Here is a 57,671-nt window from a genome sequence, read left to right on the forward strand (position 1 = left end):
TCATGACACCACCCTGGACCAGAAATCACCCCACATATGGGAGACATGCCCTAGCCGCTCAGGCTCGCATCCTCGAGGCTGAGGGATCGAACAGCGGCTCGTCAGTGACCCGGGCAGCCCAGCGCTGGCCGAAGTACTCCACGGACAGCCACGTTCCCGCCTCGGCGTACTCGATCGGGACCCAGGCATAGGCGATGGAGGCCCCGATGGTGTATCCCTGGTCTGCGCTGGTCACGTAGCCCAGCGGTCCACCGGAGGCTCCGTTCTCGGCGAAGACCGGCTCGTGGCCCATCAGTACCCGTGAGGGATCCTCCAGGGTCAGGCAGACCAGCCGACGTCGAGGAGCATCAGCGCCGAGGGCGGTGAGCCGTTCCGCCGCCGCACCGCGGACGGCGAACTCCAGACCGGCTTCGGCCGGCGTGTGTTCGCGCGTCATATCGGCACCCCAGAGTCGGAACCCCTTCTCCAGGCGCATACTCTCGAAGGCGCGCCGACCCACCGGGATGATTCCTTCGGCCTCCCCGGCGCTGAAGATCTCGTCCCAGAGGAAGCGGCCGAACTCAGCAGGCGCGTAGAGCTCCCATCCCAGTTCGCCCACGTAGTTCAGCCGCATCGCCAGCACGGGCACCCCGGAGATCTGAAGATTCCGTGCACGGTAGAATCGGAACGCCTCATGGGAGATGTCCTCATCGACCAGACGGCTGAGGATCTGCCGAGCCGCCGGGCCCCAGAGGCCTAGTCCGCAGGAGCCGGAACTGGCATCACGCAGGTGCAGCTCCACTCCGTGGGTCCGCATCTGAGCCTGTAGCCAGGCGGCGTCCTGAGGCCCGTTGACGCCGAGATGGTAGGTCTCCTCGCCGGTGCGCGCGATCGTGATGTCAGAGAGGATCCCGCCCTGAGTGCTCAGCAGCAGCGCATAGACGATGCTGCCCACCGACGCTCCGACCGGTCGGCTCAGCAAGCCCTCATCGCTCAGTGTGGAGAGGAAGCCTGTGGCCCCGGCTCCGGATAGTTCGTAGCGGGGGAGTGCTGACATATCCACCACCCCCGCCGATTCCCGCATCCTGCGCGCTTCCACTGCGACGACGGGATTCCAGTGCTGCGAGGTCCAGGTATCGCGTGCCGGAAGCCGCCGGTCACCGAGCCTCGGTACGGCGGGGCGTCCATCAGCCTCAGTGGCGTTGGACTGATACCACAGCGGCCGCTCCCAGCCGTTGGCGACGGCGAAGGCTGCACCCCGGCCCCGCTCACGCTCGTAGAAGGCCGAAGTGCGCAATCCGCGCATACGCAGAGTGGTGGCCTTCGGGTGGACGATGTCATAGACCTCGTCGTAGGACTCCTCGCCCTGCTCGCGGGTCCATCGTCGAGACGTCAGCTTCGGGTCGAATCGGCTGAGGTCGAGGCCGTGGGTATCGATCCCCGGATCTCCGTGGACCAGCCAATCCGCGACGACTTCACCCACGCCTGCTGACTGGGTGACCCACACGGCCTGTGCCATCCAGAGGCCGTCAGTGCCGGGCACCGGGCCGAGCAGGGGGCCGCCGTCGGGGGTGAAGGAGAAGATCCCGTTGAAGCTGGCCTGCTCATCCAGCGCCACCTCGCCCAGCGCAGGCAGAAGACGCTGGGTCTCCCGCCAGGTCGGGGCGTAATCCTGCGGAGTGAAGGGGTGGATCGCCGGCTGGATGCCGCTGCGCCGAGCCTCCTCAGCTGAGGCGATCTCCTCGGGGGCCACCGGCAACGGGCGGTGCTCATAAGCGCCGACGGCGATCCGATCGCCCCACTCACGCAGGTACATGGCGAAGTCCTGGTGGCGGAGCATGGGCCGGGCGACTTCCGTCGCTGCATCGAGACTGCTCACCGAGGGCACCGGTGCGCTGAAGCCGAATCCATGCTCGACGGGCAGCATCGGAATATCGATGCCCAGCATGTCTCGGGCCATTCCCGGACCCCACAGCCCGGCGCAGCAGACCACGACATCGGCTGTCAGCACCTCGGGGGCAGGATCATCCTGTCCGACGGCGACGATATCGACACCTGTGACCCGCCCCTGGTGCCGGCGGATCCCCGTCACACGGGTCTCGGGCAGGATCCGAGCCCCACCGGCCTGTGCCCGGCGTGCTTGGAACTCGACGGCGCGCACTCCCTTGACCACGGCGTCCGTGGGTGTGTGCAGCCCGCCCAGGACGACCTCCGGGTCGAGCTCGGGTCACAGCTCGATGACCTGCTCAGAGGTGAGAAGTTCCGCCGGAACACCCCAGGCCTGGGCGAAGCCGTGGCGTCGACGCAATTCACGCAGCCGTTCCGGGGTGGTGGCGAGCTCCAGTCCGCCGACGCGCTTCATCACCCAGCCGTCGTCGACCTCTGCGCCGTCGAGCTTGTCCAGAGTGCGTTGGGCGAGCTGGCACATGGCGCGGTTCGGCGAGATCTGAAAGACGAAGCCCGGGGCGTGAGAGCTGGAGCCGCCGGTCTCGAAGGCGGGACCTTGGTCCACGACGGTGACATCGGTCCAGCCGCGCAGCACCAGTTCATCGGCGAGGGCGGCGCCGACGACGCCGAGTCCGATGATGACGACGGACGGTGAGGTGGAGGGGGCATGGTGCGACATAGGTGCTCCCTAACGTTGCGCGATAAGCAACAAGATGTAGATGATGCAACTACTCTAGGGAACACGAGAATGGGCGCACAAGAGGTGTCAATCGGACGGAGAGAAATATCCCAGCCGTGCTTCCAGCTGTGCTGCCTCGGCGTGAAGCAGCTCGGCGATCTCGCCGAAGTGTGACTCCGGCAGTCGGAAGGAGGGGGCGGTCGCCGAGAGGGCGGCGATGACCTCGCCCTGAGGCCCCCTCACCGGCACGGCCAGGGCGTTGATGCCCTGCTCCCACTCGGCCACGGCCGAGGACCACCCGCGGCGCCGGACGGACTCCAGCTCTGAGCGCAGCAGGTCGGGGTCGGTCATCGTCATGCCCGTGAAGCTCTCCAGCCCTCGTTCGACGAGCCGGTTGAACTCCTGCTCTGACGCATAGGCCAGGAGGACTTTGCCGGTGGACGTGGCATGCAGCGGCCCACGCTGGCCGACGTACTGCTTCGTCAGTCCGACCATCTGATCCCCCTGGGCCTGAGTGATGGTCACCGCGCCGCCCTCGGCGAGAATGGCGGCGTTGACCGTCTCATTGAGCCGGGTCGCCAGCGCGGTGCAGCTGGTCTGAGCATCCCGGGTGAGGTCGATGCGGCCGGAGACGGAGCTGGCGAGCCGCAGCATCCCGAAGCTCAGACGGTAGGCCCCGCGTGCCGATTCCTGCTCGACGAGGTCGTAGGCCTCCAAGGTCCCCAGTAAGCGGAAGGCCGTGGAGCGGTGCACGCCGAACCGCCGGGAGATTTCACTGATCGAGCAGGAGGGCTCTGCGCTGAGGAGCTCGAGGATCTGCACGGCACGCTCGACGGACTGTACGGGGGAAGCGTTCGATGACTTCATCAGATTCTCAGGGTCCTCTCAGCGAGTTTCTCTTGACGTGATCTGTGACGCAGATGGGATACTTTTCGTACCTGGTGTTGCGTAGAACAGTCTATGTTGCGCTATACACGACATTACGAAGACCTGGTGGTGAATGCAAGTGACATTCAGGGCATGTTCCCTACAGGACCTGACACCGGGAGAGGGTCTGCGCATCGACTCCGTCTCCCCACCGATCGCCGTCTTCCTCACCGAAGAGGGCACCGTTCATGCCATCGACGACACCTGCACCCATCAGGACGCCTCCCTGGCGGTCGGCTGGGTCGAGGACTGCCGCGTCGAATGCCCGCTCCACGAGAGCACGTTCTCGCTGCTCACCGGTGAGGTGGACCAGCCCCCGGCCAAACGTCCGGTACGGGTCCACCAGGTCAGTGTGGACGGCGATGACGTCTTCGTCGAGCTCTCCCAGGACACCCCTCACCTGCCTCCGGGGGTGAGCCTGCCATGAGCACGCCACCGCTGGCTCCTGAGGGGCACCTGCTGATCGTCGGTGCCGGACTCGCCGGCTACCACACCGCCCGCGGAGTCCGTGCCCACGGGCACACCGGCCCGATCACCATCTTCGGGGAGGAACACCGCCCCGCCTACGACCGCCCGGCACTGAGCAAGGCCTATCTGACAGGGGCCGTCGCCGAAGAAGACCTGCTCCTCGATGACCCCGAGGACCCGCTGGACGTCATCTGGATCAGCGGCGTCGGCGTCGTCAGCCTCAGCACAGACCCCCTCGGCGTCATCACCCAGGACGGCGTCTTCCACCCCGGTGATGCCGTCGTCATCACGACCGGCGCCTCGGCACTCGGCCTTCCCTCCGCTACTGCGGAGGAGACACCGGAGGCGCTGCCCTATGTGCTCCGCAATATGGAGGATGCCCTGGCGCTGCGCGACACCGATCTCCGCGGCACCGACGTGGTCGTCGTCGGGGGTGGTTTCCTCGCCTTGGAAGCCGCCGCCACCTGCATGGACCGTGGTGCCGGATCGGTCACCGTCGCCGCCGGTGAGGCCTACCCCGGTTCCCGGCGCCTGGGTGAACCGGTCGGTGAGGCGATCCGCAGAGCCCATGAAGCCCGGGGTGTGGAGTTCGCCCCGCCCTCCCGTGCTCAAGCGATCCGCCGATGCGCTGGAGATCAGGGGCAGTCCCGCTACGAGGTGCTGTTGGCTGATGGCCAGGCGCTCGCCGCAGACATCGTGATCTGCGCCATCGGCGCCGAACCACGCACCGAATGGCTCTTGGATGCCCCGGTGCAGCTGTGCCCGCACAACGGCGCTGTACTCTGCGACGACACCGGAGCCACTGCCGTGCCGGGGGTCTACGCCGCCGGAGACTGCGCTCAATGGGCCTCACACTCCAGCGGGCTGCGCCCGGTGGGCCATTGGCAGGAAGCCTTCGAGGAGGCGGCCGTCGTCGCCGCTGCGCTCACCGGGGCCGCCCCGGTCGCACTGCAGGAACCCTATTTCTGGTCCGATCAGTTCAACCTGCGCATCCAAGGCGTCGGGCGGATCCACTTGGCCGATGAGGTCACCGTCGTCGACGGGACCCCAGAAGGTGCGGACCTGCTGGTCCACTACTCCAGGCAGGGGGAGAACGTCGGGATTCTAGGCATCAACCGTCTGCGTGATGTCACACGCTGGCGCCGCAGCAGCCGGATCCGCCCCGCAGCACGTGAGGTTCCCGCGCGCGAGACTGTCACCGTCTGAGCTCAGAGCTCTCGGAGGAGATACCTATGATCATCGACCATCTCGACCAGCCGCTGCCCGGCTCCTCGCTGCACCCCACGCCGAGCGGGCGAGCTTATACCGACCCCGAGATCTTCCGGGCAGAGCAGGCGGAGATCTTCGAGACGATGTGGAACTGCGTGCTGCGTGCCGACTCCCTCGATCAGCCGGGGCGTTGGAAGACGGTGACCGTCGGGCGCGAGGAGATCATCGTGGTGCGCACCCGCACGGCGTGGATCCAGGCGTACTACAACGTCTGCGCCCACCGTGGGATGCGCGTCTGCACCGCTCCGGAGGGTAAGAACCGGACTTTGCAGTGCGGGTACCACGCCTGGACCTATGCCCTGGAAGGTGAACTGGTCGCCGCGCCCAACCTGACCTCGATGCCGGATGTGAACCGTCAGCAGTACGGCCTCACGCCCGTCCACGTCCGCCAATGGCTCGGCTACGTCTGGGTGAGCTTGGCACAGGATCCCCCCTCCTTCGACGAGGAGGTGCTGGGCGAGGTGTCCACGCGGTTCGGAGAGGTCGAGTCCATCGACAACTACGGCATCGAGGACCTGCGGCTGGCAGAGTCCAAGACCTACGATGTCCGGGCGAACTGGAAGCTCATCATCGAGAACTTCATGGAGTGCTATCACTGCGCCACTATTCATCCCGAGCTGACCGAGGTGATTCCGGAGTGGGCCGATGGACTGGCTTCTCAGCGGGCAGGCGGGGAGGTCCACGGTTCCGGATTCGGTGAGGAGATCGCGGCGTTCACCGTCGACGGCTCAGAGTCCGGGCTGCCGGAGCTGCCGAGCATCGCCCCTGATCAGGAGCGCAAATACTATGCGATCACCGTCAAACCGCAGGTCTTCATCAACACTGTGCCGGACCATGTGATCTTCCATCGGATGTTCCCGGTCTCGGAATCGCGGACCATTGTGGTCTGTGACTGGCTCTTTCTGCCCGAGGTCGTCGAGCGTGTCGAAGCCGGTGAGCTCGACGTCTCCCGTTCGGTGGAACTCTTCGACCGGGTGAACCTGCAGGACTTCGAGGCCTGTGAGCTCACCCAGCCGTCGATGAGTTCCAAGGCCTACCGGCACGGCGGCGCGCTGGTGCCCAGCGAGCATCACATCGGAGAGTTTCATGCCTGGTGGTACCAGGTGTTGGGTGAACAGGCGGATACCTGAGCATCAGGTCCCCGCAGGGGAGGGTTGAGCGCGGATTCTGTCCCAGGTGCGGATGAGCTGACTGAACTCGCGGACCTGGACCAGCACATGATCCCGAGCCGCCTGTTCGGCCGCCTCTGACTCGCCGTCGGTGACGGCGTCGATGATGGCCCGGTGTTCGCTCAGGGAGCGCCGCATCCGGTCCGGGGCGCGCAGTTGCAGCCGCCGATAGGGCTGAAGCTGGCGTTTCAATGCCGCTGCCTGCTGGCGGAGATAGTCGTTCCCCGAGGCCTCATAGAGGAGCCCGTGGAATGTGGCGTTGGCGTAGTAGTAGCCGGCGGCATCGGCTGTTTCGGCGTAGCGGATGCACTCGCCGTGAGCCGATTCGAGCTGCTCCAGCTGAGCGGGCTCGATGCGGTGCGCGCAGAGCCGTGCCGCCATGCCCTCCAGTTCGGCCATGACTTCGAACCGTTCGGCGAGCCCGGAGAGGCTCAGCTCAGCGACATAGGTGCCGCGCTTCGGGCGGATCTCCACGAGGCCGGTACTTTCGAGCGCCTGGAGCGCCTCACGGACAGGGGTGCGTGAGCATCCGTAACGGGTGCTGAGCTCCGCGGGATCGAGGCGGTGCCCCGGGGCGTAACGGCCTTCGACGATGTCGTTCTCCAGGTCATCACGGATGCGCTGGGCTCCGGGAACTGAGGGCATGGCAACCTCCTGAGGTGTGACACCTGCATACAGAGTAGACCACCAATATATTGTGGCGTGAGTCACGTTCATGCGTTATGGTCTCTGTTATATACATCACAGCCTGAGCTGGATGTATGCGCAGGCGAATGGAGGACCTGACCATGGCAGGAACGGAACGATGGTTGCTCAGCGACCTTGTCCGTGTGTTGCGAGGCCGCGGAAAGGCCGTCGACGAGGCGGTCCCGGAGGTCGCTCCGCTGGAGCAGCTCATCGCCGGCTGTGAAGTGCTGATGAGCGGCATCGGCGAGCCGGCCATGCGGGCCGTAGCCGCCACGGCCTTGAACGCCTACGGAGCTCTCGAATCACCCCGCAACGACGACGTCAAGACCCAGTTCTTTCGTCATCTGCTGGACACCTACGGCGTCGAGGCCGAGCGCGTCCGTGAGGCCTACGCGGCGTGGGACCGTGCCAGTCACGGTGTCCAGGCCGGTGCCGCAGCTGATGCCGGAGGCGACGCCGGAGCCGATACCGCAGCTGATGCCGGAGCCAGTGCCGCCGAACTCGCCGAGCTCTTCTCCGTCGTCGAGCCCCGGCGTCAGGAGCTGCTGCGGCGGATGAACCACGCCCCCGGTGCCACCGTGCGGCTGGTGGAGATGCGCGCCGATCTGCGACGCCTGATGCGCATCCACCCCGATCTCATACCGCTGGACCGGGATTTCCGGCACGTGTTCGCCTCCTGGTTCAACCGCGGCTTCCTGCGGATGGAACAGGTGGGCTGGGACGCCCCCAGGGAACTGCTCGAGGCCCTGCTGAGGTTCGAGAAGGTCCACCCGATGTCCGGGCGCACTGAGCTGCGCCGCAGACTCCAACCCAAAGATCGCCGCTGCTATGCGTTCTTCCATCCGGCCACCGGGGACATCCCGCTGATCTTCGTGGAAGTGGCCCTGACCCGGGAGTGCCGGACAGCATCGGACCTCTGCTGGCCCCCGGGCCCGCGCTGAACCCGTCCCGGGCCGATACCGCCGTCCTCTACTCGATCAACAATGCCCTTGACGGGCTGGCGGGGATCTCCTTCGGCAGCCTGCTGATCAAACAGGTCATCGAACAGGTCAGCGCAGAGCTTCCACATCTCGAGCAGTTCGTCACCCTGTCACCCATTCCAGGATTCCGCCGGTGGCTGCAGGACCAGCAGGATCCGGAGCTCGTTCAGCTGTCCCGGGACCTCGAGCACCATGCCGAGCAGTCGCAGGGACTCATCGAGGAGAACGCCGGGGAGAGTCTCGAAGAGGGTGCGGGGGAGACCCCCGAGGTCAGCGGTCTCGACGGCCCGCTGCGTGAACGGCTGCTGCCCGTGCTGGCTCGCTACATCGCCGAGGAACGCCGTGAAGACCGCCGTCCCATCGACCCGGTGGCGCGGTTCCATCTGGGCAACGGTGCCGCCGCCTGGCAGCTCAACTGGCCAGCAGACACCTCACAGAACGGTCACCGGCAGTCCTACGGAGCGATGATCAACTACCGCTACGACCCCCAGCTGCTGGAACGACGTCACGAAGAGTTCGTCCGGCACCGCCGCATCGCACTGGGTGGGCAGCTCGAAGACCTCCTGCGCCCCACTCGAATCCCTGACCACCAGAGAGGACACCGCACGATGAGCGACCAGCTCCCGACCATCTACACCTCCTTCACCGAACAGGTCCGGCTGCGCCCGGAGAAAGAGCTGTTCCGGCTGCCCGAGGGGCAGACGATGAGCTACGCGCAGCTCGATGCGCTGGTGAAGCAGATCGCCGGACGGCTCGTCGTCGACGGGGTGCGCCCCGGTGACCGCGTGTCGATGCAGGTGCAGAAATCTCCGGAAGCCCTGGCCCTGTACCTGGCCACACTGCAGATCGGCGGGGTCTTCCTGCCGCTGAACACTGCCTACACCGGCGCCGAGATGGACTACTTCCTCTCCGATGCCGGTCCTCGTGTCTTGGTCTGCAGCCCTGAGCGTGCCTCCGAGTACGCGGGATGGTCTGAGACGGAACAGTCCGGCATCGTCGTCGAGACGCTCGGTGCCCACCGCGAAGGGTCCCTGCTCAGCGGCAGCGAGTACACCGAAGAGGTCTTCGCAGCCGCCCCCGAGGACCCGGCCGCGATCCTCTACACCTCCGGCACCACTGGGCGTTCCAAAGGTGCCGTGCTGACCCACGGCAACCTGGCCTCCAACTGTCACTCACTGCTCGAGGCCTGGGAGTTCACCGCCGAGGACAGGCTCATCCACGCGTTGCCGATCTTCCACATCCACGGTCTCTTCGTCGCCGCCAATATGACTCTCGCCGCCGGTGCGTCGATGGACTTCCTGCCCGGCTTCGACGCCGAGGCCATTCTTCGTCTCCTCCCCGAGGCGACCGTGCTGATGGGGGTACCCACCTTCTACACCCGGCTGATGAAGTCACCGGAGCTGACACGCCAGCTCTGCGCGGGGATGAGACTGTTCGTCTCCGGGTCAGCCCCGTTGCTCTCCAGCGATCATGAAGAGTTCCAGGCCCGCACCGGACACGCCATCCTGGAGCGCTACGGCATGACCGAGACCGGCATGAACACCACCAACCCGTACTCGGGGGGCCGCGCAGGCCCGGCACGGTGGGCCGTCCGCTGCCCGGAGTCGAGATCCGCATCGTCGACCGCGAGCACGGGAGCAGCCTGCCCGACGGCGAGGTCGGGCTCGTGGAGGTCAGGGGCCCCAACGTGTTCATCGGCTACTGGCAGATGCCGGAGAAGACCGAGGCGGAGTTCCGTGATGACGGCTTCTTCATCACCGGCGACCTCGGGCGCATCGACGAGGACGGCTACCTCGCCATCGTCGGCCGGGACAAGGACCTGGTGATCGCCGGGGGCTACAACATCTACCCCAAGGAGATCGAGGAGCTGCTCGACGCCCAGGACGACGTGCTGGAGAGCGCGGTGATCGGAGTCCCGCACCCCGACCTGGGGGAGGGTCTCGTCGCCGTCATCGTGCCCGCCGAGGGCCGTGAACCCACGGAGGAGGAGATCTTCAGGGCCGTCTCACAGGACCTGGCCCGGTTCAAGCAGCCGCGCGCCCTCCGCTTCGCCCAGGCGCTGCCCCGGAACGTGATGGGGAAGGTCCAGAAGGCCGACCTGCGCCGCGAGCACGGCGAGATCTTCACCGCAGCAGGGAAGGACTGAGCCATGGTTGTCTACGGAGTCGCCGTGCTCTCGGCCTGCCTGCTCGTCGGCATGGTCATCGGTGACGCTCTCGGTGCGGCCATCGGCGTCGATGCGAACGTCGGCGGCGTCGGGTTCGCCATGATCCTGCTGGTGCTGCTGACCGACCGGCTGCGGCGACGCGGCCGCTTCCCGGATGTTACCGAACAGGGAGTCATCTTCTGGAGCTCGATGTACATCCCGATCGTCATCGCGATGGCGTCTACGCAGAACGTCGTCGAGGCGGTGGCCGGAGGTCCGGTCGCCCTGCTGGCCGGCCTGGGGGCGCTCGCCGCCGGCGCCGCGCTGGTGCCGGTGCTCTCACGCATCGGTCCGCCCACCGAACCGCTGCCGCCGCTGGAGGCGGAGGAGCCGAAGGGGGTCTGAGGTGGAACTGATCGCAGATGTGCTCATCGACAACGGCCTCCTCTTCGCCTTCCTCATCGTGGGCGTGCTCATGCTGGTCTGCGGGTGGCTGTCCAAGACGCTCACCAAGGGCAGGCTGCACGGTTCGGCCATCGCCATCATCGTCGGTCTGGTCCTGGCCTACGTCGGGGGCGCGGCCACCGGCGGGGAGAAGGGGCTCGCCGACGTCGCGGTGTTCAGCGGACTCGGGCTGATGGGCGGCTCCATGCTCCGCGACTTCGCCATCGTCTCCACCGCCTACGGCGTCGACGTCCGGGAGATCCGGCGCTCCGGCGCGGCAGGCGTGCTCTCCATCTTCCTGGGGATCTTCGTCTCCTTCATCGTCGGCGGCCTGGTGGCCGTGATGTTCGGCTACACCGATGCGGCCTCGATCGCGACGATCGGCTCCGGTGCGGCCACCTACATCGTCGGGCCGGTCACCGGCACCGCCGTCGGCGCCGGTTCCGACGTCATCGCGCTCTCGGTGGCCGCCGGGCTGCTGAAGGCGGTGGTGGTGATGGTGGGGACCCCGATGATCGCGAAGCTCATCGGTCTGAACAATCCGAAGTCGGCCATGGCCTACGGCGGACTCATGGGCACGACGTCGGGCGTCGCCGGGGGACTCGCCGCCACGGACAAACGGCTGGTGCCCTACGGGGCGATGACGGCGACCTTCTACACCGGGATGGGCTGCCTGCTGGGGCCGTCGGTGTTCTACGTCGCCGTGCGTGCGATCGTCGGTGGGTGAGTGGTCAGGGGGTCGGCAGCTGCGGCTGGACGACCGGATAGGTGACCGTCGCGCCGTCGATGCGGGCACCGGGATTCAGCTCCGCAGGCGAGAGCTGCCCCGGACCCATCAGATGCAGCACCTCGTCCCCGGCGGCGAGCAGATGGTCGGCGATGATGCGCCGGTGGCAGCGCCACCAGACAGCCTCGGCGCACATGACCGCCGGGCGCTCGCCGTCGTCGGTGTGGAGCCTGTGCAGCCCGTCTCGGAACTCCTGGGAGAGGGCGTAGTCGGCGTAGTTGTGGAAGCTGCGGTGCGTCCAGAAGCCGTTGGTCTCCGGCGGGACGTCCCGCTGTACGGGTCGGCGGCCGGTGAGCGCCCCTTCCCAGCGATAGCCGATCCCAGCCTCGGCGAGCGCCTCAGCCAGGGGCTCGGCGTCGAACTGAGGATGTCGTCGGGATCCGGGCAGCCGCCGCACATCCACCACGGTCACCACCTCGGCCTCGCCGAGCATGTCCAGGAACTCGGAGAGCTCACGGGTCGAATGCCCCACGGTGAGGAGCTCAGTCATCGACATGCGCCCAGGCTCACGAATCCCGGAACCCGTTCGGCCACCCGCGCTCGTGCCGCACCACCTGCCCCACCCCATCGATGGAGCAAGACTCGTGGGGACACGCCGGCTGGCGCGCCCATTCCTGCTCCATCGACGGGGCGGCCGGCCGGGTGGGAGCGGGTGGCCGGTGCGGGGCACGGTGACCGGCCGGGAAGATGACCGGCGCGGCTGCGGGGCTCGTGGGCGTTCGGGTTCCTACTCACCGGCGCAGTGGTCGCAGCAGTAGGTCGCGCCCTCCCGCTCCACTCCGTGGCCGATCACCCGGCAGCCGCAGTGGGCGCAGGTCGGGGCCATCCTGTGGATCGCGCACTGGAAGCTGTCGAAGGTCAGGGTCTCACCCATCTGAGTGACCGTGAAGGCCTTCTCGTACTCGTTGCCGCAGGTTGCGCAGGCAATCATGTGTCCTCCTCGTTCGGTGTCGGGTCCTCGGTGTCGGGTCCTCGGTGTCGGGTCCCCGGTGTCGGGTCCCCGGTGTCGGGTCCTCGGTGTTGGGTCCTCGGTGTTGGGTCCTCGGTGTTGGGTCCTCGATGTCGGCTCGTCGATGTCCGGTTGTCGGTGCCCTGTCGTCCGCCATCCGGTCCCGGCCTGCGGTCTTCGCTCAGCCCGGCGCCGCAGCTTCAGCCCGTCGAAGCCGTCGATCGGGCGTGGTGGGCGATGCGCCCGCCGGCAAGCACCATCTCCACCTGTCGCTCGGAGAGGCGGTGCTTCAGGGTGACGTCGCGGTCGCCGATGCGTGCGCCCACCTCGTGGGAGGCGTGCAGGGCCTCGTGCAGCCCGCGCAGCGAGAGCACCTCGCCCTGCTCGATCGCCTCGTAGTCGGCCTCGTCGGCGAACTCCAGAGCGAGCACCCCGAAGTTGGCCAGGTTCTGCCAGTGGATCCGGGCGATCGACTTCGCCACCACCACCTTCAGCCCCAGATACCGTGGGGCGACGACGGCGTGCTCGCGCGAGGATCCCTGCCCGTAGTTCGTCCCGCCCACTACGGCGTGTCCTCCCTCGGTCTCTGCCGCGCGGGAGGAATAGGTGTCGTCGACCTGGACGAACACGAACTCCGAGATCTTCGGGATGTTGCTGCGGTAGGGCAGCACGCGCGAGCCCGCGGGCATGATCTCGTCGGTGGAGACGTCGTCGCCGACCTTCAGCAGGATCGGCAGGTCCAGCTCGTCGGGGATGGGGTCGAACTCGGGCAGCGAGTAGATGTTCGACCCCTTGACCAGTTCCACCTCACGCGCCTGCTCCGGCGGCAGGGGAGCGGTGAGCAGGTCCCGGCTGATGGTGTACTCCTGCGGCATCTGCACCTGCGGGTACTCCATGTCGAGATCCCGGGGGTCGGTGATCTCTCCGGTCAGGGCGGCGGCCGCGGCGGTCTCCGGCGAGCACAGCCACACCGAGTCCTCATCGGTGCCCGAACGGCCGGGGAAGTTGCGCGGCATCGTGCGCAGGCTGCTGCGGCCCACGGCCGGCGCCTGTCCCATGCCGATGCATCCCAGGCACCCGGACTGGTGCACCCGGGCGCCGGCGGCGATCAGGTCGAAGAGCCATCCTTCTCGGGCCAGGTCGGCGTACATCTCCCTCGAGGTGGGGTTGACGTCGAAGGAGACGCGCTCGTGCACCCGACGTCCGGCCATGGCCTCGGCGACGACGGCGAAGTCCCGCAGCCCGGGGTTGGCCGAGGAGCCGAGGACGACCTGGTAGACCTCCTCGCCGGCGACCTCGCGCACGGGCTTCACCTTGCCGGGGGAGGAGGGCAGGGCGATCAGGGGCTCCAGCTGGGAGAGGTCGATGTGATCCTCGACGTCGTATCCTGCGCCCTCGTCGGCCAGGATCTCGGTGAAGTCCTCCTCGCGTCCACGCTCGGCCAGATAGCTGCGCACGGCTTCGTCGGCGGGGAACACCGAGGTGGTCGCACCCAGCTCGGCGCCCATGTTCGCGATGACGTGCCGGTCCATCGCTGTGAGGCCGGCCAGCCCGTCGCCGTAGTACTCGATGATCCGCCCCGAGCCGCCGGTGACGCCGTGACGACGCAGCATCTCCAGGATCACGTCCTTCGCGGAGACCCAGTCCGGCAGCTCGCCGGTCAGCTTCACACCCCACACCTCTGGCATGGAGACATAGAGCGGTTCGCCGGCCATCGCCATGGCGACCTCCAGGCCGCCGACGCCGACCGCGAGCATCCCCAGCGCCCCTGCCGCGCAGGTGTGGGAGTCGGCGCCGACCATCGTCAGCCCCGGGCGGCCGAAGTGACCCTGGTGCACCGGGTGCGAGACTCCGTTGCCGGCCCGGGAGAACCAGATGCCGTAGCGCTGGGCGGCCGACTGCAGGAACAGGTGGTCCTCGGGGTTCTTCTCATCGGTCTGCAGCAGGTTGTGGTCCACGTATTGGACCGACGTCTCGGTGCGGACCTGATCCAGCCCCAGAGCCTCCAGCTCCAGCATGACCATCGTGCCGGTGGCGTCCTGGGTAAGGGTCTGGTCGATGCTCAGGGCGATCTCCTCGCCCGGCGTCGTCGAACCGGAGAGCAGATGGTCCCCGATCAGCTTCTGTGCCACGTTCTGCGCCATCGCAGATCCTCCTCGGACTCTCGGCGGCGGTGCCAGGTTCCACCCACCAGCCTCTCGTCTTCCCGGCGCCGAACTCAAGGGATGAGGCCCCGCTGACCTGGAGAGATTCTGCGGTGTCGGCTCGCAGCGCCGTCCCCGCAGCAGGCCCTGGCCCTCTGCCGTCGTCCGTCCGAGCCGGTCATGCGCCGACGGTGACCTGGCAGGATGGTCCGATGACGTCACATCCCGCGCCTCCTGCCGCCCGTTCCGCCTCCACCCGCCCAGGACCCGATCCGCTGCCGCGTCGGCTCGGTGTGCTGGTCTCGGTGCTGCTCGCTGTGGTGCTGGCCGCCTGGGGCGCCGGCGCCTTCGGCGGTGCCTCGATCACGGAGGCCGCCGGAGGGTGGCTCGACGCCGACTCCACGCCGCTGGCCCCGGCCTCGGGGGCGTTCCGCATCTGGAGCGTCATCTATGTCGGCATGGTCGGCTACGCGATCTGGCGGCTGACCCCGATCGGCGGCGCCTCGGCTCGGGCGCGGCGTGCAGACCTCTGGGTGGTCGGCTCCGCGCTGCTGAACGCCGCGTGGATCGGCGTCGTCCAAGCCGACCAGCTCGTGCTCAGCGTCATGGTCATCCTCATGCTGCTCGGCGTGCTGATCCGTCTTCACCTGATGCTCGTCGGGGCCGTGGCCGGGGATGTCACCGGGCGAGTCGAGAGAGCGGTGCTCGACGGTGTCTTCGGGCTCTACCTCGGCTGGGTCTGCGTGGCGACGGTGGCGAACATCGCCGGTCTCGGAGGGTCTCTCATCGACCCCGAGATGGCCCTGGGTGCCGAGCTGTGGGTCGTGGTCGTCACGGTCCTCGTGCTGGTGGCCGTGGTGGGACTGGCGGCGGCCCTGAGCGAGCGCACCGGACGACGGGCGGCGCCGGTGCTGGCCATCGCCTGGGGCGTGGTCTGGATCGCCGTCGGCAGGACGGAGGGGCGTTTCGAGGACCTCGTGCTGGTGTTCGCCGCGGCCGTCGCCGCCGCGGCGGCGCTCGGGGTACCGCTGCTGCGCCGGCTGCTCGTCGGTTCCTCACGTTCCTCGCGCTGACCTGCGGCGATCCTCTCGTGAGAGGGGAGACCACGGGCGTAGCCTGATCGTGAGATGCACTTCCACCGTGACCCCGCAGCCCCGGCCTCGCCCGCCGGCGCGCAGCCTGACCGGACGGGAGGCCTGTTCGGAGGTCCGGTCCGACCGCACTGGGCGAAGGCACGGCTGGCCCTGCTGCTGGTCGCCGCCCTCGCCCTCGGCGCCTGTGCCGACGGCGAGGGTCCGGAGGGGACGACCGAGGAGGCTGAGGCCACCGGAGCCGAGGGCTCCGGGCAGGGCGAGGAGGACTCCGACGAGGAGCAGGGCGGCCAGGAGGATTCGGAGGAGGACCAGGTCGAACCTGCCGAACTGCCCGGCGGAGGTGACACGCTCTTCCCCGACCGCCGGTTCGTCGCCCTCTACGGCACCCCTGAGGTCCCCGCCCTGGGGGCCCTGGGCGAGCAGGACGTCGACGAGGCGATCACGCGCATCGACGGCAAAGCGGAGGAGTACCAGGAGTACAGCGAGGAGCCGGTGCAGCCGGCCTTCGAGATCATCACTACGGTGGCCACCGAAGCCCCCGGACCTGACGGTGACCACACTCGCGAGATCGATCCCGAGACGCTGCGCCCGTGGATCGAGGCTGCCGAGGAGGCCGGCGTCTACGTCGTCCTGGACCTCCAGCCCGGCCGCACCGACTTCCTCTCCCAGGCCCAGGCCTATGAGGATCTGCTGGCCGCGCCCCATGTCGGGCTCGCCCTGGATCCGGAGTGGCGGATCGGACCGGGACAGGTCCACGGACAGCAGATCGGTTCGGTCGATGCCGAGGAGATCAACGAGGTCTCCGCATGGCTGGCAGAACTCACGGCCGAGCATGAGCTGCCGCAGAAGATGCTGATCCTCCATCAGTTCACCGATGCGATGATCACCGACCGGGCGAACATCGACACCGCTCACGAGGAGCTGGCGATCACCCTGCACGCCGACGGCCACGGCACACCGGGATCCAAGATGGAGACGTGGGAGCGTCTGCGGCAGGGGCTGCCTGAGGGCATCTGGATGGCGTGGAAGAACTTCCACCGTCAGGACCGCCCCACCTTCACTCCGGAGGAGACCTACGAGGTCGAGCCGACACCGTGGTTCGTCTCCTATCAGTGACACCGTCCACTCAGTGATACCATCCACTCAGTGACACCATCCACGGAGGACAGCCATGGTCAGCCCTCAGAACACAGCAGCGATCGCACGGGCCACGAAACGGTCCTGGGCGCAGTGGCTGACGCTGCTCGACGACGCCGGCGCGACCACCTTGCCGCACGCGCAGATCGCGGCGATCGCTGAGGCCCATATGCCACCTGGCCTGGAGAACCCGGGCTGGTGGGCCCAGGGAACGGCGGTGGCCTACGAGCAGGAACGCGGACTGCGCGTACCGGGGCAGAGCTCCGACGGGACGTTCAAGACATCGGTCTCTCGAACGCTGGCTGTTCAGCCGTCCCGGGCCCGTGAGTCCTGGGCGCAGCTGATGTCTGCGTGGGCCGGGCATGCCGCCGTCGAGCTCGACGGCGATCCCTGGACCTCGGATACCCCGAAACGGCTCTACTGGCGGGCCAGACTCACTGACGGCTCGAAAGTCGTGGTGAGCGCAGAGGCGAAGGGATCTGAGAAGACGCTGCTGACACTCAGCCATGAACAGTTAGTCGGCCCTGAGGCGATTGCGCACTGGAAAGCGCAGTGGAAGGCGGAGCTCCAGCGGCTCTGAGCGGCCTCGGCCTCAGGCGCCTGAGCCGTCGTCCCGGGGCAGTTTCATCTCCGGGAGCTCGGCCACGGCGTAGCGGATGTGCTCTTCGGTCAGGGCAGCTGCGCGCTCGGCGTCGCCGTCGCAGATCGCGGAGAAGATCTCGCGGTGCTGATCCCTCAGGGTGTCCCGAAGCTGGGTCCACTGCTCACGGTGGTGGAAGGCGTGCAGGATCTGCGTGCGCAGCGAGTTGCGGATCGCCGTGGTCAGGTCCGCCACCAGACGGTTGCCTGCGGCCTCGGCGATGGCCACGTGGAAGTCGGTGTCAGCCTCATTGAACGCCTCCCGGTCCACCTCGGCCGCGGACATGCGCTCGATAGTCTCACGCATCCGTTCGCGCGCGGCGTCATCAGCGTTCTTCGAGGCCAGGCCCGCGGAGGTGCGCTCCAAGGCGATCCGCAGCTCGACGACGTCCCCCACGGGGAAGTTCGAGAGCCCGATGTGCAGGCGCAGCAGCCGGGTCAGTGCAATGCTCGGCATGGCGGTGATGATCGTGCCGGATGAGGAGCCTGCTCCGACTCGGGACTCCAGGGCGCCGTGGCTCTCCAGCATACGGATCGCCTCGCGGACTCCGGCGCGGCTGACCTGCAGCATCGAGGCCAGTTCACGCTCCGGAGGCAGGGTGTCACCGACGCTGAGGCGCCCGGACATCACCTGCTCTTCGATGGCTTCGATCACCAGCTCGTGGGCTCTGCTCTTGGGGATCGGTGCCCAGGAGAGATCGGGGGTGCGTGCGCTGGGGGAGCCGACTGTGTCGGAGTGGTCCTGCATGGCTCATTTCTACCACCGCTCTGTGCCGTGCTCTGCCGGTGCGGGCTTCGGGTGACGGATGCGAGCCGGCGGGCAGGAGTGTTGTGACTGGCCCGAATGAGAGGTGCGAGATGAGAGGCATGGGTGACGAACCTGGCGCGACAGGCCTGCCGGGGAAGCAGGGCTCATATTGACCGAGATCACATCTTGCTCCTAAGCTCTGAATGGTCAGACCACATAGCTGTTGAAGGAGGGCCGAGCATGGTCCAGCGCCAGGTGCCGAACCCGCGGGAGATCTTCGAGCTGATGCAGTTCAAGCGACCCAGCCTGGACTTCACCGGGAACCGTCTCGGTAAAGCGCAGTCCATCGCCGATCTGCGCAAGATCGCCAAGCGTCGCACCCCGGCCGCCGCCTTCGACTACACGGAGGGATCCGCTGATCGGGAGATCTCGCTGACCCGCGCGCGCCAAGCCTTCGAGGACGTCGAGTTTCACCCCGGAGTGCTCACCGACGTCTCCTACCTGGACATGTCCACCGAGGTGCTCGGTGAGGCCTCTGCGCTGCCCTTCGGCATCGCGCCGACGGGCTTCACCCGCCTGATGCAGACCGAGGGGGAGATCGCCGGCGCTGGTGCCGCGGCAGCCTCCGGTATCCCGTTCAGCCTCTCCACACTGGGCACCACCTCGATCGAAGCCGTCCGCGAGGCCGCTCCGAACGGTCGGCTGTGGTTCCAGCTCTACGTGATGCGTGACCGCTCCATCTCCTACGGACTGGTCGAGCGCGCCGCGCAGGCTGGTTACGACACTCTGATGTTCACTGTGGACACGCCCATCGCCGGCAACCGTATGCGGGATAAGCGCAACGGCTTCTCCATCCCGCCGCAGCTGACGGCCAAGACGGTGCTGGATGCGATCCCGCGCCCGTGGTGGTGGATCGACTTCCTCACCACCCCTCCGCTGGAGTTCGCCTCCCTGACCTCGACCGGTGGGACCGTCGGCGAGCTGCTCAACAGTGCGATGGATCCCTCGATCAACTACGAGGATCTGAAAGAGATCCGGGACATGTGGCCCGGCAAGATCGTCATCAAGGGTGTCCAGACTCTGGCGGATGCCAAGAAGCTGGCAGACCTCGGCGTCGACGGAATCCTGCTCTCCAACCACGGCGGCCGTCAGCTCGATGCCGCCCCGGTGCCCTTCCACCTGTTGCCCGAGGTGGTCCGGGAGGTCGGTGACGATGTGGAGGTCATGGTCGACACCGGCATCATGCACGGTGCGGACATCGTCGCCTCGCTGGCCCTGGGCGCGAAGTTCACGCTGGTCGGCCGTGCCTATCTCTATGGTCTGATGGCCGGCGGCCGCCGCGGCGTCGACCGGATGATCGAGATCCTCTCCAGCGAGGTGGAACGGACCATGAAGCTGCTGCAGGTGCACTCGGTGGAGGAATTGGAGCCCCGGCACGTCACCCAGCTGCGTTCATTGGTGCCGCACCAGAGCCTGCCCGCGCCGACGGAACGGGGAAGTTCCCTGCGCTGATCGTCCTGTTCTCTGGTTGCCGGGGTCTTGTGCCGTGGGTCCGTCGTTACTCTCGACGCCCCGGCTCCTCGGCCCAGGGAGTGGTGAAGATCTCTCCCATCGGTGGCATGTCTTTGATGGCTGAACGCTCCGGCTCAGCGATGAACTCGGCAAGCCGGGCGTCGAGCTCATCGGTGAGGATGACGTCGTGCCAGGCGAGCTTCAGCCCCGCGGCGGTGCTCAGCCGGGTCCGGTCCATCAGCTGGACGTGCAGATGAGGTTCAGAGCTGTTGCCGCTGTTGCCGACCCGGCCCAGCACTCCACCGACACGCAGGCGTGCGCCGGTCTCCGGCAGCACCGAATTCCGCTGCAGGTGCGCATAGACGGCGACGGTGCCATCGCCGTGATCGACGACGACGTGATTGCCCAGCAGCGCAGAAGGGCCGGCCAGGGTGCGCAGAAGCCCCTCGACGGTGACCATGAGAAGACGACTCACCCACGTGTTGCGGGCCCGATGGTCGCGAGCTCGGTGGCGCCGCCGGATCACAGTGCCGGTGGCCATGGCGTGGACAGGCTCTCCGAAGCTCTCATAGTCCTCCGGTGCCGAGGCGCGCAGGCGGTGATGCAGCAGCGGCGGAGTGGACTCAGTAGTGGGCTTCAGGACGTCGACGGCGCACCATTGCCCCAGGGTCCTGGTGCCGTGGCTCGGCAGACGCTGCCCCGGTGTGTTCAGCGAGGTCCACTCGCCGCGGACCGGGCAGCTCATCAGCTGCAGGCTGTGCGGCTTCGCCCGCGGGGCGATCTGCAGCCCGGCCCCGGAGACGGCGCCGACTGCGACGACGCCGGGCACCCACCAGATCGACTCGGGAGCCGGAATCAGCCCGGCGAGATCGCCGATGATGACGGTTGCGACGAGGACGAGCAGCAGGCACCAGAGTGGGCGGAGCCCGGCGATCATCCGGCGCATGCGATACCTCCCTGATCATGACCTCCCTGATCGGCGCCGCGCAGGCCTCAGGGGACTCGCGGGTAGGCCAGATCGTGGCGGAGCTGGGTGCATCTCGCCCCGGTATGACCCGTTCCGCGTCCCCGAGAGTACCCTGTGATCAGAGTGTTCCGTACGATCGGCGTCGCCTCGGAATCTCCCTGACCGAACAGCCCTAGACTGGCGCGGTGCGTGGATTCGATCTGAGGGCCTTCGAGCGGGAGCGGCGGCGAGCGATGCCGGGCATCGTGCTGGCCTTCGTCATCGGCGTGGGCTCCTATGTGCTGACGGACCGCTACATTCCGGGGATCTCCGGGATCTTACTGGCAATCCTGATCGGCGCGGCGGTACGGACCCTCGGCTGGGTGCCGCAGTGGGCTGAGGCCGGGTTGAAGCGTGCGTCGAAGACCCTGCTGCGGCTGGGGATTGTACTTTTCGGCCTGCAGCTTGTTCTCGGTGACATTCTGGCGCTCGGATGGGAGGTCCTCGCCATCGTCATAGTCACTGTGGTGACCAGTTTCGCGGGGACTCTGGCGGCAGCGTGTGTCCTGCGGATGCGCACCGGTGATGCGGTGATGCTGGCGACCGGCACCTCGATCTGCGGGGCCTCGGCGGTTGCCGGTGCGGCGGCTGCGTTGGACCGCGGGGACGGTAGAGACCGTACGGGGAAGGAGCTCGACTCCGGTGCTGCGGCGGCCGTGGCGGTGGTGACTCTGTGGGGGACCGCGGCGATGCTCACCCTGCCTTATGTGGCCGGTCCGCTGGGGCTCGACGCGCATGCCACCGGTGTGTGGATCGGCGCGGGGGTCCATGAGGTGGGGCAGGTGGTGGCCGCCGGGGGTATTGCCGGGGCGACGGCGTTGAGTGTGGCGGTGACGGTGAAGCTGGCCCGTGTGGTGCTGCTGGCTCCTGTGGTGGCTGGGATCAGTCTGTGGTCGGGGAGAGGGGCGTCATCCTCTGATAAGTCGTCGGCGGGGGCGCGGCCTGCCGTGGTGCCCGGGTTCGTGCTGGGTTTTATGGCGGCAGTGCTGTTCGCCACCGTTATCGGTGTGCCCGAGGCCGCTGCCGGGTATCTGGAGACGGCGGCGACCCTGCTGCTGACCGTGGCGATGGCGGCCGTGGGCACTGGCGTGGACGTGGTGGGCCTGGTGCGGCGGGGCGGTCCGGCATTGCTTGCTGGTCTGGCCGGCGCCCTGGTCACGGTGTCTGTGGCTCTGGGCGCGGTGCATCTCCTGCTGATCTGAGCCGTCCCGCCCGGACGGCTCTCCCGTGAGCGTGTCCGGGTGGGGCCATGCCGGGCATCGACAATGATTCGAATATATGTTCGAATAGCTCCATGCGGTGGGATCAGCAGAAGCTTGACGACGATGGCGCGGCCCTGCTGCCGCTGAAAGGCATGATCCGCACCGTCACCACCCCGGAGTTCGACGGTGTCTCCTTCCATGAGATCGCCTGCCGCACCGCGCTGAACCAGGTGCCTCCGCAGTCCTCGATGCCCTTCCGCTGGACGATCAACACCACCCGTGGATGCCTGCACCAGTGCGTGTACTGCCTCGCCGCGGACACGCTCATCCTCATGGCGGACGGGCGGCAGAAGCCCATCGCTGATCTGCGCGTCGGGGATCGGGTGATCGGCACCCAGCTCGACGGAGACCGCCGAAGACTCGTCGAGACGGAGGTCCACGCACACTGGCAGACAGTGAAGCCGGCCTGGCAGATCACAGTGGCGCAGGGAACGGAGATCGTCGCCAGTGGTGACCACCGATTCCTGACAGAGCATGGCTGGACGTATGTGGCGCGGGCCCCGGGCTCCGAGGCGCAGGGGCCGGCTCTGGCCCCCGGCCACAGGATGATGGGCTGGGGTCTTGGAGATCTCTCCTGCGGCGAGGGCCCGTATGCCGGGGCACCCGATGAACCCGCCGCCTCATGGAGGCGTGAGCTGGTGGGTGAGGAGGTGACGACGTCTGCGGACCTGCGTGTCATGTCCGTGCGGGACCTCGGTGTCCGGCAGGCGATGTTCGACATCACCACTGGAACAGGGGATTTCGTGGCGAATGGAGTGGTCAGCCACAATTGCTTCGCTCGGAAGACGCACGAGTATCTGGACCTCGATTCCGGGAGGGACTTCGACACTCAGATCATCGTCAAGACCAACGTGGCCGAGGTGCTGCGTGCCGAGCTGGCGAAGCCGTCCTGGCGCCGTGAGCATGTGGCATTGGGGACGAACTCGGACCCTTATATGCGCGCTGAGGGGCGGTATCGGCTGATGCCGGGGATCATCACCGCGCTCGCGGATTCGGGGACGCCGTTCTCGATTCTCACGAAGGGGCCGCTGCTGCGCCGGGACCTGCCGCTGCTGAAGGAAGCCGCGCAGCGGGTGCCGGTCTCCGTCGCGGTGTCGCTGGCGATGGTGGACACCCAGCTGCAGCAGACCGTGGAGCCGGGCACACCAGACCCGCGGGCCCGACTGGGGCTGATCCGCGCGATCGCCGATGCCGGCTTGGATTGTCAGGTGCTGGCCATGCCGATCCTGCCGTGGCTCACCGATTCCGAGGAGCACCTCGACGCGCTCCATAGTGCCTTGGCAGAGGCAGGCGCGCGCGATGTCACCACGGGGGCGTTGCATCTGCGTCCCGGGGCGCGCGAGTGGTTCCTGAGATGGTTGGCGGATCAGCATCCGCATCTGGTCGGACGCTACCGGCGTCTCTACCGGGGCGGCAGCTACGCCGACCGAAACTACAGACGATGGCTAGGGGAGCGTGCCGCAGCGGCACGCCGTCGTCATGGATTCGGCGACGGCACCGATCCGATGTGGCGGGGAGGGTCAACGCCGGAGGCAGTGCCTGCTGATGTCGGGCCCCAACCGGCGTTGTTCTAGTGGGCACCTTCTGATGATGTTCATGCCATGAGACGAGGCCCCGTGTTGTCGGATAGCTGGCGTGGCAGGCTAGGAGCATGTTCTCGCACGCCACCAGCCACACCACACGCCCGAGCTTGACCGGCAGCTTCGGGATGTCCGCTTCCACCCATTGGTCCACGACGGCGGCCTGCCAGTCCGTGCTCGAGCGCGGCGGTAACGCCTTCGACGCTGCCGTCGCCGGGGCCTTCGTGCTGCACCTGGTGGAACCGCATCTCAACGGGCCGGGTGGAGACATGACGGGGATCTTCGCCACAGCTGAGGCACCGAGTGAGCCGCAGGTGCTGATGGGGCAAGGCTCCGCACCTGAGGGGGCAACCATCGATCACTACCGCTCCCTCGGCATGCAGGACGTCCCTGGAGCCGGAGGTCTGGCCGCCGCCGTGCCTGGTGCAGTGGATGCCTGGCTTCTGCTGCTGCGTGATCACGGCACATGGGTGTTGGGCGATGTGCTCGGGTATGCGATCGAGATCGCCGAACGGGGCCATCCGATCCTGCCGCAGGCCGCCGCGGCGATCGCCTCCGTCTCTGAACTGTTCACCGAGCACTGGCCGACCTCGGCGGAACAATGGCTGACTGGAGGGGCCGTCCCGAAGCCGGGGACCATGATCACCAACCCCGAGTACTCGGAGGTGCTGCGTCGGCTGGTTGCGTCGGCTGATGATGCTGAGAACCGGGAAGCAGGGATCGACGCCGCTCGCCAGGCGTGGAAGCGCGACATCGTCGGCCCCGCCGTGGAGGAGTTCTTCACTGTGCCGCATCGGCATGCGGACGGCGGCGACTATTCCGGTGTGATGGCTGCTTCGGACGTGGCGGAGTTCTCGGCAACGACGGAAGCCCCCGCGAGCATCGAGTTCCGAGGGCATACCATCGCGAAGACCGGTCCGTGGGGGCAAGGTCCGGTGATGCTGCAGACGCTGAAGCTGCTTGAAAGCTTCGACGACGAGGAACTTGACCCCGGGACCCCCGAGGGCATCCACCGCATCGTTGAGGCGATGAAACTCGCGCTGGCTGACCGCGATGTCTATTACGCCGATGAGGAGCTCCCGCTCGACCAGCTCCTCGCAGCGGAGACTGTCGCCGAGCGTCGGAAGCTCATCACAGATCGCGCCTCCTTGGAGTTCCGCCCCAGCAGTGTGGCCACAGGGGTGAGGTGGCGCCCACCAGTGGTTCAGCAGGATGAGGTTGACGCTGGTGCCGGGGCGGGTGAGCCCACCGTTGCAAAAGCCGGTGCGCGTCGTGGAGACACCAGCCATCTCGACGTCGTCGACCGCTGGGGGAACATGATCTCTGCGACCCCTTCGGGCGGCTGGCTGCAGTCCTCACCGACCATCCCTGGGCTCGGATTCTGCCTGGGGACGCGGTTGCAGATGACCTGGTTGGATGAGCACTCACCCGCTGCGCTACGCCCGGGGAGACGTCCACGGACCACTTTGTCGCCGACTCTGGTGTTGCGTGATGGCCAACCGGTGATCGCCATGGGAACCCCCGGCGGAGACCAGCAGGACCAGTGGAAGGTGCCGATGCTGTTGCGCCTTCTGTTAGGAGGGCATAGTCCGCAGCAAGCCATCGACGCGCCGACCTTCCACACCGGGCACCTGGTCGGCTCATTCTGGCCACGGACCTCGGGTCCGGGAACATTGGTACTGGAAGATCGGCTTGGCGACGACGTCATCGCCGAGCTGGAGTCCCGGGGTCACCGGGTGACCCGAGCCGGGGACTGGGCGCTGGGCCGACTGTCCTGTGTCACTCGGGATCCCGAGACGGGCAGGATGTCGGCGGCGGCGAACCCTCGTGGTGCCCAGGGTTACGCGGCCGGACGCTGACACTTCATGGATAGGCACAACGCTTGTCTCGGTGATGTACTGAGGGCATGACTGTTGTGAAGATCAACGCGATCACGGTCCCTGAGGACTCCGGCGATGAGTTGGGAAAGCGGTTCGCTGCTCGGCAGAGCTCGATGGCCGGAACACCTGGCTTCGAGGGTTTCGAACTGCTTCAGCCCACGGATGAGCGGACGACCTGGCTGGTGATCACCCGATGGGCTTCCGAGGCCGACTTTGAGGCGTGGAAGAGCTCTCAGGACTTCGAACGCGCCCATGGCAAGCCGCACGGCGCGGGCGAATCAGAAGGAGAGAAACCACAGAAGCCGGTAGGGATGTCTGCTGAGCTGTGGAGCTACGAGATTTCAGTGACCGGCTAGGAGGCTGGTAATCTAGATCGGTCAGCAGATGGCACCTGGGTGTGTTCATCATACTGACGTGCCTCCTTAGCTCAGGGGATAGAGCGTCTGCCTCCGGAGCAGAAGGTCGTAGGTTCGAATCCTACAGGGGGTACTTTCCTGAAGGGCCTCGGATCGCTGGAATGGCAGCGATCCGAGGCCCTTCTCGTCGGCAGGGCATATGAGGGCGAGGGGTCCTAGGGGCGTAGGAGCGATCGTGTGTACCGAGTATTCTGAGTTGAACCCTGCCGGTGCGAGAACAGCGGCCACTCAACAGGTCGACTCCTATCGGGTTCTATGCAAGCATCGTCATTACTGTGACGAAGATATGCGCATCGGAGTCGTTGCCTAGCCCGGTTTCATTCTGGACGGTTGCTGAAGAGCTACGCGAAGCCGTCATGAACTGGAGCCGCGGTGATGGGTTGGCAGGCTTCATACCTGCAGGCCTGCCACCGAACGGCACGTTATTACTGCGTACCGGCTCCGTATGGGACTGTTTGATTGGCTTTTGCATCCACCGCGACGGTCACTTCACGCCTGGCCTGCTATTTAAGAATCCGATCCCGCTGTGGCGCTACTTGCCTTCTTATGATGATGGGATAATTACTTTACAAGCGTGGTCCACTGAGCGCAGGCGCATACTCATCCACAATCCGGGACTCGGAGGTGTTCTTGGACTTCTCGATCAGGCTGTCGAAAATTCCCGGGGCCGTCTGCCGAACTGATGAAGACAGGGGTCATAGTGCAGGGTGAGTGGCGGATATGACTTTCCGCCGGCTTCTATGTTGGCTTTCAAAGTTCGGTGAACAAGAGTTGTTATTTCGCGAATTGAGGATGCCGCACTTCGATTGAGTCCGGGGAGGATGACGGGTATTACAGTCGCCGCATCCTCGCCGACCGAAGCCTTCGGCCGGCTGACCACACGCACTATGATCGAACGGCAGTCGAGGCGGTGCCGGGAGGCTCCAGATGCAACTGCAGGAGGTGCTGAGGAGTATGACGGCGAACGTCCCTACCGCGGGTGATCTGCAGGATCACGACGACGTCTCTGAGCTGGTCGTCGCGTTCTACCGCCGCGCCTTTCAGGATCCGCTGATCGGCCCGATCTTCACTGAGGTTGCGCAATTAGACCTGGACCGTCACCTGCCGATCATGTGTGACTTCTGGGAGACGGTGCTCTTCCGTGCGGGGCTGTATCGGCGCAGCGCGTTGCAGGTGCATTTCGACCTGCACGCGAAGCACCCGCTTCAGGCGCAGCATTTCGCTCGGTGGCTGCAGCTGTGGGTGGCCACCGTCGATGACCTCTTCATCGGTCCCATCGCGGATCGTGCGAAGCTGCAGGCCGAGCGCATCGCGGGCTCTATGCAGCGGCGTCTGGCAGGCCGTTCCGGCAGCGCTTTCGAGACGCTGACCCGGCGCCGTCACGACGACGCATCCGATACCGCATCATCCAATACCGCATAGGAGATACCTCCCATCTTGTAGGTACGTCACAAGAGGTAGGTAGTCATGACGTCACCGGGCCGCACCGGATGCGAGCGCCTACCCGGCGACTACGGAGAGTCCACCAGCGCCGAGGCCGCACGTTCACCGATCATCACTGAGGGTGCATTCGTATTCCCGGTGGGCACCTGCGGGATGATCGAGGCATCAGCCACGAAGAGTCCGTCAGTACCGTAGACGGCGAACGTGGAGGGGTCGACCACGGCCTCCTCGTCACGGCCCATTCGGCAGGTCCCCACCTGGTGGTGATAGGTCACCACAGACCCACGCACGTAGTCCTCAAGGTCCTCATCGGCCACGTCCGGACCCGGGTAGAGCTCCCGAGGAGCCCACGCGGACAGCGCCTCTGCGCGGCCGATCGCCCGGCACTGCCGCACTGAGGCGACCAGCGCGTCCACGTCACGCTGATCCTGCAGCGCGCCGAGGTCGATGCCGATCGGATCATCCGGGGCCGGCCCGGTCAGCCGTACCTGACCGCGGGAATGCGGGCGCACCAGTCCGCCCTGCAGGGTGAAGCCGTTCTCAGCCACCGGCTCCTGGGGCGGCTGAGCATTCTCCGCGTACATCGGTACCGAGAAGAAGATCGGCTGAGTGTCCGGCGCTGGCAGCCCGGGGTCCGAGCGGTCGAAGAAGTGAACCTCGGCCACGGTGACCTCTCCTGCGGGCACCGGTGCACCCTCGGTCGTGTACACCACCGGGGAGAGCAGGTGGTCGTGCAGATTCCGCCCGACGCCCGGCAGATCATGCACCGGCTCGATACCGACCTCACGCAGCTCCTCGCCGGGTCCGACCCCGGAGCGCAGCAGGATCTCTGGTGAGTTCAATGCCCCCGCCGCCAGCACCACTCTCTCCGCGGACAGTTCCCGCACACCGTCGGCCCCCTCCACCTCGACGCCGACGGCGCGACGGCCCTCGAACAGGATCCGACGTACCTGCACGTCGGTGAGGATGCTCAGCCGAGGATCCCCCACGATCGGCTTGAGATAGGCGCGCCAGGTGTTGAACCGGTGTCCGTCACGGATCGTCAGCTGCATCCGTGAGACACCATCAACGGTGCCTGAGTTGTAGTCAGGGTTCAGCGGGAGTCCAGTCTCTCGGCAAGCCTCGACCAGATCCTCCATCAGCGGATTCCGTGGGAAGTCCACGACGACGTCGAGCGGCCCTTCGCCACCGCGGGTCCCCGAGGCACCGCCGTCGTAGTTCTCAATCTTTCGGAAGACCGGCAGCACCTCTTCCCAGGACCACCCCTCGCACCCGAGTTCATGGGACCAGGTGTCGTAGTCCCAGCGGTCTCCGCGCACCCAGATCCCGGCGTTGAGGGCGTGCGAACCGCCCATCACACGTCCGCGCGGCAGGTGGATCCGACGCCCTGCGGCACCCGGTTGAGGGGTGGTGTAGTAGTCCCAATCCTGGTCACTGTGCCAGAGCATGCCCAGAGTCGAAAGATGGTCGATGTGCGGGTTCGCATCATCGCTTCCTGCCTCGATGAGCGTCACTGGCCGTCCCGCATCGACGAGCCTCCGGGCTATTACGCACTCGGCCGAACCCGCCCCGATGATGATGGTCTCTGCAGTCTCCGGCCGCTGTGCTGTCATGGTCAGCTCCTCCCGTTCTGTTCCGCCGCACTGTGATCATAGTGAGTGCAATCACATGAGGTGAGAGGGGCAGGTAGGGATTAGCTGATGGAGGACCCGGGTCGAGGAGTCAGTGAATCCCAGTGCTGAGACAGGAACCTAGACGTCACGGAAAGTGTCAACGGGGAGAGCAGCAGAACCACGGCCCAGGTCACGGTGACACCCAGCCCGGCCCCGGCGATGACGTCATGGGGATAGTGGTGCCCCGCCAGCACCCGCCCCGCTCCGGTGGCCGCAGCCAGTATGACGGCGATCCAGGCCAGACGGGGCCGGGTGAGCACCAGTGCTGAGGCCAGGGCGGCAGCGATCACAGTGTGGTTGCTCGGATATGCCATACTCCCGATGCCGGGGCAGGTGGCCACCTCCACCGCGGAGTTCTGACAGGGACGTGTGGCCTCGATGAGCGCCTTCAGTGCCTCGCTGGCCCCATAGGCCACCACCGCACCCAGGCCGCCGACGCTCAGCGTCGTCAGGGCAGTCGTGCGACATGTGCTCAACAGGGTCACCGCGAGGCCTCCCCACAAGGCGACCAGTCCGAGCAGGGTGGCCTCAGAGAACCGGTGGGCCGCCGTCGTGACCTGTAGATCCAGGGCGAACTGCGCTGCGACGCTGCTCCACGCACCGCCGGAGTGCAGTGCCCAGACGCCGCCGAAGCCGATCAGCAGCAGTCCCGCTGCCAGTAGAGCCGCTCTCGGAGCAGGGAACAGGGTTATCACCCACAGCAGATCAGGGAGCAGGCACGAAATAGTGAGTATACCGAAAAGACACGGTGAAGACATCTTAGAGACATGAACAGTTCATCTGAGATTCACACCGGCGCCGCAGCGGAGGTGCACTACTCTGAGCAGGGTGACGATCTCTTCCCACCCCGCTGACGCCCATGAGTGGATCACCGTGCGCGGTGCCCGCGAGAACAACCTCCGCGACGTCAGCCTCCGCATCCCCAAACGGCGCCTGACCGTCTTCACCGGGGTCTCCGGCTCCGGAAAGTCCTCCCTGGTCTTCGGCACTATCGCCGCGGAATCCCAGCGGATGATCAACGAGACCTACTCTGCCTTCGTCCAGGGCTTCATGCCCACGATCGGCCGACCCGACGTCGACACCCTCGAAGGCCTGACCACCGCCATCGTCGTCGACCAGGAGCGCATGGCCTCCAACCCTCGTTCGACGGTGGGCACGGCCACTGACGCCAACGCGCTGCTGAGGATCCTCTACAGCCGTCTGGCTCAGCCGAACCTCGGCACGACCAACGCCTACTCGTTCAATGTCGCCTCAGTGCAGGCCTCGGGCTCCATCACCGTGGACAAAGGCAAGGCCTCCACCACTGAGGTCACCCAGTTCTCTCGTGCCGGCGGCATGTGCCCCCGCTGTGAAGGCCTGGGCCGGATCAGTGACCTCGACCTCTCCGAACTCTATGACGAGTCGAAGTCCCTCGACGACGGCGCCATCACCGTCCCCGGATATAAGCCCGGGGGATGGGCGGTGAAGTTCTACGCAGAGTCCGGCTTCCTCAACCCGGCCACACCGATCCGGGACTACACGGCGCAGGAACTCCACGACTTTCTGCACAAAGAGCCTACGAAGATGAGCTTCCGCGGCATCAACTCCACCTACGAGGGGCTGGTCCCACGGATCCGCAAGTCCATGCTCAGCAAGGACCGCGCCGATATGCAGCCCCATATCCGTCAGTTCGTCGACCGTGCGGTGACCTTCATCGACTGCCCGGATTGCGTAGGCACCCGGCTCAACGCTGCGGCCAGAGCCTCAGTCATCGACGGCCGTTCCATCGCCGATCTCTGTAGCATGCAGGTCAGTGATCTCACCGCTTGGCTGCGCGGTCTGGAGGACGCGCACACGGCTCCGCTGCGGCAGAGCCTGCTCCACATCCTCGACTCCTTCGTCGACATCGGACTGGGTTACCTGTCCCTGGACCGACCCACCGGCACCCTCTCCGGAGGCGAGGCGCAGCGGATCAAGATGATCCGCCATCTGGGCTCTTCCCTAACCGACGTCACCTACGTCTTCGACGAACCCTCCACGGGCTTGCATCCCCATGATGTCGCCCGGATGAACGATCTGCTGCTGCGGCTGCGGGATAAGGGCAACACAGTGCTCGTCGTCGAGCACAAGCCCGAAGTCATCGCCATCGCCGATCATGTCGTCGATCTCGGCCCCCGTGCCGGCGAGCACGGCGGCACCCTCACCTATCAGGGTGATCTCGCGGGACTGCGCAGCTCTGAGACGCTGACCGGCCGCCACTTGGGCGATCGGTCAGCGCTGAAGACGTCTGTGCGGACGCCCACCGGCGCCCTGGAGATCCGTGGAGCTGATGCTCATAACCTCCGCGACGTCGACGTCGATATCCCCACCGGTGTGCTCACCGTGGTCACCGGGGTGGCCGGTTCCGGTAAGTCCAGCCTCATCAGCACCCAGATCTCCCCGCGCGAGGGGGTGGTCACCGTGGACCAGGCCGCGATCCGCGGCTCCCGGCGGTCCAACCCGGCCACCTACACCGGGGTGCTCGAGCCGATCCGCAAGGCCTTCGCCAAGGCCAACGGGGTCAAGCCCGCGCTGTTCAGCGCCAACTCTGAAGGTGCCTGCCCGGCCTGCAACGGTGCCGGGGTCATCTACACTGACCTGGCTATGATGGCCGCTGCAGCCACCCCCTGTGAGGACTGCGCCGGACGCCGGTTCCAGCCGGAGGTCCTCGGCCACACTCTGGCAGGTAAGAGCATCGCCGATGTCCTCGACCTCTCTGTGGACGAGGCGCTGGAGCACTTCGCCAGCCCGGAGGCCTCCCTGCCTGCCGCGACGAAGGTCCTCACCCGGCTGCGTGACGTCGGCCTCGGGTACATCCGGCTCGGCCAGCCGCTGACCACCCTCTCAGGTGGTGAGCGTCAACGGCTGAAGCTCGCTGTGCATATGGCGGAGAAGGGCGGGACCTACGTGCTCGACGAGCCCACCGCCGGGCTGCATCTGGCCGATGTGACCCAGCTGCTGGAGCTCCTGGACGCCCTGGTCGAGTCCGGCAAGACGGTCATCGTCATCGAGCACCACCAGGCAGTGATGGCCCACGCGGACCATCTGATCGACCTCGGCCCAGGCGCCGGTCACGACGGCGGCCGGATCGTCTTCGACGGCACGCCGAGTCAGCTGGTGAGCAACCCGACGACCCTGACCGGCCGCCATCTGGCCGCACATGTCAGTGAGTCAGGGAAGGAGCCTCACCGGTAGGAGGGCTTCGGTGCCTCCGGCATCGGCGCGGACGAGCAGTTCGGCGTCCTCAGAGATCTCCTCCGGGATCGTCACGGCCAGCTCGGCAGTGCCCGAACCGTCTTCGACTGTGTATTCAGAAGAGCCGAGGTCGATCTCCTCCTCGCCATCGCGCAGCACAGCCGTGACCTCAGTGACCTCCGGGGCTCCCAGGCTCATGCTGTGCACGGAGCCGACCTCGAAGCTGATGTCCTCTCCGGCGGAGAACTCCGCATCAGGCTCCACACCGGAGAACTCGACGGCGCGCAGCGCATAGTCGGGACTGAGCTCATCCTGCTCGGCCACGTAGTCGGGCCACACTTCGGTGTCGATGACCTCAGTCTCAGTGCGCTCCTCGGCCTCGGTGAAAGCGGTGAACCCGTCGCCACCACCAGCCAGGAACTCACCCACACCCACGGTCAGCGTGTCCTCGTCATCTAGCGGTTCACCCTGGAACTGCAGCGAGGTGATCCGCTCACCTTCCTCCGCCTCAGCGTCATAGGTGTAGCGCAGGTCGGAGGAGATCCCGAACTGCTGATAACCGTCCTCACCCCACTGCTGCTCCAAGACCTCCCGCAGCTGCTCACCGGTCATCTCCAGAGCCACCAGCCGGTTGTTGAACGGCACGACGTCGACCGCATCACGCAGGGTCACCTCGCCATCCTCAGTGCTGATGTCATCACGCAGGCCACCGGCATTTATCAGCCCCACGTCGATCTCCACATCCTCCGGCCAAGCCTCACTGTCCTGGTGGAAATCGGCGACGAGGCTGCCGATCGTCGACTGCAGGCTCCGGTCATCGCCGTGGCCGGAGCTGGAGGTGGACCAGACCCCATCGGAATACTCCGCCTCACCGGCCGCCCATCCGGTGGTCAGATCGCCGGACTGGGTCGTCAGCTGTTCACCGCCGACCTCAGCGGCGTGCTCCTCGGCCTCGGCGACCACCTCAGAAGCCTCATCGAAGGCCTCCTCACCCGAGCAGTCCTGCGGGTCGGTCTCCTCAGTGGCGTGCAGCTCTGGTTCTGAGGCCTGAACCTCACCGTCCTCGACACTGAGCGTCACAGCCCCCAGATTCGCTCCGTTGGAACCGGTCTGCAGCACGGTGAGATCATCGTGGGCATAGGCGTAGGCATTGTGGGTGTGACCCTCCAGCACCACATCGACCAGCTCACCGAGCTCCTCGTGGACGCGGCTGGACCAGTCATCCTGAGGCACCTCACCGATCTCCAGATCCTCAGCTGAACCCTGGTGGACGGAGAGCACGACGAGATCGGCTTCACCGAGCTCCTCCTCGATCACCTCGGCCGCGGAGTCGATCGGATCGCGGAATTCGATGTCCTCGACACCGTCGGGTACGACCAGCTCAGGAGTCTCCGCGGTGACGCCGCCGACCACCGCCACCTCCAGTCCGTCGACCTCGTAGATCTCATAGGGCGTGGCGGCCCGGTCCTGGGAATCGGCCTCGAACAGGTTCGCGGCGAGATAATCGAAGTCGGCCTCGGGCTCCAGCCGATCGGTGATGTCGGCGTACCCCTGATCGAATTCGTGGTTCCCCAGCGCAGCGGCATCGACTCCCAGCGCGTTGTAGAGGTCCAGCGTGGGCTGATCGTCCTGCACCGCCGATTCGAACTGGCTGGCCCCGACGTCGTCACCGGCGGAGATCAGCAGGTTCTCCGGATGCTCCTGCCGCACCTGCTCGAGCGTGCAGGCGAAGGCCTCTGCGGAGTCCATCGCACCGTGGAAGTCATTGAAAGACAGGACCGTCACCTCACCGGAGGCTGAGCTTTCCGCCGTACCGTTGTCCTCTGTGGTCTCCTCAGCAGATTCTTCTCCGGTGTCCCGCGTGTCATTGTCCTGCGTGTCATCAGCGCACGCCGTGGCCAGCAGGGCCGACGCTGTCACCACAGAGAGCAGAGGCAACAGCGCGGCGCGGTGCCTCACGGAGTGATGTCCGGTGAATCGGTATCTGGCGAATCGGAGCGGGCGGGACTGTGCACGAGGCATGGGACTCCTTCGGATCACTGAACGTCCGGGGGCGCTGTCACCCTCCACCGTAGGCATCACGCCCAGAGCCGTCATCGCGGGCTGACCCCCTTGCCCCGATGTTCACCGCGGCGTCGGCTGATCTTCACTGCACCTATGGAGCACATGCGATGTCAGTGCCAGAGATTAGACTGTCCGGGTGACTCCAGAAGAACTCTCCGCCACAGTGATCCGTGTGCTCTCCGAGGCCGTCGACGCCGGGGAGCTGAGTCTGCCGGTACCCGAGACCGTCGTGGTGGAACGGCCGAAGAACCGTGAGCACGGAGACTGGGCGACCACGGTCGCCATGCAGCTGGCCAAACGTGCCGGGATGCCCCCGCGTGAGCTGGCGCAGATCATCGCCGCGCGGCTGCAGCACGCTGAGGGAGTGGCCGGAGTGGACATCGCCGGCCCCGGGTTCATCAACATCACCCTCGACGCCGCCGCAGTGGGTGAGCTGGCACGGACGATCCTCGAGGCGTCTGAGAGCTACGGGCACAACCAGAGCCTCGCCGGGCACGTGATCAACCTCGAATTCGTCTCCGCCAACCCCACCGGGCCGCTGCACTTGGGCCACACCCGGTGGGCGGCTCTGGGCGACGCCCTCTCTCGGGTGCTGCGCGCCTCCGGGGCCGATGTCACCAACGAGTACTACATCAACGACGCCGGCAACCAGATGGACGGCTTCGCCCGCTCCGTGCTGGCCCGGATCCGCGGCGAAGAGATGCCCGAGGGCGGATACCCCGGTGAGTACATCGCCGCTTTGGCCGATGACGTCCTCGCCCAGCGCGGCGATCTCGCCGCGATGGACCCCGGTGAGGCGCTGCCGATCGTGCGGGAACTCGCCTATGCGGCCCAGCTCGCCCAGATCCGCGGCACACTGCTGGCCTTCGGCGTGACCTTCGACGTCTTCTTCTCCGAGCAGTCCCTCCACGATGAAGGCCGGCTGGACCAGGCCGTGCGCACACTGCGTGAGCAGGGGCATATCGAGGACCGCGACGGCGCCGTGTGGCTGCGCACCACCGATTTCGGCGATGACAAGGACAGAGTGCTGATCAAGGCCGACGGCGAGCCCACCTACTTCGCCGCCGATGCCGCCTACTACCTGTCCAAGCGGGAACGCGGCTTCGCCGAGAAGATCTACCTCCTCGGTGCTGATCACCACGGCTATGTCGCCCGTCTGCAGGCGATCGCCGCCTGCGCCGGGGATGATCCGCAGCGTCATATCGAGATCCTCATCGGGCAGCTGATCTCCGTCGACGGCGCTCGGCTGTCCAAGCGTGCGGGCAACATGATCGAGCTGACCGAGCTCATCGAATGGCTCGGCGTCGATGCGCTGCGCTACACCCTGGCCCGCTCACCGGCGGACTCACCGTTAGACATCGACCCGGAGCTGCTGCGCTCACGCACCAACGACAACCCCGTCTTCTACGTGCAGTACGCCCACGCCCGTGCCTGTGCGGCCGCGCGCAACGCCGCTGATCACGGGGTCTCCCACGGCGCACCCGGTGCCGGCTTCGAGGCTGGGCTGCTCAGTGCACCCGAGGAGGAGGAGCTGCTGGCTCATCTCGGTCGCTTCCCCTCGGTGGTCGCCGGTGCCGCGGAGATGCGCGAACCGCACCGCATCGCCCGGCACCTGGAGACGGTGGCGGCGGCCTACCACTCCTGGTACGCCGCCTGCCGCATGGTGCCCCGCGCCGGAGAAGAGATCACTGACACCAACCGGACCCGGCTCTGGCTCAACGACGCCACTGCGCAGGTGCTGCGCAACGGGCTGGCCCTGCTGGGCGTCTCGGCCCCGGAGAAGATGTGATGAGCCAGCAGGAAGGCCCGATGACCACACCACACCCGCTCGCCCCCGACTGGCTGACTCCCATCACCGATTCGGCCGGTCTGGAGCATAAGCTGCTCCCCACCGACGCCCACCGCACAGGGGAGGGAGTGCTGAGCATCGGCGGAGTCGACGTCGAGAGACTCGCCGCCGAGCACGGCACCCCGCTGTACGTGATCAGCGAAGCCGACTTCCGCGCCCGGGCGCGGGCCTTCCGTGAGGCTTTCTGTCAGGCTTTCGCCCCCGAAACCGAGGTAGACGTCTTCTACGCCGGCAAGTCCTTCCTCTCCACGCAGGTGGTCGGCTGGGTCGTGGACGAGGGGCTCTGCGTGGACACCGCCTCCGGCGGTGAGCTGGCGCTCGCCTTAGCCGGAGGGGCAGACCCCGCACGGGTCGGTCTGCACGGCAACAACAAATCTGATGCCGAGATCCGCCGTGCGCTGCAAGCCGGCATCGGGCGGATCATCGCTGACTCCCTGGATGAGGTGCAGCGCATCGAGCAGCTCGCCGGGGAACTCGGCGTCACCGCACCGGTGATGCTGCGCCTGACCCCCGGTGTGCACGCCTCCACGCATGAGTACATCGCCACCGCCCACGAGGATCAGAAGTTCGGACTCTCCCTGGCTGCTGATGTCACTGCTGAGACCACTGCCGAGACTGCGGGGTCCCCGGCAGAACGTGCTGTGGCCCTCGCCCTGGACTCTGCGCATATCGAACTGAGAGGACTGCACTGCCACATCGGCTCGCAGATCTTTGAGCCCACCGGGTTTGAGGTGGCCGCGACGAAGCTGATCGCCCTGCTGGCGAAGATCCGCCGTGACTACGGGGTCGAGCTGGCCGAGCTCGACCTGGGCGGCGGTCATGGCATCGCCTATACCGAGGCGGATGAGCCGCGCAGCCCCCAGGAGATCGCCGAGGCCCTGGCTTCCACGGTGAAAGCGGCCTGTGCGCAGCACGGCCTGAGCGTGCCCCGCATCTCCATCGAGCCCGGCCGGGCGATCGTCGGACCTGCCGGTGTGACCCTGTACCGGGTGGGCGTGCAGAAGGATGTCGGCGTGGACACCCCTGACGGCGACACCGCGGTGCGCCGCTATGTCGCTGTGGACGGGGGGATGAGCGACAACGCCCGAGGTGTGCTCTACGACGCCGACTACTCTGCAGTGCTGGCCGGGCGTCGGGTGATCGGCGAGCATGTGCTGTCCCGTGTGGTGGGCAAGCACTGCGAGTCCGGCGACATCGTCGTCCGGGACGTATACTTGCCAGCGGCGACGGCGCGGGGCGACCTCCTGGCGGTTCCGGCCACGGGGGCGTACTGTCATTCGCTCTCCAGCAACTACAACTGGCTGCCGCGTCCGGCCGTGGTCTCTGTCTCCGACGGTGTGGCACATACGATGATCCGCCGGGAGACCGAGGATGAGATGCTCAGCCGGGACACCGGATGGGCACGCTGACCAGCGCCACCGCGGCGGCAGGCGTCGTCGGAGGTGACCTCCGAGGGGATATCCGGGAGGGCACCGTCGGTTCTGGCCCCTGTGTCAGGTAGGAAGTGTCAGACAAGAGCTCACGTATTGACGATGACAAGGATGAGGTGACGATGACGGGTTCGCAGGACCAACTCACCGTCGGGCTGCTCGGTGCGGGCAGCGTCGGCTCGCAGGTGGCGCGCACACTGGTGGAGGAGCGCGAGCTCATCAGCGCGCGCGTCGGTGTTGACGTGCGCCTGGTCGGCGTCGCCGTCCGCGATACCGAGGCGCCGCGGGACTGGCGGATTCCGGGGGAGCTGCTGACCACTGATGCCGAGGAGCTGGTGGATCGGGTCGACGTCGTCGTCGAGCTCATCGGCGGTATGGAACCTGCCGCCTCACTGATCACCCGTGCCCTCTCCCGCGGGGCGGCCGTGGTCACCGGCAATAAGGCTCTGCTGGCCGCTCGGGGCGCTGAGCTGACGGCGATCGCGGCCGAGCACGGTGCGCCGCTGCTCTACGAGGCCTCCGTCGCCGGGGCGATCCCCATCCTGCGCCCGATCCAGGAATCGCTCTCCGGAGACCGGATCACCAAGATCATGGGCATCGTCAACGGGACCACCAACTACATCCTCGATCAGATGGACTCCACCGGGGCGAGCTTCGACTCCGCACTGCTTGAGGCTCAGCGGCTCGGCTACGCGGAAGCAGATCCCACCGCTGACGTCGAGGGTCATGACGCCGCGGCCAAGGCTGCGATCCTGGGCAACCTGGCCTTCCATTCACCGTTCACCATCGATGACGTCCACTGCGAGGGCATCCGCGAGGTCACCGCCGGTGATATCGAGGCCGCCGGTGCCTCAGGCTACGTCATCAAGCTGCTGGCCATCGCGGAGACGCGCGCCGGGGATGACGGCGAATCCGGTGCCGTGCTGCGAGTTCACCCGACCCTGCTGCCCCGGCACCACCCCTTGGCCAGTGTGCGCGGAGCCTTCAATGCGGTCTTCGTGGTCGCCGAGAACGCCGGTGAGCTGATGTTCTACGGGCAGGGAGCCGGTGGCCGCCCGACCTCCTCGGCCGTGCTGGGTGACCTGGTTACCGCGGCCCGTCAGCTGCGCACCGGCAGCGTCACGGCGCCGGCCGGCCCGTCGGCGCAGCAGGCGCTGCCGGCGATGAGCATCGACCAGGCCCTGACCCAGTACTACATCGACATGACCGTCGAAGACCGCGAAGGTGTCATTGCGGAGATCGCACGGGTCTTCGCGGATCATCACGTCTCGATCGAATCGATGCGCCAGCCCGGTGCTGTCTCCCTGGAGGGGGAGGTCGAGGCCACCGGCGATGACGGAGTGACCGTGCAGATCGTCACCCATGTCGCGCAGGAACGTGCCCAGCGTGACACGGTCGAGGCGCTGCGCACGCTGCAGGTCGTCGAGTCCATCGACTCGGTGATCCGCGTCGACGTCGACCGCTGAGCTGCGGCATCTGTGACCATCGATTCCGAATCCTGAACCCCGAACCCTGAATCCCGAGTTCTGAACCCTGACCTGAGGAGGCCATCCGAGGTGGCGCACCAGTGGCGCGGAGTGATCCGCGAATATGCAGATCGTCTGCCGGTGGATGAGGACACCCGCATCGTGTCCCTCGGTGAGGGGGGCACCCCGCTGGTGAAGGCGCCGGCGCTCTCCGAGCTGATCGACGGCGAGGTGTACCTCAAGGTCGAGGGCATGAACCCCACCGGCTCCTTCAAAGACCGGGGGATGACCATGGCTATCACCGCCGCCGTAGCCGAGGGCGCGGAGGCGGTGGTCTGCGCCTCGACCGGCAACACCTCAGCCTCCGCCGCCGCCTACGCCACCCAAGCAGGGCTGACCTGCGCGGTGCTGGTGCCCAACGGCAAGATCGCCATGGGCAAGCTCTCCCAGGCCGTGGCCCACGGTGCTGAGCTGATCCAGGTGGATGGCAACTTCGACGGCTGTCTGGACGTCGCCCGCAAACTGTCCGAGGCGTACCCGGTGTTCCTGGTGAACTCGGTGAATCCCGCGCGCATCCAGGGGCAGAAGACGGCGGCCTTCGAAGTCGTCGACGCACTCGGCGACGCACCGGATCTGCATCTGCTGCCTGTGGGCAACGCGGGCAACATCACCGCGTACTGGAAGGGGTACCGCGAGTATGCGGAGACCTGGAAGCATCCACTCACCGGTGCCGAGGTGGCTCCCGTGGCCTCGAAGCGGCCGACCATGTGGGGTTTCCAGGCAGCAGGCTCGGCCCCCATCGTCGCCGGTCACCCCGTCACCGAGCCGGACACTGTGGCCACGGCGATCCGGATCGGCAACCCGGCCTCCTGGGAGCAGGCTGAGGCTGCACGTGATGAGTCCGGCGGCGTGATCGAGGCGGTGACGGATCAGGAGATCCTGGAGGCGCATCGGTGGCTCTCCGCCAAGGAAGGTGTGTTCGTCGAACCCGCGTCGGCTTCCGGGGCTGCCGGGCTGCTGAAGAAGCACGCCGCCGGTGAGGTGCCCTCCGGTATGCGGGTGGTCATCACGGTGACCGGTCATGGCCTGAAGGACCCGGACTGGGCGCTGCGCAATGCCGACGGCAGCGACATCACTCCGACCCACCTGCCGCAGGATGCCGAAGTCATCGCACGTCAGCTGGGGCTCTGAGGTCTGTGTCGAGGAATACTGCACCGAGGAGTTCTGTGCCGAGTCCAGCGGCATCACAGAGCTCTGATGAGGCCCTCGCCGAGGTCCTGGCCGAACCGGTGTCTTTCCGAGTCACTGTACCCGCCACCTCTGCCAACCTCGGTCCGGGGTACGACTGCATGGGTGTGGCCCTAGAGCTCTTCGACGTCGTCGACGTGAGTGCCCGGCCCCGTGCCGCTGCAGGACGTGCACAGGTGAAGGTCGAGGTCCACGGTGAGGCGGCGGACAGCCTTCCCCGGGATGAGACGCATCTCATCGTGGCACTGGTGGGGCGGATCCTCCGGGAGCATGGCCATCGCCTGCCCGACCTCACCCTGCAGGCCCATAACCGCATTCCGCACAGCCGGGGTCTGGGTTCCTCGGCGGCGGCAGTGGCCTGCGCCGTGGCGATCGCTTCGCATCTCATTCCCGGAGGGCTCAGTTCTGACGAGCAGCTGCAGATCGGCTCGCGCATCGAAGGTCATCCGGACAACTATGTCCCGGCACTGCGCGGGGGAGCGGCTGTCTCCTGGCAGCAGGGGGACCGGTTCGACACCGCACCGTTGATGCTCGATGAGCAGATCCGCGCCGTCGTCTCGGTGCCTGACTTCCAGCAGTCCACGGCGGCTGCGCGGGGTTCTCTGCCGAAGACTGTCGCCCACCATGTGGCCGCGGCGAACTCCGCGCGCGCGGCGCTGCTGGTCCATGCACTGACCGCCGACCCCGCACGGCTCTTCGACGCCACGGAGGATCGGCTGCATCAGGAGCAGCGCCGTGCTCAGTTCCCGGCGTCGATGGCGCTGGTGGATGCACTGCGCGCTGCCGGTCACGCCGCCGTCATCTCCGGAGCAGGGCCAACGGTGCTCGTGCTTGCGGCAGGGGATGAGGCGGCAGATATCGCAGCAGATCAGATGCGGCGCTGCGGCGGACTCGCCGAGGAGCGATGGATGGCGATGAGACTGCCGATCAGTACCGCAGGTGTTACAGTGGACCCGTACCCACGGTGATCGCCGTAGATGCTGACGATAGTCGGCGTCCGCGGGAAGGCCGGGATTCCTCCGAACTCGGTTCGGTCGGTCATCGTGCAGTTCTTCGCGCGAAACTAGCGCATCTCTCTTTGCGTATATGACGTCGTCTCATGTGCCCACCCGGGCGCCAGGCCGTCTCGCATCTCGTCGCTGAGCAGTCCGTGACGAGGAGTGCGCAGTACGCCGTCGCGCGGGGGACTTCCGGAAGAGACGGCGGCCATCTGAGGTGCCGCCGTATACACGATGCGGGAACTGGTACGCCGCCTCCTTCGATAAGAAGGCGCCGGTGAGCCTCCCGCCCGACGAGGGGGAAGGAATCCTTCGTGACAGACACCACCACTGAGACCGCTCCGGCTCAGGGAAACACCCAGTCCAGCGCCGAGCAGAGCCCCGGCCTGGCTGGTCTCAAACTCGCCCAGCTGCAGGCTCTGGCCTCACAGCTCGGCATCACCGGCGGCTCGCGGATGCGGAAGTCTGCGCTGGTCGAGGCGATCTCAGCGCACCAGCGCGGTGGCGCCGTCGCAGAGCGCGAGGAGCGCGCCCGCCGCAAGTCGGCCGAGCAGGCCCAGGAGGCCCAGGAGGCCGGCGCCGAGGAACAGTCAGCTGAGAAGACCCAGCAGCAGAAGAGCCCCGCAGAGAGCACCGACGAGGCTCAGGGCGAGCAGAAGTCCGGCGGCAGGGGCCGCGGACGGAGCCGCAGTCGCAGCGCCTCCGGTGCGGAGTCCTCAAACGAGAACAACCAGGCCGGGAAGGACAAGTCCGGCAAGGGCCAGTCCGACAAGGACGCTGCGGCCCAGGCCGATCAGTCCTCCGACGAGAAGACTCAGCAGGACAAATCGCAGCACGACAAGAGCCAGCAGGACAAGGGCCAGAACGACAAGGGCCAGGGCGGAAAGAACCAGGACCGGCGGAACGACCGCGGCGATAAGTCCGAGAAGAACGGCGACCGCGGCGGACGTCAGCGCGGGGAGAAGCCGGAGAAGAACGACCGTCACGATCAGGGCGGGCGCGGCGGTGACAACCGCAACGACAACCGCAACGACAGCCGTGAAGACACTCGCGGCCAGGACAACCGTGGGGAGAACCGCGGGGACCGCAACGACAATCGGGGCGACAACCGAGACAGCCGTGGCGACAACCGCGGTAAGGGCGGCGGCAATAAGGGCGGTCAGGACGACAGCCGCAACCGCCGCAGCCGCAACCGCAATGACCGCAACAACCGCCGTCGCGGCCGCGGCGGTCCCGACGTCGACGACACCGAGATCACCGAGGACGATGTCCTGCTGCCGGTGGCCGGGATCCTCGACGTCCTGGACAACTACGCCTTCCTGCGCACCTCCGGATACCTCTCCGGACCCAACGACGTCTATGTCTCCTTGGCGCAGGTCAAGCGGTACAACCTGCGTAAGGGCGATGCCGTCCACGGTCACATCCGTGCACCGCGTGAAGGCGAGAACCAGAACAAGAAGCAGAAGTTCTCCGCCCTGGTGAAGCTCGATGCCGTCAACGGCCGCCCGGCGGAGCAGAACGCCGAGCGTGTCGACTTCGGCAAGCTGGTGCCGCTCTACCCGCAGGAGCGCCTGCGTCTGGAGGGCGATCCGAAGAACATCGGCCCGCGGGTCATCGACCTCGTCGCCCCGATCGGCAAGGGCCAGCGCGGGCTCATCGTCTCCCCGCCCAAGGCGGGTAAGACGATCATCCTGCAGTCGCTGGCCCAGGCGATCAAGGCGAACAACCCCGAGGTGCACCTGATGATGGTGCTGGTGGATGAGCGCCCCGAAGAGGTCACCGACATGCAGCGCACGGTCGATGGCGAGGTCATCGCCTCTACCTTCGACCGTCCGGCCGATGACCACACCACCGTCGCGGAGCTGGCCATCGAGCGGGCGAAGCGTCTGGTCGAGCTGGGCAAGGACGTCGTCGTCCTGCTCGACTCGATGACCCGCCTGGGACGTGCCTACAACCAGGCCGCACCGGCCTCGGGGCGCATCCTCTCCGGCGGTGTGGATGCCTCCGCGCTCTACCCGCCCAAGCGGTTCTTCGGCGCTGCGCGCAACATCGAGAACGGCGGTTCGCTGACCATCCTCGCCACCGCCCTGGTGGAGACCGGTTCCAAGATGGACGAGGTCATCTTCGAGGAGTTCAAGGGCACCGGAAACATGGAGCTGCGCCTGTCACGTCAGCTGGCGGACCGGCGAATCTTCCCGGCCGTGGACGTCAACGCCTCCTCCACCCGCCGCGAGGAGAACCTGCTCTCGGCAGAGGAGATCAGGATCATGTGGAAGCTGCGCCGTGTCCTCTCCGGACTGGAAGCGCAGCAGGGTCTTGAGCTGCTGATCAATAAGCTCAAGGACACCGGCTCCAACGCTGAGTTCCTGCTGCTGGCCAATAAGACCACGCTCGGCGACGGCAAGAACTAGCCTCTGAGACCGCCGACGGCGGCCGACGCGCCCTCACCGGGCCCTCGGCCGCCGTCGGCGGTTCTCGTCGTGCCGCAGGTCCATGTCTGCTGCCCGAGGATGGTCCTCCTCTGTTCGACTCACCGGTGATGAAGGGTCTGCCCCATGGCTGAGAGCCACGATCCCGCGCTTCATGCGCGGCTGTTCGATTCCGTCGACGCGCTGCTGAGCGAACACGCCCAGCTGCAGGACCGCCTGGCCGATCCGGACGTCCACGCCGATCAGGCCTTGGCACGCCGGTTGGGACGCCGGTATGCCCAGCTCAACGCCGTCGCCGAGGCTCACCGCAGCTGGCTCACGCTGACCCAGGATCTCCAGGCGGCCCGCGAGCTGGGTGAGGACGACGCCGAGTTCGCTGCGGAGGTGCCGGAGTTGGAGCAGGCGCAGGCGCAGGCCGAAGAACGGCTCATTCGTCGGCTGATCCCGCGTGACGAGCATGATGCCCGTGATGTCATCCTCGAGGTCAAGGGCGGCTCCGGCGGTGAGGAGGCCGCGCTCTTTGCCGCGGATCTGGTGCGCATGTACACCCGGTACGCGGAGGCGCGGGGCTGGAAGACTGAGATCCTGTCCGCCACCGCCTCTGACCTGGGTGGATACCGTGATGTCCAGGTCTCGGTGCGTTCTTCGGCTCAGGACCCTGCCGAGGGGGTCTGGGCGCACCTGAAGTTCGAGGGCGGAGTGCATCGTGTCCAGCGGGTGCCGGAGACCGAATCTCAAGGCCGTATCCACACCTCCGCCGCCGCGGTGCTCGTCCTGCCTGAGGTCGATGAGCCCGAGGAGCTGGAGATCCGGCAGAACGATCTCAAGATCGACGTCTACCGCTCCTCGGGGCCCGGCGGTCAGTCGGTGAACACGACGGACTCGGCAGTGCGGATCACCCATCTGCCCACCGGGATCGTGGTGGCCATGCAGAACGAGAAGTCCCAGCTGCAGAACCGTGAGGCCGCGATGCGGGTGCTGCGGTCCCGGCTGCTGGCCCATCAGCAGGAGCAGATCGACGCGGAGAACGCTGAGGCCCGGAAATCCCAGGTCAGGACGATGGACCGCTCGGAGCGTATCCGCACCTACAACTACCCGGAGAACCGGATCGCCGACCACCGCACCGGGTATAAGGCGTACAACCTCGACGTCGTGCTCGACGGCGGCCTGGACGCCGTCCTCGAGTCCTGCCGGGCGATGGACGAGGCCGAGCGGCTTGCGGCCCTGGCTGAGACCTCCGCCGAAACCTCTTCCGAGGCCTCCGTGGCGCCAGGTGCAGAGGCATGAGCAGCACTGACGATGAGCCCACCGGGACCACCGCGACCAGCGGCGGCACCAGTCTCGATGAGCTGATCCCGGCGGCCCTGCAGCACCTTCGCCAGGCCGGGGTCCCCTCACCTCGTGCTGATCTCGAACTTCTGCTGGCCCATGTGCTGGGCATCGGCCGCGGAGAGGCGGCTGCCGCCATCGCGGCCGGGCGTCTGATCAGCGAAGCACAGGCGCAGCGATGGCACGGACTGGTCGCCGAGCGTGGCCGAAGGATCCCGCTTCAGCATCTGACCGGTCTCGCGCCCTTTCGATCTCTGCAGCTGCGTGTCGGACCGGGGGTGTTCATCCCGCGTCCCGAGACCGAGCAGGTCGCCCAGGTCGTCCTCGATCACCTGGCACGTCGGCGTACGGCGAGGCCTTCGGCGGCCCGACCTCTGCGGGTCATCGATCTGGGCACCGGTTCCGGGGCCCTGGCCGCAGCGATCGCCGCCGAAACACCAGGCATTGAGGTCCACGCCGTGGAGGTCTCCGAGCAGGCCGCCGCCTGGGCCCGGCTGAACCTCGAGCCTCTCGGAGTCACACTGCACCGCATGGACCTGCGTGAGCTTCCAGACCAGTGGCGGGGCAGCTTCGACGTTGTCGTCTCCAACCCGCCCTATATTCCCCCGCGGATGGTGCCCCAGGACCCTGAGGTCAGAGACCACGATCCGCAGCTGGCGCTCTACGGCGGCGGTGAGGACGGCCTGGAGCTGCCTCGGGCTGTGGTGGGCGCGGCCCGCGAGCTGCTGACTCCCGGGGGCTGGTTCATCCTCGAGCACGCGGAAGTCCAAGCAGAGGCCATCGCCGCATATATGCGCCGGTTCCCGGACCTCGTCGGTGTGCGCACCCACCAAGACCTCACCGGACGGGACCGCGCCGTCAGCGCCCATCTGGACAGCGGGCTGAACACCGGGCTGGACACTGGCCTGAACACCGGCCTGAGCGCCGGGCTGAGCACCGGGCTGGATACCCGCCCGGCGACCTGGTCGGATGCCGGCCCGAGTACCCGCCCGAGTGCCCGTGCTTCGGCACCGACCATGGGAGAATGACGCGCGTGAGCAGGATGTTGAGCTGTGAGACCGAGGACGAGCGCACCGAGGCGCTGGCGGCGGCTGTGGAGACCGTGCGTACCGGGGACTGCCTAGTGCTTCCCACGGATACGGTCTACGGCATCGGAGCTGATGCGTTCTCCCCGCAGGCGGTGCGGGTGCTGCTGGCCGCCAAGGGCCGCGGCCGGTCCATGCCGCCGCCGGTGCTCATCGGTTCGCAGCGGGTGATGTCGGCGCTGGCCGATACGATCGACGAGCAGGCGCATCGTCTGGCCGAGGCCTTCTGGCCGGGTGCGCTGACGCTGATCCTGCACGCCCAACCCTCCCTGGCCTGGGATCTGGGGGAGACGCGGGGCACCGTGGCGCTGCGGATGCCCGCTGATGATCTTGCCCTGGAACTGCTCACGCAGACCGGTCCGCTGGCGGTCTCCTCGGCCAATCGCACCTCGATGGCGGCGGCGACCACCGCGGAGCAGGCTCAGCAGATGCTGGGCGAGTCCGTGGAGCTCTACCTCGATGACGGCCCCCGGCAGACCACCGGTGCCTCGACCATCGTCGACTGTACGGTCTCGCCGCTGCGTGTGGTCCGGCAGGGAGCCATCAGCCTCTCGGAACTGCGCACTGTGGTGCCGGACATCCTCGGGGTCGCCGAGCAGCCCCAGCAGAGCCGGGAGGAGGCCACCGGGGGCGCTGACTGAGCCTCGTCATCGGTCATGATCTATTTCCTCATCGTGCTCACCGTCTCGGCGGTGGTGACCTATGTCGTGACTCCGATGGTCCGGGCGGCGGCGCTGACGCTGGGCGTCTACACCGCGCCGCGGACCCGCGACGTCCACCGTGGCCCACTGCCCCGGTGGGGTGGAGCAGGGATGTTCCTGGGTATGGTCATCGGGTTGGCGGCGGCCTCCACGATCCCCTATCTGTCGGGGATATTCGCCGATCTGACCCCGGTCCGTGGTGTGTTCGCCGCGATGGTGGTCATCCTGCTCACCGGTCTGGCTGATGATGCCTGGGACATCCACTGGGCGCTGAAACTGGGCGGGCAGATCGGTGCGGCGCTGCTGCTGGTGCTCCACGGCGTGGAGCTGGAGGTCATGCCGGTCGGTTGGCTGGGAGTCGGTGACGGAGTCCTTCAGGCGGCACTCACCGTGCTGGTGGTGGTGGCCACGGTCAACGCCTTCAACTTCATCGACGGGCTCGACGGCCTGGCCGCCGGAGTCGCGGCCATCGGCGGGTCTGCGTTCTTCATCTACAGCTACCAGCTGACTTTGACGATCAACGAGTTCGACGCCTCGAACCTGGTCACTCTGCTCATGGCGGTGCTCGTGGGTTCCTGCCTGGGGTTCCTGCCGCATAATTTCCATCCCTCCCGGATCATCATGGGCGACACCGGAGCGATGCTCATCGGATTGGTGATGGCCGCGGGCACCTTGGCGGTCACCGCTGATCTCGGTCAGCTGGAGACCAGCTTCCGCTTCCGCAACGTCCCGGCGTATATGCCGATCCTGCTGCCGCTGGCGGTCACCCTGCTGCCGCTGCTGGATCTGCTGCTGGCGGTGGTGCGCCGCACGGCGAAGGGGATCTCGCCGTTCACCCCGGACCGTGGTCACCTGCATCACAAGCTGCTCGACGGCGGCTATTCACATCCGCAGACGGTCCTGCTGCTGTATCTCTGGGCCGCGCTGTTCGCCATCGGTACGGTGGCCTTCAACTTCCTGCCCTGGTGGTTGGTGGCGCTGGGGATGATGCTCAGCCTGGGCGGGGCGATTCTGCTCACGCTGAGCCCGTGGCTGCGTCGCCGGGCCCAGCGGCTCAATCGTGCCGCTGCGCAGCGTGCTCTGGCCGAACGGCGGCGGCTCCAACGTCTGCGACAGGTGGAGGAACCCGGCGCGGAACGGGCCGCACGGGATAGATCGGCGGAAGAGGTATGACGGTGGTCAAGCACCAGGATCTGCAGCAGACCGGGTGGCGTATCGTGCTGGTCTGGGCGCTGTGCGCCGGTGCCCTGGCTGCGGGGCTCGCCGCTGGGCTGGGACTTCTCCTCGGTGGTGGCGACGAGGCGCTCAGCGCGGCCACCGGTGGGGTGCTGGTGGTGGTGCTCTCCGGGGTGACGCTGCTGCTGGTTGACCTCGCCGAGCGCTATGCGCCTCAGCTGAGCATCATGGTCTTCTTCCTGGGCTTCCTGCTCAAAGTGGGGGCCTTCCTGCTGGCCTTCAGCCTCCCGGAGGTTCCCGAGTGGGTGGACCCGGCCTGGGCGGTGTGCAGCGGTGCCGCCGTGTTGGTGATCTGGCAGCTGGCCCAGGTGCGGGCCTTCGCCCGTATGCGTCTGACGGTGGTGCCGAATGCGCCGAGCCGCACAGGCGCAGCTGAGTAAGAGCCTGCGCAAGGACCCGCGCAGTGCATCGGGAACAGCGGTGACGAGGATTCCGCGGATTTCTACAAGACGTAGTACAGTGACCACGGTGCTCGGCCATGCCGTGGATCACGCCTGTCTTTGGTAGGATTCACAAGGATCGCGCCCGGCAGGAGCAGTACCTGTCAGTCGGACCGCCCCGCGAGACGGAGACGATTCCGACTCATCATGGCCGGGGCCTGTGCCCACTCACGGACACCGCAGAGAGGACCAGCGTTGCATTCGCTTGTGCCCGTAGCCGCCGAAGAAGGCGGTTTCCAGCCCCCCACGATCAGCGAAACCCATCTTCCGGACATCCTTCCGTGGATGGCGGACTGGGGGACCGGTTTCGGCAAGCAGATGCTGATGGTCGTCCTCTCGGTCATCGTGATCTCCCTGTTCTTCAGCTATGCGATCCGCAAGCAGTCGCTGGTGCCCTCCCGGGTGCAGTTCTTCGCTGAGGCCTGCTACGGCTTCGCCCGCAACACCCTGGGCCGGGAGATCCTCGGGGAAAAGCACTTCATGGCCTGGGTGCCCTTCCTCTTCACCGTCTTCTTCTTCGTGCTGGTGAACAACCTCTTCGGCGCGATCCCCGCACTGCAGCTGCCGTCCTTCTCCCACGCCGGAGCCGCCTACGCGATGGCCGCCATCGTCTGGTTCACCTGGGTCGGAGTGGGCGTGAAGCTCCACGGACTGCGCTACTTCAAACTCGCCACCGTCCCCAGCGGAGTGCCCGGCTGGCTGCTGCCGCTGCTGGTGCCGATCGAGATCCTCTCGAACTTCATCATCCGCCCCATCACGCACTCGCTGCGTCTGATGGCCGTGATGCTCGCCGGACACATCATCGTGATGCTCGCCGGCTCCGGAGCGGAGTTCCTCATCGTGCAGCAGGAGTCGCTGGGCATGAACGCCACCGGCGTGCTGGTGCTCTTCGGCTTCATCCCGCTCTACTTCCTCGAGCTGATCATGATGGTCCTGCAGGCCTTCGTCTTCGCGCTGCTCACGGCCATCTACATTCAAGGCGCCATCGAGGCCGACGCGCACTGACCACTGCGCCTCGAACACCTGTGTGCATACCGCGCACAGAACATCTGAAGATTTGCGGCGGGCAGGGTCTGCCCCTCGCACTACGACGTCTGACCGACTCGCTCGGACAGGCACTGACCCCAGCAGACCCGGTGACCCCCACCGGGCCAACATAGAAAGTGAGAGAGTGACATGGTTGGATCTCTGAACCTGATCGGACTCGGTGTGGCCGGGCTCGGTTCCGCCATCGCCATCGGCCTGATCTTCGCCGCCTACATCAACGGTGTGGCACGTCAGCCGGAGGCTCAGCGGGTCCTGCAGCCGATCGCCATTCTCGGCTTCGCGCTGGCAGAGGCCGTCTTCATCCTCGCGATCGTCTTCGCGTTCGTCATCAACTGACGTCATGACGGACCATGCCGACGTCGTCAGCACCGGCTGCGGTGCCCGTCGTTCGGCGCAGCACAGAACTAAGGAAATGGTGAACACATGATCAGGGCAGAGATGCTCCGTGCCGCGGGCGAGGACGCCAATCCTCTGGTCCCCGCGTTCTGGGAGATCATCGCCGCGCTCCTCGGCTTCGCCGTACTGTTCTTCGTCGTGGTGAAGTTCATCGCCCCGGCCTTCGAAAAGGCCTACCAGGACCGTCGTCAGGCGATCGAGGGTGGTCTGGAGGAGGCCGAGAAGGCTCAGGCTGAAGCTGAGGCGATGAAGGCCGAGTACGAGAAGAACCTGGCCGAGTCTCGTGCGGAGGCGTCCCGCATCCGCGAAGAGGCCCGTGCCGAAGGCGCGCAGATCGTGGCTGAGCACAAGGAGAAAGCGGCTGCCGAGGCGGGGCGCATCACCGAACAGGCTCAGCAGCAGATCGCTGCGGAGCGTCAGCAGGCCGCAGCCTCGCTGCGTCACGACGTCGGTTCCCTGGCCACCCAGCTGGCTGGGCGCATCGTCGGTGAGGCGCTGGAGGACGATGCACGTTCGCAGCGTGTGGTCGATCGGTTCCTGGCCGACCTGGAGGCGGAGCAGTCCGGCAGCGCGCACGCCAACACCTCGGGGGCCGCGCACTGATGGCGGCGGTCACCAGCGAATCCCTGGCCAGCGTGCGCAGCACCCAGGAGCAGACCATCCGCGGCGCGGACCTCACCGTGTCCCGGCAGCTGTTCGAGGCCCTCGACGTCCTCGACTCCTCGGCAGCGCTGCGGCGGGCCCTGACGGATCCGGCGCGTGAGTCCGCTGAGCGCAGTGCATTGGTGCGTCGGCTGTTCGGCGACTCGGCGGAGCCGGGGGCGGTCACCCTTCTCGAGGCGCTGGCCTCGCAGCGGTGGAGCCGTGAGCGCGACCTCGGCGATGCCGTCGAGCTGCTGGCCGTTGACGTCGTGGCCGCACAGGCTGAGGCGGAAGGCCTGCAGGGGCTGGAGACCCTGGAGTCCACGCTGCTGGAGCTGCGGCGGGCGGTACTGTCTTCCCACGAGCTGCAGCGTGCGCTGACCGACCAGCAGGCCGGCGCCGAGGCCACACAGCGTCTCGGTGCGGCGTTGACTCCGCAGGCCAGCCCCGAAGCACGGCTGCTGATCGATCGCGCGGTGACCACTCCACGGGGCCTGCGCCCTGAGGCGCTGCTGGAACGCTTCGCCGAACAGATCGCTCAGCGCCAGCAGCGGTGGATTGCGCAGGTCACGGTGGCCAAAGACCTCGATGAGACCTACCGGCAGCGCCTGTCGGCCGGGCTCAACCGGTACTTCGGGCGAGACCTCAAGCTCGATGTCGTCGTCGACCCCACTGTGGTCGGCGGCATCCGTGTGCAGGTCGGCGATGAAGTGGTCGACTCCACGTTGTCGACCAAAGTCGGGGAGCTGCGACGGACGATGGCGCGCTGAACGGTACGCGGCCGCGAGCCGCGCGCCGCCCGGTGCACCCCGCCCTGAGCACCCCGACGAGAAAATCCAGCAAGAACCCTTCGGCCGCCCGGCGGCCATGAGACTACAGAGAGCAGGGACCGCAGATGGCCGATCTGACCATCAACGCTGACGACGTCCGCAATGCTTTGAACGAGTTCGCGGCGTCCTACGACCCCTCCGGCGCCGAGCGCGTCGAGGTCGGGCGCGTGATCTCCGCGTCCGACGGCATCGCCCGCGTCGAGGGCCTTCCCTCGACGATGGCCAACGAGCTGCTCCGCTTCGCGGACGGCACCCTCGGCCTGGCCCAGAACCTGGACACGCGTGAGATCGGCGTCGTCATCCTTGGTGAGTTCACCGGCATCGAGGAAGGCCAGGAAGTCCACCGCACCGGGGAGGTTCTCTCCGTGCCGGTGGGTGACGAGTTCCTCGGCCGTGTGGTGGATCCGCTGGGCGAGCCGATCGATGACCTCGGCGACATCGCCCCGGAGGGTCGCCGCGCCCTAGAGCTGCAGGCCCCCTCGGTGGTGCAGCGCCAGTCGGTCGGTGAGCCGCTGCAGACCGGCATGAAGGCCATCGACGCGATGATCCCGATCGGCCGCGGTCAGCGTCAGCTGATCATCGGCGACCGCCAGACCGGCAAGACCGCCATCGGGATCGACGCGATCCTCAACCAGCGCGAGAACTGGCAGTCCGGGGATGTGAACAAGCAGGTGCGCTGCATCTACGTCGCCGTCGGACAGAAGGCCTCCACCATCGCCTCAGTGCGTCAGACCCTCGAAGAGAACGGCGCCCTGGAATACACCACGATCGTGGCCGCGCCGGCCTCCGACCCCGCCGGTCTGAAGTACCTCGCCCCGTTCGCCGGCTCGGCCATCGGCCAGCACTGGATGTACGGCGGCAAGCACGTGCTGATCATCTTTGACGACCTCTCCAAGCAGGCCGAGGCCTACCGTGCCGTCTCGCTGCTGCTGCGCCGTCCTCCGGGGCGCGAGGCCTTCCCCGGTGACGTCTTCTACCTCCACTCCCGTCTGCTGGAGCGCTGCGCGAAGCTCTCCGATGAGATGGGAGCCGGTTCCATGACCGGTCTGCCGATCGTGGAGACCAAGGCCAATGACGTCTCGGCGTTCATCCCGACCAACGTCATCTCCATCACCGACGGCCAGATCTTCCTGCAGTCGGACCTGTTCAACGCCAACCAGCGCCCCGCCGTCGACGTCGGCATCTCGGTGTCCCGAGTCGGTGGTGCTGCGCAGGTCAAGGCGATGAAGAAGGTCGCCGGTACGCTCAAGCTCGACCTCGCGCAGTACCGGGACATGCAGGCCTTCGCCATGTTCGCCTCGGACCTCGACCCGGCGACCCGCCAGCAGCTGGTCCGCGGTGAGCGGCAGACTGAGCTGCTCAAGCAGGGCCAGTACTCGCCGATGCCGGTCGAAGAGCAGGTCGTCTCTATCTGGGCCGGTGCCAACGGGCACCTGGATGAGATCGAGACGGCTGATGTGAAGCGCTTCGAGACAGAGTGGATCGACCACCTGCGGCGCAAGACCGATGTCCTGAACGTGCTGGCCTCCACCGGCAAGCTGGAGGATGACACGCTGAACACCCTCAACGAGGCCGTCGAGGTGTTCAAGCGTGACTTCTACGCTGAGGAGAAGCAGTCGATCGTCGGCAACGAGCAGGCTGAGGCACTCTCCGCAGACGATATCGACCAGGAAGAGATCGGCCGCTGATCGGTCGTGTTCCGCCGTCGCGTCGGGCGGCGGGAGAGGAACCGGTGACACCGGCCTCTGACCTCGCCGCCTGACACCGCCGATCACCTCAGGGAAGGACAAGCATGGGAGCCCAGATTCGGGTCTACCGCCAGAAGATCGCATCGACCTCGTCGATGAAGAAGATCTTCAAGGCGATGGAGCTGATCGCCACCTCGCGCATCGGCAAGGCGCGCAGCCGGGTGCAGGCCTCGCTGCCGTATGCCGAGGCCATCACCCGCGCCGTCTCCGCCGTCGCATCCCATAATGAGATCGAGCATGTGCTCACGCAGAAGGCCGAGAACCCCACTCGCGCCGCCGTGCTGATCATGACCTCAGACCGCGGACTGGCCGGTGCCTACTCGACGAACGTGCTCAAGCGTGCTGAGCAGCTGCTGGCTCTGCTGCGCGAGGAGGGTAAGGAGGTCCGCCCTTACCTCTACGGTCGCAAGGCACAGGCCTACTTCGACTTCCGCGATCGCGACTACGACCAGGTGTGGACGGGCAACACGGACAGCCCAGAGCTGGCCCGGGCCCGCGAGATCGGCGATGAGCTGGTGGGTCGCTTCGTCCAGTCGACCGATGACGGCGGAGTGGATGAGCTCTTCCTCGTCTACACCGAGTTCCAGTCGATGGTGAAGCAGGAACCTGTGGTCAAGCGCATGCTGCCGTTGGCGGTGGCCGACGACGCCGAGAACACAGGGCTGCATTCGGAGTACGATTTCGAACCCGGTCCGGAGGAGGTACTCGACGCGCTGCTGCCCAAGTACGTCGAGTCCCGTCTCTACACGGCGATGCTGGAGGCCTCGGCCTCGGAGCTCGCCGCACGTCAGCGGGCGATGAAGTCGGCCGCTGACAATGCCGACGAGCTGATCCGCAAGTACACCCTGCTGCGGAACAATGCGCGGCAGGCGGAGATCACCCAGGAGCTCTCCGAGCTGATCGGCGGCGCCGACGCACTGGCCAACAGCTGAGCCACCGGGTCCGGCCCACGGCGGCTGGTTGCCCGACGAAGACCATGATTGACATCATCCGACATCAAGTGAAGTGAGAGAGATGACTGCCACCACTGCAGAGCAGGGCTCGTCAGGAGCCGTTCATCAGGGTGCGATCGGCAAGATCGCGCGTGTGATCGGACCGGTCGTCGACGTCGAATTCCCGGCCGACGCCATCCCGGAGATCTACAACGCACTGACCGCTGAGCTGACCATCGGCGGAGAGACCCGTGTGGTCACCTTCGAGACGTCCCAGCACCTGGGTGACAACCTGGTCCGCGCCATCGCGGTGCAGGCCACCGACGGTCTGGTCCGCGGAACCGCTGTGCATGACACCGGCGGCCCGATCTCGGTGCCCGTCGGTGACAGCGTCAAGGGTCATATCTTCAACGTGCTGGGCGAGACCCTGGACATGCCGACCTCCGAGCTGGAGGTCACCGAGCGGTGGCCGATCCACCGCCAGGCTCCGAACTTCGCCGCGCTGGAGGGCTCGACCGAGATGCTGGAGACCGGCATCAAGGTCATCGACCTGCTGACTCCCTACATCCAGGGTGGGAAGATCGGTCTCTTCGGTGGTGCCGGTGTGGGCAAGACGGTCCTCATCCAGGAGATGATCACCCGTGTGGCCCGCAACTTCGGTGGTACCTCGGTCTTCGCCGGTGTCGGTGAGCGTACCCGTGAGGGCAACGACCTCTGGGTCGAGATGGAGGAGGCCGGGGTGTTGAAGGATACCGCCCTGGTCTTCGGTCAGATGGATGAGCCCCCCGGAACCCGTCTGCGTGTGGCACTGACCGGTCTGACGATGGCGGAGTACTTCCGTGACGTGCAGAACCAGGACGTGCTGCTGTTCATCGACAACATCTTCCGCTTCTCCCAGGCTGGCTCCGAGGTCTCCACGCTGCTGGGCCGTATGCCCTCGGCAGTGGGGTACCAGCCGAACCTGGCCGATGAGATGGGTGTGCTGCAGGAGCGCATCACCTCCACCCGCGGCCACTCAATCACCTCGATGCAGGCCGTCTACGTGCCCGCGGACGACTACACCGACCCGGCTCCGGCCAACGTCTTCGCCCACCTGGATGCCACGACCGAGCTATCGCGTGCGATCGCCTCACGTGGTCTCTACCCCGCAGTGGACCCGCTGACGTCGACCTCGCGCATCCTGGACCCCCAGTACATCGGCCAGGAGCACTACGACACGGCCACTCGGGTGAAGCAGATCCTGCAGAAGAACAAGGAGCTGCAGGACATCATCGCCATCCTCGGTGTCGACGAGCTCTCCGAAGAGGACAAGATCGTGGTCTCGCGGGCCCGGCGCATCGAGCAGTTCCTCTCGCAGAACACCTACACGGCGGTGCAGTTCACCGGCGTCGAGGGCTCGACCGTGCCGATCAAGGACACCATCGAGGGCTTCAACGCGATCTGCAACGGTGACCTCGACCATGTCGCCGAGCAGGCCTTCTTCAACGTCGGCGGTCTGGACGACGTGGAGAAGAAGTGGGCGGAGATCCAGAAGCAGGGCTGAGCCCTTCGGTGCGGGACCACCTGATCCGGTGGTCCCGCACCGCTGAGCTTCGCTGGTCGATACGATCGAGAAGATATCGGGAAGATATCGAGACGGTAAGGACTCTTCATCATGGCTGAACTCGACGTCGAGGTCGTCTCGCAGGACCGTGCCGTGTGGTCCGGTGCCGCGCGAGCGATCCGTGGGCGCACGATCGAGGGAGACATCGGTATCCTCCCCGGTCACACGCCGGTGCTGGCTCTGCTCTCGGCCGGTGAGCTCATGATCGAGCCCACACAGGGCAGTGCGGTGACGGCCAACATCAACGGCGGCTTCTTCTCGGTCGATTCCGACCGGGTCACCATCGTCGCCGACGATGCGGAGGTCACCTCGGGCTGAGGCTGATCTCGGCACCGCTGACTCCGCAGAGGACGGCCGCCGTGGGACACCTGAACATCAGGTGTCCCACGGCGGCCGTCCTCGTGCGGTGAAAAGGAGGGAAAACCTCGAGCAGGTGAGCACCTAGAACAGATGGCCTAGAACAGATGGCCCAGAACAGATGGCCCAGAACAGGTGACTCAGAACAGACGCGAATCGGCGTCGTCGAGGCCGCGCATCTCCTCGTAATCCAGCACCAGGCAGCGGATGCCGCGGTCCTCGGCCAGAGTACGGGCCTGGGGCCGGATCTGCTGGGCCGCGAAGACCCCTTCGACCGGTGCCAGCAGCGGGTCCCGGTTGAGCAAGTCCAGATAGCGGGTCAGCTGTTCGACACCGTCGATATCTCCGCGCCGCTTCAGCTCCACGGCGACGGTGCCGCCGGGACCCTTGGCCAGGATGTCCACCGGGCCGATGGGGGTCTGGTGTTCCCGGCGGATGAGCCGGTGGCCGTCTCCCAGACGGTCGATCTGCTCGGCGAGCAGGCGCTGCAGATCAGACTCCACGCCGTCCTTGACCAGCCCGGGATCAGTGCCGAGCTCATGGGCGGAGTCGTGATGGATCTCAGAGATCAGAATGGTCAACGTATCGTCGCTCTTCTCAGCACGGACCGTCCAGACCTCGGTGATGCCGGCCTGGGCCTGCTCCTCATCCGGTGCCGTGGTGCGCAGAGTCGCCGGAGGGGACATCCAGTTCAGCGGCTTATAGGAGCCGCCGTCGGAGTGGACCAGCACGGCGCCGTCGGCTTTGACCATCAGCAGGCGCGTGGCCTGGGCCAAATGGGCGTTAAGCCGTCCGGAATAGGTCACCGAGCATGTTGCAATCACCAGTCGCACGATGGGTGAGTCTACCGTCCTGGCTCCTGCGGCGGGGAATCCGCTCAGCAGAGCAGTACCGGGGATCTGTGGTGAGAGGATGGTCCCATGGCACGTCACGGTCGTTCGCGAGGCTCGAAGTGGCAGCGTCCCCATCGACCGGTGAATCCCGCACTCGTCGACGGTGGGTTCGGCGGTGGCGCTCGTCAGCGCCGACGGGACGGTGAGTACCATGTGCGCAGCATCTCTGCCGCCGCGGCGACGAAGTCCTATCTCTGCCCGGGGTGTTCGCTGAGCATCGAGCCCGGCACGGCGCATATCGTGGCCTGGCGCGCCGACTCGATCTTCGGTGATGACCACGCCGCCTCAGAGCGGCGGCATTGGCATCGCCGGTGCTGGCAGATCGGCTGAGCCTTCCGGCGGCCGCATACTAACGGGGCGCCTCACCGATCGACAGGGACGTTCAGCGTCTGTCTTGGTGGGCGATGAGCACTTCGCGCAGCAGAAGCATCAGCGCTGCCGCCGTGGGGATCGCCATCAGGGCACCGAGCACGCCGAGCAGAGTTCCCCCGGCGATCACTGAGATCACCGCCACTGCGGCAGGAATCTTCACTGCGCGGGCCATGATGCGCGGGGAGACGAAATAGGCCTCCACCTGCAGATAGATGAAATAGATCACCGCGAAGGTCAGGGCGGTCTGCCAGTCCACGGTCAGGGAGACCAGAGTCACCAGCGTGCCTCCGGTGACAGGGCCGACCAGCGGGATGAAGGCCAGGATGCCGACGGTCACCGCGAACAGCGCACCGAAGGGCACCCCGGCCACGGAGATCGCGATATAGGCGACGATGCCG

General features: G+C 66.7%; 48 protein-coding genes, 1 tRNA gene and 2 pseudogenes (1 of these 51 running past the window's edge). 37 read left to right on the forward strand and 14 right to left on the reverse strand.

All coding sequences use genetic code 11. The features are described from left to right. Nucleotides 1–58: 58 nt before the first annotated feature. The 3 genes and pseudogenes from RIL96_RS07855 to RIL96_RS07865 form a co-directional block, all read right to left on the reverse strand. Nucleotides 59–1,285 (reverse strand): aminomethyl transferase family protein, encoded by a 1,227-nt coding sequence (locus RIL96_RS07855; RefSeq protein ID WP_310548584.1) that lies wholly within the window; start codon nt 1,283–1,285, stop codon nt 59–61. Further along, nucleotides 1,277–2,605 (reverse strand): annotated as a pseudogene (locus tag RIL96_RS07860) (FAD-dependent oxidoreductase); the annotation flags it as partial. The gene RIL96_RS07855 and the pseudogene RIL96_RS07860, both read right to left, overlap by 9 nt. Nucleotides 2,606–2,692: 87 nt before the next feature. Beyond that, nucleotides 2,693–3,472 carry an IclR family transcriptional regulator gene (locus tag RIL96_RS07865; protein WP_310548469.1) on the reverse strand — a complete coding sequence of 260 codons (780 nt, stop codon included), beginning with the start codon at nt 3,470–3,472 and terminating at the stop codon, nt 2,693–2,695. 139 nt (nt 3,473–3,611) lie between these two features. Between RIL96_RS07865 and RIL96_RS07870 the strand changes: the two genes are divergently transcribed. The 3 genes from RIL96_RS07870 to RIL96_RS07880 are packed head-to-tail and all read left to right on the forward strand — an operon-like array spanning nt 3,612 to nt 6,399. Then, nucleotides 3,612–3,959 (forward strand): bifunctional 3-phenylpropionate/cinnamic acid dioxygenase ferredoxin subunit, encoded by a 348-nt coding sequence (locus tag RIL96_RS07870; RefSeq protein WP_310548470.1) that lies wholly within the window; start codon nt 3,612–3,614, stop codon nt 3,957–3,959. Beyond that, entirely contained in the window at nt 3,956–5,206 is a 1,251-nt protein-coding gene (locus RIL96_RS07875; RefSeq protein ID WP_310548471.1) for an NAD(P)/FAD-dependent oxidoreductase, read from the forward strand. Before RIL96_RS07870 ends, RIL96_RS07875 begins: the two co-directional genes overlap by 4 nt. A 26-nt stretch (nt 5,207–5,232) precedes the next feature. Next, the gene (locus tag RIL96_RS07880; RefSeq protein WP_310548472.1) at nt 5,233–6,399 is read left to right on the forward strand and encodes an aromatic ring-hydroxylating oxygenase subunit alpha; all 1,167 of its coding nucleotides are present in this window, start codon (nt 5,233–5,235) and stop codon (nt 6,397–6,399) included. A gap of 3 nt (nt 6,400–6,402) precedes the next feature. Here RIL96_RS07880 and RIL96_RS07885 read toward each other — a convergent pair whose 3' ends face one another. Further along, nucleotides 6,403–7,083, reverse strand: coding sequence for a GntR family transcriptional regulator (locus RIL96_RS07885; protein WP_310548473.1), 681 nt, complete (start codon nt 7,081–7,083; stop codon nt 6,403–6,405). A 519-nt stretch (nt 7,084–7,602) separates the two neighbouring features. On the opposite strand from RIL96_RS07885, the pseudogene RIL96_RS13355 reads away from it, so the two are divergent. The 3 genes and pseudogenes from RIL96_RS13355 to madM all read left to right on the forward strand — a co-directional run bounded on the left by RIL96_RS13355 (nt 7,603) and on the right by madM (nt 11,422). Continuing rightward, nucleotides 7,603–10,251 (forward strand): annotated as a pseudogene (locus RIL96_RS13355) (AMP-binding enzyme). 3 nt (nt 10,252–10,254) lie between these two features. Continuing rightward, entirely contained in the window at nt 10,255–10,656 is a 402-nt protein-coding gene (gene madL / locus RIL96_RS07905; protein WP_310548474.1) for a malonate transporter subunit MadL, read from the forward strand. Nucleotide 10,657: 1 nt separating this feature from the next. Further along, nucleotides 10,658–11,422 (forward strand): malonate transporter subunit MadM, encoded by a 765-nt coding sequence (madM, locus tag RIL96_RS07910; protein WP_310548475.1) that lies wholly within the window; start codon nt 10,658–10,660, stop codon nt 11,420–11,422. A 4-nt stretch (nt 11,423–11,426) separates the two neighbouring features. Here the strand turns inward: madM and RIL96_RS07915 are convergent, their stop codons facing one another. The 3 genes from RIL96_RS07915 to RIL96_RS07925 form a co-directional block, all read right to left on the reverse strand. Then, nucleotides 11,427–11,978, reverse strand: coding sequence for a DUF488 domain-containing protein (locus RIL96_RS07915; protein ID WP_310548476.1), 552 nt, complete (start codon nt 11,976–11,978; stop codon nt 11,427–11,429). A gap of 231 nt (nt 11,979–12,209) precedes the next feature. Beyond that, the gene (locus RIL96_RS07920) at nt 12,210–12,413 is read right to left on the reverse strand and encodes a metallothionein (RefSeq protein WP_310548477.1); all 204 of its coding nucleotides are present in this window, start codon (nt 12,411–12,413) and stop codon (nt 12,210–12,212) included. A 218-nt stretch (nt 12,414–12,631) separates the two neighbouring features. Next, a complete protein-coding gene (locus RIL96_RS07925) occupies nt 12,632–14,575 on the reverse strand; it encodes an aconitate hydratase (protein ID WP_310548478.1) in 1,944 nt (647 codons plus the stop codon). Between the two features lie 212 nt (nt 14,576–14,787). Here RIL96_RS07925 and RIL96_RS07930 point away from each other — a divergent pair, with 212 nt between their 5' ends. From RIL96_RS07930 to RIL96_RS07940, 3 genes are read left to right on the forward strand one after another with little or no spacing between them, the layout of a single operon-like run. Next, nucleotides 14,788–15,648, forward strand: a complete 861-nt coding sequence (locus tag RIL96_RS07930; RefSeq protein ID WP_310548479.1) for a TspO/MBR family protein — start codon at nt 14,788–14,790, stop codon at nt 15,646–15,648. Nucleotides 15,649–15,702: 54 nt separating this feature from the next. Continuing rightward, entirely contained in the window at nt 15,703–16,785 is a 1,083-nt protein-coding gene (locus RIL96_RS07935) for a hypothetical protein (RefSeq protein ID WP_310548480.1), read from the forward strand. Between the two features lie 55 nt (nt 16,786–16,840). Continuing rightward, entirely contained in the window at nt 16,841–17,386 is a 546-nt protein-coding gene (locus RIL96_RS07940) for a hypothetical protein (protein ID WP_310548481.1), read from the forward strand. A 12-nt stretch (nt 17,387–17,398) separates the two neighbouring features. On the opposite strand, the gene RIL96_RS07945 is transcribed toward RIL96_RS07940, so the two are convergent. Next, entirely contained in the window at nt 17,399–18,193 is a 795-nt protein-coding gene (locus RIL96_RS07945) for a FadR/GntR family transcriptional regulator (RefSeq protein ID WP_310548482.1), read from the reverse strand. Between the two features lie 240 nt (nt 18,194–18,433). On the opposite strand from RIL96_RS07945, the gene RIL96_RS07950 reads away from it, so the two are divergent. Continuing rightward, nucleotides 18,434–19,705, forward strand: coding sequence for an alpha-hydroxy acid oxidase (locus RIL96_RS07950; protein WP_310548483.1), 1,272 nt, complete (start codon nt 18,434–18,436; stop codon nt 19,703–19,705). 46 nt (nt 19,706–19,751) lie between these two features. On the opposite strand, the gene RIL96_RS07955 is transcribed toward RIL96_RS07950, so the two are convergent. Further along, on the reverse strand, nt 19,752–20,651 hold the full coding sequence (locus tag RIL96_RS07955) for a M23 family metallopeptidase (RefSeq protein ID WP_310548484.1): 900 nt from the start codon (nt 20,649–20,651) through the stop codon (nt 19,752–19,754). A 206-nt stretch (nt 20,652–20,857) separates the two neighbouring features. Between RIL96_RS07955 and RIL96_RS07960 the strand changes: the two genes are divergently transcribed. The 6 genes from RIL96_RS07960 to RIL96_RS07985 all read left to right on the forward strand — a co-directional run bounded on the left by RIL96_RS07960 (nt 20,858) and on the right by RIL96_RS07985 (nt 27,271). Next, the gene (locus RIL96_RS07960; RefSeq protein ID WP_310548485.1) at nt 20,858–21,913 is read left to right on the forward strand and encodes a YeiH family protein; all 1,056 of its coding nucleotides are present in this window, start codon (nt 20,858–20,860) and stop codon (nt 21,911–21,913) included. 92 nt (nt 21,914–22,005) lie between these two features. Then, a complete protein-coding gene (locus tag RIL96_RS07965; RefSeq protein ID WP_310548486.1) occupies nt 22,006–23,547 on the forward strand; it encodes an Rv2578c family radical SAM protein in 1,542 nt (513 codons plus the stop codon). A 77-nt stretch (nt 23,548–23,624) separates the two neighbouring features. After that, complete coding sequence (locus tag RIL96_RS07970; protein WP_310548487.1) at nt 23,625–25,412, forward strand: gamma-glutamyltransferase family protein; 1,788 nt, start codon at nt 23,625–23,627, stop codon at nt 25,410–25,412. A gap of 47 nt (nt 25,413–25,459) precedes the next feature. After that, the gene (locus RIL96_RS07975) at nt 25,460–25,789 is read left to right on the forward strand and encodes an antibiotic biosynthesis monooxygenase family protein (protein ID WP_310548488.1); all 330 of its coding nucleotides are present in this window, start codon (nt 25,460–25,462) and stop codon (nt 25,787–25,789) included. 60 nt (nt 25,790–25,849) lie between these two features. Next, nucleotides 25,850–25,922 (forward strand) — tRNA-Arg (locus tag RIL96_RS07980). Nucleotides 25,923–26,803: 881 nt separating this feature from the next. Then, nucleotides 26,804–27,271: a group III truncated hemoglobin gene (locus RIL96_RS07985; RefSeq protein WP_310548489.1), complete on the forward strand. Its 468-nt coding sequence runs from the start codon at nt 26,804–26,806 to the stop codon at nt 27,269–27,271. A gap of 89 nt (nt 27,272–27,360) precedes the next feature. Here the strand turns inward: RIL96_RS07985 and RIL96_RS07990 are convergent, their stop codons facing one another. Beyond that, nucleotides 27,361–28,905, reverse strand: a complete 1,545-nt coding sequence (locus tag RIL96_RS07990; RefSeq protein ID WP_310548490.1) for a GMC family oxidoreductase — start codon at nt 28,903–28,905, stop codon at nt 27,361–27,363. A gap of 80 nt (nt 28,906–28,985) precedes the next feature. After that, on the reverse strand, nt 28,986–29,660 hold the full coding sequence (locus tag RIL96_RS07995) for a phosphatase PAP2 family protein (RefSeq protein ID WP_310548491.1): 675 nt from the start codon (nt 29,658–29,660) through the stop codon (nt 28,986–28,988). Between the two features lie 133 nt (nt 29,661–29,793). Between RIL96_RS07995 and RIL96_RS08000 the strand changes: the two genes are divergently transcribed. Continuing rightward, a complete protein-coding gene (locus tag RIL96_RS08000) occupies nt 29,794–32,178 on the forward strand; it encodes an ATP-binding cassette domain-containing protein (RefSeq protein ID WP_310548492.1) in 2,385 nt (794 codons plus the stop codon). Here RIL96_RS08000 and RIL96_RS08005 read toward each other — a convergent pair. Beyond that, nucleotides 32,155–34,137: a bifunctional metallophosphatase/5'-nucleotidase gene (locus tag RIL96_RS08005; protein ID WP_310548493.1), complete on the reverse strand. Its 1,983-nt coding sequence runs from the start codon at nt 34,135–34,137 to the stop codon at nt 32,155–32,157. The genes RIL96_RS08000 and RIL96_RS08005 overlap by 24 nt on opposite strands. 241 nt (nt 34,138–34,378) lie before the next feature. Here RIL96_RS08005 and argS point away from each other — a divergent pair, with 241 nt between their 5' ends. From argS to RIL96_RS08100, 19 genes are all read left to right on the forward strand, one after another. Beyond that, complete coding sequence (gene argS, locus RIL96_RS08010; protein ID WP_310548494.1) at nt 34,379–36,031, forward strand: arginine--tRNA ligase; 1,653 nt, start codon at nt 34,379–34,381, stop codon at nt 36,029–36,031. Next, the gene (gene lysA, locus RIL96_RS08015) at nt 36,031–37,500 is read left to right on the forward strand and encodes a diaminopimelate decarboxylase (RefSeq protein WP_310548495.1); all 1,470 of its coding nucleotides are present in this window, start codon (nt 36,031–36,033) and stop codon (nt 37,498–37,500) included. The genes argS and lysA overlap by 1 nt, the downstream gene beginning before the upstream one ends. Before the next feature lie 143 nt (nt 37,501–37,643). Then, nucleotides 37,644–38,987, forward strand: a complete 1,344-nt coding sequence (locus tag RIL96_RS08020; protein ID WP_310548496.1) for a homoserine dehydrogenase — start codon at nt 37,644–37,646, stop codon at nt 38,985–38,987. A gap of 90 nt (nt 38,988–39,077) precedes the next feature. Then, nucleotides 39,078–40,178 carry a threonine synthase gene (gene thrC, locus RIL96_RS08025; RefSeq protein ID WP_310548497.1) on the forward strand — a complete coding sequence of 367 codons (1,101 nt, stop codon included), beginning with the start codon at nt 39,078–39,080 and terminating at the stop codon, nt 40,176–40,178. A 35-nt stretch (nt 40,179–40,213) separates the two neighbouring features. After that, nucleotides 40,214–41,203, forward strand: coding sequence for a homoserine kinase (thrB, locus tag RIL96_RS08030; protein WP_310548498.1), 990 nt, complete (start codon nt 40,214–40,216; stop codon nt 41,201–41,203). A gap of 344 nt (nt 41,204–41,547) precedes the next feature. Continuing rightward, nucleotides 41,548–43,644, forward strand: coding sequence for a transcription termination factor Rho (gene rho / locus RIL96_RS08035; RefSeq protein ID WP_310548499.1), 2,097 nt, complete (start codon nt 41,548–41,550; stop codon nt 43,642–43,644). A gap of 180 nt (nt 43,645–43,824) precedes the next feature. Further along, nucleotides 43,825–44,949 carry a peptide chain release factor 1 gene (gene prfA, locus RIL96_RS08040; protein ID WP_310548586.1) on the forward strand — a complete coding sequence of 375 codons (1,125 nt, stop codon included), beginning with the start codon at nt 43,825–43,827 and terminating at the stop codon, nt 44,947–44,949. Further along, nucleotides 44,946–46,019: a peptide chain release factor N(5)-glutamine methyltransferase gene (gene prmC, locus RIL96_RS08045; RefSeq protein ID WP_310548500.1), complete on the forward strand. Its 1,074-nt coding sequence runs from the start codon at nt 44,946–44,948 to the stop codon at nt 46,017–46,019. Before prfA ends, prmC begins: the two co-directional genes overlap by 4 nt. Beyond that, nucleotides 46,016–46,717: an L-threonylcarbamoyladenylate synthase gene (locus tag RIL96_RS08050; RefSeq protein ID WP_310548501.1), complete on the forward strand. Its 702-nt coding sequence runs from the start codon at nt 46,016–46,018 to the stop codon at nt 46,715–46,717. Before prmC ends, RIL96_RS08050 begins: the two co-directional genes overlap by 4 nt. Before the next feature lie 15 nt (nt 46,718–46,732). Beyond that, nucleotides 46,733–47,950: an MraY family glycosyltransferase gene (locus RIL96_RS08055; RefSeq protein ID WP_310548502.1), complete on the forward strand. Its 1,218-nt coding sequence runs from the start codon at nt 46,733–46,735 to the stop codon at nt 47,948–47,950. Then, nucleotides 47,947–48,393 (forward strand): hypothetical protein, encoded by a 447-nt coding sequence (locus tag RIL96_RS08060; RefSeq protein ID WP_310548503.1) that lies wholly within the window; start codon nt 47,947–47,949, stop codon nt 48,391–48,393. Before RIL96_RS08055 ends, RIL96_RS08060 begins: the two co-directional genes overlap by 4 nt. A gap of 255 nt (nt 48,394–48,648) precedes the next feature. After that, nucleotides 48,649–49,458: a F0F1 ATP synthase subunit A gene (atpB, locus tag RIL96_RS08065; protein WP_374761865.1), complete on the forward strand. Its 810-nt coding sequence runs from the start codon at nt 48,649–48,651 to the stop codon at nt 49,456–49,458. A 171-nt stretch (nt 49,459–49,629) separates the two neighbouring features. After that, on the forward strand, nt 49,630–49,836 hold the full coding sequence (locus RIL96_RS08070; RefSeq protein ID WP_261624890.1) for an ATP synthase F0 subunit c: 207 nt from the start codon (nt 49,630–49,632) through the stop codon (nt 49,834–49,836). An 87-nt stretch (nt 49,837–49,923) separates the two neighbouring features. Then, a complete protein-coding gene (locus RIL96_RS08075; protein WP_310548505.1) occupies nt 49,924–50,499 on the forward strand; it encodes a F0F1 ATP synthase subunit B in 576 nt (191 codons plus the stop codon). After that, nucleotides 50,499–51,308, forward strand: a complete 810-nt coding sequence (locus RIL96_RS08080) for a F0F1 ATP synthase subunit delta (RefSeq protein ID WP_310548506.1) — start codon at nt 50,499–50,501, stop codon at nt 51,306–51,308. Before RIL96_RS08075 ends, RIL96_RS08080 begins: the two co-directional genes overlap by 1 nt. Nucleotides 51,309–51,433: 125 nt before the next feature. Continuing rightward, complete coding sequence (gene atpA, locus RIL96_RS08085) at nt 51,434–53,056, forward strand: F0F1 ATP synthase subunit alpha (protein ID WP_310548507.1); 1,623 nt, start codon at nt 51,434–51,436, stop codon at nt 53,054–53,056. A gap of 104 nt (nt 53,057–53,160) precedes the next feature. Continuing rightward, nucleotides 53,161–54,048: a F0F1 ATP synthase subunit gamma gene (locus RIL96_RS08090; RefSeq protein ID WP_310548508.1), complete on the forward strand. Its 888-nt coding sequence runs from the start codon at nt 53,161–53,163 to the stop codon at nt 54,046–54,048. Between the two features lie 82 nt (nt 54,049–54,130). After that, nucleotides 54,131–55,591, forward strand: a complete 1,461-nt coding sequence (atpD, locus tag RIL96_RS08095; protein ID WP_310548509.1) for a F0F1 ATP synthase subunit beta — start codon at nt 54,131–54,133, stop codon at nt 55,589–55,591. Between the two features lie 111 nt (nt 55,592–55,702). Next, nucleotides 55,703–55,969 (forward strand): F0F1 ATP synthase subunit epsilon, encoded by a 267-nt coding sequence (locus RIL96_RS08100; RefSeq protein WP_310548511.1) that lies wholly within the window; start codon nt 55,703–55,705, stop codon nt 55,967–55,969. 179 nt (nt 55,970–56,148) lie between these two features. On the opposite strand, the gene nucS is transcribed toward RIL96_RS08100, so the two are convergent. Continuing rightward, nucleotides 56,149–56,841, reverse strand: coding sequence for an endonuclease NucS (gene nucS, locus RIL96_RS08105; RefSeq protein WP_310548512.1), 693 nt, complete (start codon nt 56,839–56,841; stop codon nt 56,149–56,151). An 87-nt stretch (nt 56,842–56,928) separates the two neighbouring features. On the opposite strand from nucS, the gene RIL96_RS08110 reads away from it, so the two are divergent. Then, complete coding sequence (locus RIL96_RS08110) at nt 56,929–57,231, forward strand: Rv1322 family protein (RefSeq protein ID WP_310548513.1); 303 nt, start codon at nt 56,929–56,931, stop codon at nt 57,229–57,231. 52 nt (nt 57,232–57,283) lie between these two features. Here RIL96_RS08110 and RIL96_RS08115 read toward each other — a convergent pair whose 3' ends face one another. After that, nucleotides 57,284–57,671, reverse strand: partial view of an AI-2E family transporter gene (locus RIL96_RS08115; RefSeq protein WP_310548514.1) — the final stretch only. It continues 1,019 nt past the right edge of the window; only the last 388 of its 1,407 coding nucleotides appear in the window; its start codon lies beyond the right edge, outside the window; its stop codon occupies nt 57,284–57,286.

The organism is Nesterenkonia aerolata, assembly GCF_031470965.1.
In the GTDB taxonomy this organism is placed as follows: Bacteria; Actinomycetota; Actinomycetes; order Actinomycetales; family Micrococcaceae; genus Nesterenkonia; species Nesterenkonia aerolata.

Coding starts and splice junctions, on each gene's coding strand:
- RIL96_RS07855 (WP_310548584.1), bottom strand. CDS start 1,285: ATGCGCGGATTGCGCACTTCGGCCTTCTACGAGCGTGAGCGGGGCCGG.
- RIL96_RS07865 (WP_310548469.1), bottom strand. CDS start 3,472: ATGAAGTCATCGAACGCTTCCCCCGTACAGTCCGTCGAGCGTGCCGTG.
- RIL96_RS07875 (WP_310548471.1), top strand. CDS start 3,956: ATGAGCACGCCACCGCTGGCTCCTGAGGGGCACCTGCTGATCGTCGGT.
- RIL96_RS07880 (WP_310548472.1), top strand. CDS start 5,233: ATGATCATCGACCATCTCGACCAGCCGCTGCCCGGCTCCTCGCTGCAC.
- RIL96_RS07885 (WP_310548473.1), bottom strand. CDS start 7,083: ATGCCCTCAGTTCCCGGAGCCCAGCGCATCCGTGATGACCTGGAGAAC.
- madL (WP_310548474.1), top strand. CDS start 10,255: ATGGTTGTCTACGGAGTCGCCGTGCTCTCGGCCTGCCTGCTCGTCGGC.
- RIL96_RS07915 (WP_310548476.1), bottom strand. CDS start 11,978: ATGTCGATGACTGAGCTCCTCACCGTGGGGCATTCGACCCGTGAGCTC.
- RIL96_RS07920 (WP_310548477.1), bottom strand. CDS start 12,413: ATGATTGCCTGCGCAACCTGCGGCAACGAGTACGAGAAGGCCTTCACG.
- RIL96_RS07925 (WP_310548478.1), bottom strand. CDS start 14,575: ATGGCGCAGAACGTGGCACAGAAGCTGATCGGGGACCATCTGCTCTCC.
- RIL96_RS07930 (WP_310548479.1), top strand. CDS start 14,788: ATGACGTCACATCCCGCGCCTCCTGCCGCCCGTTCCGCCTCCACCCGC.
- RIL96_RS07935 (WP_310548480.1), top strand. CDS start 15,703: ATGCACTTCCACCGTGACCCCGCAGCCCCGGCCTCGCCCGCCGGCGCG.
- RIL96_RS07940 (WP_310548481.1), top strand. CDS start 16,841: ATGGTCAGCCCTCAGAACACAGCAGCGATCGCACGGGCCACGAAACGG.
- RIL96_RS07945 (WP_310548482.1), bottom strand. CDS start 18,193: ATGCAGGACCACTCCGACACAGTCGGCTCCCCCAGCGCACGCACCCCC.
- RIL96_RS07950 (WP_310548483.1), top strand. CDS start 18,434: ATGGTCCAGCGCCAGGTGCCGAACCCGCGGGAGATCTTCGAGCTGATG.
- RIL96_RS07955 (WP_310548484.1), bottom strand. CDS start 20,651: ATGCGCCGGATGATCGCCGGGCTCCGCCCACTCTGGTGCCTGCTGCTC.
- RIL96_RS07965 (WP_310548486.1), top strand. CDS start 22,006: ATGCGGTGGGATCAGCAGAAGCTTGACGACGATGGCGCGGCCCTGCTG.
- RIL96_RS07970 (WP_310548487.1), top strand. CDS start 23,625: ATGTTCTCGCACGCCACCAGCCACACCACACGCCCGAGCTTGACCGGC.
- RIL96_RS07975 (WP_310548488.1), top strand. CDS start 25,460: ATGACTGTTGTGAAGATCAACGCGATCACGGTCCCTGAGGACTCCGGC.
- RIL96_RS07985 (WP_310548489.1), top strand. CDS start 26,804: ATGACGGCGAACGTCCCTACCGCGGGTGATCTGCAGGATCACGACGAC.
- RIL96_RS07990 (WP_310548490.1), bottom strand. CDS start 28,905: ATGACAGCACAGCGGCCGGAGACTGCAGAGACCATCATCATCGGGGCG.
- lysA (WP_310548495.1), top strand. CDS start 36,031: ATGAGCCAGCAGGAAGGCCCGATGACCACACCACACCCGCTCGCCCCC.
- RIL96_RS08020 (WP_310548496.1), top strand. CDS start 37,644: ATGACGGGTTCGCAGGACCAACTCACCGTCGGGCTGCTCGGTGCGGGC.
- prmC (WP_310548500.1), top strand. CDS start 44,946: ATGAGCAGCACTGACGATGAGCCCACCGGGACCACCGCGACCAGCGGC.
- RIL96_RS08050 (WP_310548501.1), top strand. CDS start 46,016: ATGACGCGCGTGAGCAGGATGTTGAGCTGTGAGACCGAGGACGAGCGC.
- RIL96_RS08055 (WP_310548502.1), top strand. CDS start 46,733: ATGATCTATTTCCTCATCGTGCTCACCGTCTCGGCGGTGGTGACCTAT.
- RIL96_RS08060 (WP_310548503.1), top strand. CDS start 47,947: ATGACGGTGGTCAAGCACCAGGATCTGCAGCAGACCGGGTGGCGTATC.
- RIL96_RS08070 (WP_261624890.1), top strand. CDS start 49,630: ATGGTTGGATCTCTGAACCTGATCGGACTCGGTGTGGCCGGGCTCGGT.
- RIL96_RS08075 (WP_310548505.1), top strand. CDS start 49,924: ATGATCAGGGCAGAGATGCTCCGTGCCGCGGGCGAGGACGCCAATCCT.
- RIL96_RS08080 (WP_310548506.1), top strand. CDS start 50,499: ATGGCGGCGGTCACCAGCGAATCCCTGGCCAGCGTGCGCAGCACCCAG.
- atpA (WP_310548507.1), top strand. CDS start 51,434: ATGGCCGATCTGACCATCAACGCTGACGACGTCCGCAATGCTTTGAAC.
- RIL96_RS08090 (WP_310548508.1), top strand. CDS start 53,161: ATGGGAGCCCAGATTCGGGTCTACCGCCAGAAGATCGCATCGACCTCG.
- atpD (WP_310548509.1), top strand. CDS start 54,131: ATGACTGCCACCACTGCAGAGCAGGGCTCGTCAGGAGCCGTTCATCAG.
- RIL96_RS08100 (WP_310548511.1), top strand. CDS start 55,703: ATGGCTGAACTCGACGTCGAGGTCGTCTCGCAGGACCGTGCCGTGTGG.
- RIL96_RS08110 (WP_310548513.1), top strand. CDS start 56,929: ATGGCACGTCACGGTCGTTCGCGAGGCTCGAAGTGGCAGCGTCCCCAT.